Origin of the sequence: Andreprevotia sp. IGB-42 (genome assembly GCF_009848685.1) — a bacterium.
Classification (GTDB): domain Bacteria; phylum Pseudomonadota; class Gammaproteobacteria; order Burkholderiales; family Chitinibacteraceae; genus Andreprevotia.
In genome coordinates, this window is the sequence record NZ_WXTX01000004.1 from 345,224 (window position 1) to 401,171 (window position 55,948).

A 55,948-nucleotide genomic window follows, 5' to 3' on the forward strand; every position below is an offset into this window, starting at 1 on the left:
GAACACCGTCATATGGCGGAACAGTGCGTAATGCTGGAACACGAAGCCGACCTGGCGCTCGCGCACGTGGGTATCGGTGGTGTCTTCACCGTGGAACAGGATCTGGCCGTTATCGGGCGTTTCCAGCCCGGCAATCACGCGCAGCAGGCTGGTCTTGCCGCAGCCGGACGGCCCCAGCAGCGCCAGCAGCTCACCCGATGCCACTTCCAGGTTGATATTGTCCAGCGCCTTGAAGTCGCCGAACTGCTTGGAGATATTCTTGATTTCGATGCTCATGTTCTTTCCTCAATCACAAAGCGCCACGGCGCAATGGTGCGGCCCGGCGCGCAAGCGGTGCGCGCAGCCGGCAGGTTGTCATGCGTGGCGATCATTCGACGGCATCGCGGCGGGCGGCGGCTTCCTGCTGCTCGGCACGCCATTCCACGAAGGACTTGGCCGCCAGCGTCACCAGTGCCAGCAAGGCCAGCAGCGACGCGCACGCAAAAGCGCCGACGAAGTTGTATTCGTTGTAAAGAATCTCGACATGCAACGGCAGCGTGTTGGTTTCGCCGCGGATATGGCCCGATACCACCGATACCGCGCCGAACTCGCCCATGGCCCTTGCATTGGCGAGGATCACGCCATACAGCAGGCCCCACTTGATATTGGGCAGGGTCACGCGCCAGAAGGTCTGGAAGCCCGATGCGCCCAATGTCATCGCCGCCTGTTCTTCCTCGCTGCCCTGCGCTTCCATCAGCGGGATCAGCTCGCGCGCAATGAACGGGAAGGTTACGAACACGGTCGCCAGCACGATGCCGGGAATCGCAAAGATGATCTTGATGTCGTGATCCATCAGCCACGGCCCCCACCAGCCCTGCGCACCGAACATCAGCACGTAGATCAGGCCGGCCACCACCGGGGATACCGCGAACGGCAGATCGATCAAGGTGATCAGCACGCTTTTGCCGCGGAAATCAAACTTGGCGATCGCCCATGCTGCAGCCACGCCGAACACCAGGTTCAGCGGTACCGAAATGGCTGCGGCAATCAGCGTGAGCTTGATGGCGGACAGCGCATCGGGCTCGATCATCGCTTCGAAGTACAGCGCCCAGCCTTTCTTGAGCGCCTCGTAAAACACCGTGAACAACGGCACCACCAGGAAGAGCCCGATCAGCAGCAATGCGATCGCGGTCAGCGTATAGCGCACCCATGGCGCTTCGGTGGTGACGATGGAACGGTGAACATTTGTTGCGCCAGCCATCGTGTTATCTCCGTCCCATGCGTTTGGCCGACCACCACTGCAGGCCGTTGATCAGCAGCAGCAGCGTGAACGACACCACCAGCATCACCACGGCAATCGCGGTGGCGCCCAGGTAATCGTATTGTTCCAGTTTGGAAATGATCATCAGCGGGGTGATTTCCGATACATACGGCATGTTGCCGGCGATGAAGATCACCGAGCCGTATTCACCGATCGCCCGTGCAAACGCCAGCGCAAAACCGGTCAGCAGTGCCGGCAGCAAGGTAGGCAGGATCACCTTCCAGAAAATCTGCAGGCGTGTGGCGCCCAGGCTGGAGGCGGCTTCTTCAAGCTCCGGCTCCAGATCCTGCAGCACCGGCTGCACGGTACGCACCACGAAGGGCAAGGTGATGAAGGTCAGCGCCAGTACGATGCCGATGGGGCTGAATGCCACCTTGATGCCCAGCGGCTCGAACCACTGGCCGATGGAGCCATTGGGTGCATAGATGGTGGCGAGCGCGATACCGGCCACCGCAGTAGGCAGCGCAAACGGCAGGTCCACCAGCGCATCGATGAAGCGCTTGCCGGGGAAGGAGTAACGCACCAGCACCCACGAAATCAGCAGACCGGTGATCAGGTTGATGGTGGCGGCAATCAGCGAAGCGCCGAAGGTCACCTTGTAGCTGGCCACCACGCGCGGCTCGGACACCGCATGCCAGAATGCCTCTGCCGTCAGCCCGGTGCTCTTGAGCACCAGCGCGGAGAGCGGCAGCAACACGATGATGGAGAGATAAAGCAACGTGTAGCCCAGCGCCAGGTTGAACCCCGGCAACACGCTATGTTTTTTGAAAGCCATGAGCGGCAACATCCTTGTTGTTATGCCGGCCAGCCCATGCAGGGCCGGCCGGAGTACTACGCGGCCAGACTGCGGCAATTACTTCTTGGCGATGCTGGCAGCGATCTGGTCGTACACGCCGCCGTCGTCAAAGTGCACCTTCTGCGCTTTTTGCAGGCCGCCGAAATCGCTCACGCCGAACAGTTTCACATTGGGAAATTGCTTGGCGTACTTGGCTGCAACCGCAGGGTCACGCGGGCGCAGGTAGTTTTGCGCGGCGATTTCCTGGCCTTCCGGGCTCCACAGGTATTTCAGGTATTCCTCGGCCGCCTTGCGGGTGCCCTTCTTGTCCACCACCTTGTCCACCACCGCCACCGGCAGATCGGCATCGATGGATACACTCGGGTACACCACTTCGAAACCGCCACGGCCAAATTCGCGCGCAATCATTTCAGCTTCGTTCTCGAATGTCACCAGCACGTCGCCGATCTGGCGCTGCATGAAGGTGGTGGTGGCGCCACGGCCACCGGCATCGAGCACCGGCACATTCTTGAATACATCGGTAACGAACTGGCGTGCCTTGGCATCGGTGCCGCCTGCCTGCTTCAGCGCATAGCCCCATGCAGCCAGATAGGTGTAGCGGCCATTGCCCGAGGTTTTCGGATTGGGCACGATCACCTGTACACCCGGCTTGGTGAGGTCGTTCCAGTCCTTGATGCCCTTGGGGTTGCCCTTGCGCACGATCAGCACCTGCAGGCTGGAGAACGGCGCAGCCTCGTTGGGCAGGCGCTTTTCCCAGCCGGCATTGATCTGCTTGCCTTTCTCGACAATGGCATCGATGTCGGTGCTCTGGTTCATCGTCACCACGTCAGCCTCGAGGCCGTCGATCACCGAGCGTGCCTGCTTGCTGGAGCCACCATGCGATTGCTGCAGCGTCACCTTGTCCTTGAACTTGGCATCGTAATACTTGGCAAAAGCCGGGTTGTAGTCTTTGTAGAAGTCGCGCATCACGTCGTAGCTGACGTTGAGCAAGGTGACATCGGCAAAGGCCGGCACGGCAATGAAGGCAGCCAGTACGGCGGCAAGCAGGCGGGACATGGAGTACTCCTTGTAAGCTGATAGCGCGATTGTCGCCAATGCATATAGTTCTGCAAAGACGTTCCGGTTAAAAACTGCATGCGAAATTGCATAAACAAACAGGGGCGCGGTTTGCGCCCCTGTCGGGAGATCGGAACAGCCCGAGGAAGCTGTAGATCAGAGCGTAGCGATCGACACTTCTGTCGATTTTACAAAGGCAATCACTTCACGGCCCGGCTTCAGATCAAGCTCCTTGACCGAACGGGTGGTGATGACCGAAGTCACGATGCCCGACGGTGTGGTGACGTCCACTTCCGACAGCACCGGGCCTTCGATGATTTCCTTGATGGTGCCACGGAACTGGTTACGCACGTTGATCGATTGAATCGCCATGATGTTTCTCCAAGAATGAATTGAACGGCTGGAACAGCTGTTGACAAACACACAGTAACAACTCGCCAACATCTCTTAAAGTAATTTGATATTAGTTCGTTATTACTTTTTACGATTTAGATTCAAGAATGAAAAAATGCAGCGCGCAACGCGGCCTCAAAGCGCCCAGCGCAATGCACCCAGCGCGATCGGTGCCGGCTCGGGAATCGCTTCCTTGCCCGGCAAAGACAGCACGCGCGACAGCACCTGTTCTTCCAGCGCCGCAAAGCCGGCCGCGCCACGCGAGCGCGTACGGTGCAGCGGCACCTGCAGATCAAGCCCTACCTGACCTTTCTCGATCAGCAGTACGCGGTCGCCCAATGCCACCGCTTCCTCCACATCATGGGTAACCAGCAGCACGGTAAAGCGGTGCTGCTGCCACAGGCGTTCGATCAGTTGCTGCATCTCGATGCGCGTGAGTGCGTCCAGCGCGCCCAGCGGTTCGTCCAGCAGCAGCAATTGCGGTTCGTGTATCAGTGCGCGCGCCAAAGCCACGCGCTGGCGCTGGCCGCCCGATAGCTGGCTGGGCCACTTACCGGCATGGTCGGTGAGGCCCACTTCGGCCAGTGCCGCCAGCGCCTTGGGCTGCCAGTTGCCGGTGAGCCCCAGGCCCACGTTCTGCAGCACCGTTTTCCACGGCAGCAACCGCGCATCCTGGAACATCATGCGGGTATCGAAATGGCCGGTATCCATCGGGCTGCCGTCGGCCAGCACCTGGCCGGTGGAGGCGGTTTCCAGCCCGGCAATCAGCCGCAGCAGCGTGGATTTGCCGCAACCCGAGCGCCCGACAATGGCGACGAATTCGCCGGCACGGATATCCAGATCCAGCGCCTGCAATACCGTCTGGTCGCCAAAGCGCTTGGAAAGATTGCGGATGGTCAGTGCTACGCCCAAGGCGGGTTCTACAGTTGTCTGCGTCATTGATGCCGCCTTATTGATATGCAGGGTGCCAGCGCAGCCACAGCCGCTCCAGCTTGCGGGCGCCGTAGTCGCTGAGCTTGCCCAGCAATGCGTACAGCAGGATGGCCAGCACCACCACATCGGTCTGCAGGAACTCGCGCGCATTCATCGCCAGGTAGCCGATGCCCGAGCTGGCCGAAATGGTTTCCGCCACGATCAGCAAGATCCACGCAAAGCCCAGTGCAAAGCGCACGCCCACCAGAATGCTGGGCAAGGCGCCCGGCAGGATCACGTCGCGGAACAGCGGCCAGCCACGCAGGCCGTAGCTTTTGGCCATTTCCACCAGATCCTTGTCCACCGATTTGATGCCGTGATACGTGTTGATGTACACCGGGAACAAGGTACCGAACGCCACCAGGAACAGCTTGGCGGCTTCATCGATGCCGAACCACAGGATAACCAGCGGGATCAGCGCCAGCGGCGGCACGTTGCGGATCATCTGCACGGTGGTATCGAGCAGCAGTTCTCCGCGCTTGGACAAGCCGGTGATCAGCCCCAGCAGCAGGCCAATGCCCCCCCCGACTGAAAAACCGATGGCAGCACGCCAGAAGCTGATTTTCAGGTGCGCCCACAGCTCGCCCGATTGCCACAGCCGCGCGCCCGCTTCCAGTACCGCCAGCGGCGCCGGCAGGATGCGGCTGGTCAGCACTCCATGCGTAGCCGCCCATTGCCATACCACCACCAGCAAGGCGGGCACCACCCAGGGCGCGGCGCGGCGCGCCAGCTGCGTGCCGACGCTGTTGAACGAAATGGCCATGTCAGCTCGCCGCAGCCGCAAGGCCTGGTTCCGCAACCGGTGCGGCGGCAGCCCGCGCGGTCGGCACGATATCATTGGCAATCACCTCGCCAAACGGCCCGGTCAGGTTGGCCTTGCCCGCCGGCTTGACGATATCCAGCGGCAGCAGCGGGAACAGCAGTTCCGCGGTGCGGTAGGCTTCTTCCAGGTGCGGGTAGCCGGAGAAAATGAAGGTTTCGATGCCCAGTGCCGCGTATTCCTTGATGCGGTCGGCCACTTCCTGTGCGCTGCCCACCAGCGCAGTACCAGCCCCACCCCGTACCAGGCCAACGCCAGCCCACAGGTTGGGGGAGATTTCCAGGTTGTCGCGCCGGCCACCATGCAGCTCGGCCATGCGGCGCTGGCCCACCGAATCGAAGCGGGCAAAGGCTTTCTGGGCGGCGGCGATGGTGTCATCAGTGACATGGCTGATCAGTTCATCCGCAGCTTTCCAGGCTTGTTCGCTGGTTTCGCGCACGATCACGTGCAGGCGGATGCCGAACTTGACGATACGGCCCAGTGCATCGGCCTTGTCCTTGACCGCCTTGATCTTCTCCGCCACCGCTGCCGGGGGTTCGCCCCAGGTGAGGTAGACGTCGACCTGCTCTGCAGCAAGGTCCACTGCCGGTTCGGATGAACCACCGAAGAACAGTGGCGGGTAGGGGGTTTGCACTGGCGGGTACAGCGTCTTGGCGTTTGCCACCTTGAGGTGCTTGCCGCTGAAATTGACGGTTTCACCCGCGGCCACGCCACGCCAGATTTTCAGGAATTCATCGGTGACTTCGTAGCGTTCGCTATGGGTGAGGAAGCTGCCATCGCCATGCTGTTCATCCGGGTCACCGCCGGTGACCACATTGATCAGCAGCCGGCCGTTGGAAATGCGGTCCAAGGTGCTGGCCATGCGGGCCGATACGGTGGGCGAAATGATGCCGGGGCGGATGGCGACCAGGAACTTGAGTTTCTCGGTGAACGGCACCAAGGAAGACGCCACCACCCAGGAATCTTCGCAAGAGCGGCCGGTGGGGATCAGGACGCCTTCGAAGCCGAGTTGATCTGCCGCCTGGGCGATCTGCTTGAGGTAGCCGTGATCGACGGTGCGGGCACCGACGGAAGTACCCAGGTAGCGGCTGTCGCCGTGGGTGGGCAGGAACCAGAACAATTTCATATTTCTCTCCATGGCGCGGGTACGCAGCGCCTTGTGACTGCTATTCAGAGGGCAGGCACCCCGCGCATGACATCACCCGGGGGCAACGGCGTGTTGGTGCCTGCGAGCCATCGCGGGTTTTACTGCGGTGGCAATACGATGTCTTTGACGTTGATCGCCTTGGGGATCAGTTTCAGTTCGGTAAAGCGGTCGGCAATTTTTTGCTGATCACTGATCACCTGCGGGGTGAGCCAGCTGACGCGGAAGCTCGGGCGGCGGTTCACCACGGTTTCGAAGGTGGCCACATCGAGGCCGATGGCCTTGCTGAGTATCTGCGCGGTGTCTTTCGGCTGCTTGTCGAGGAAATCATCGTTGTCACTCAGCGCATCGAACACCACCTGCAACTGCTTGCCCTGCTGTGTGGCAAACTGGCGCGAGGCCAGATAGAAGGTGTAGTTGGCGCTCAGCCCTTCGCCGGTGGCCAGCACGCGCGGTTTCAGCGCACGCTCCGCCGCGGCATAGTACGGATCCCAGATCGCCCAGGCATCGACGGCCTTGGTTTCATAGGCAGCGCGGGCATCGGCCGGCGCCAGGTATACGGGCTGGATGTCTTCCCACTTCAGCCCGTTCTGATCGAGTGCGCGCACCAGCAGCCAGTGCGCACTGGAGCCCTTTTGCAGCGCGATTTTCTTGCCTTTCAGGTCGCTCAGTTTTTTCAGCGGCGAATCAGCCGGCACGAGGATGGCGGATGCCTGCGGCTTGGGCGGCTCGTAGCCGACGTAAACCAGCTGCGTGCCACCGGATTGCGCGAAGATCGGCGGAGTATCACCCGTCATGCCGAAATCGATGCTGCCCACATTGAGCGCTTCCAAGAGCTGCGGGCCGGCAGCGAACTCCGTCCACTTCACGGTATTGCCCTGCGCCGCCAGCTTTTTTTCCAGCAGGCCACGGCTTTTGAGCACGATCAGGTTGAGCGAGCTTTTCTGGTAGCCGATATGGATTTCAGCAGCGGCGGCGCTACCAGCCAGGGCCAGCGCAGCAAGCGCCAGGCCGATTTTTGTTGCATATGTCATTGCAGGCATCCTGTGACACCGGGGCGGGCAAGCCCGCCCCCGGCGCAATTACTTGTTGGCAACCAGCGCGTCCTTGATCTGGATCGGCTTGGGGATCAGGCCCAGCTTGTGGAAGGTATCGGCGATCTTCTGCTGTGCTTCTGCTGTCTTGGCGGTGATCGGTTCGACGTTGTACGAGTAGCGCGATACTGCCAGTGCCACGATCTCCGGTGCCAGGCCCAGGATAGGCGCCAGTTCCTTCACCACGTCAGCCTGGTTCTTGCTCGCCCACAGGTCGGTCTTGTCGAGTTCGTCCAGTACCGCGGCGATCACCTTGGGGTTTTTCTCGGCATACGGGCGGGCCGCCAGGAAGAACTGCGTGTTGGAAACCAGGCCTTTGCCATCGGTGATGATCTGCGCGCCCAGCTGTTTTTCAGCAGCGGCCAGGAACGGATCCCAGATCACCCATGCATCGACCGAGCCACGCTCGAACGCGGCACGCGCATCGGCCGGGGTCAGGTACACGGTCTGGATGTCGGTGTAGGCAACGCCGGCTTTTTCCAGTGCCTTCACCAGCAGGTAATGCACGTTGGAGCCCTTGTTGAGCGCAACCTTCTTGCCCTTCAGGTCTGCCACGGTCTTGATGGGCGAGCCCTTGGGCACCACGATGGCTTCCGCAGTCGGGGTGGGCGGCTCGTTACCGACGTAAACCAGGTTGGCGCCGGCGGCCTGCGCAAAGACCGGTGGGGCCTCACCGGTGGTGCCGAAGTCGATGGCACCCACATTCAGGCCTTCCAGCAACTGCGGGCCGGCCGGGAATTCGGTCCACTTGATATCCCAGCCCAGTGCTTTCAGGCGTGGCTCCAGCGTGCCACGTGCTTTCAGGATGGTGAGCGTGCCGTACTTCTGATAACCGATACGCAGCGTTTCAGCATGTGCAGCGGTGGCAATCAGGCCGGTGGCAGCCAGCAGCAGGGTGACCAGGGTCTTTTTCATTGTTGTCTCCAGATTTTCGAGCGGTTCAGGTTTTCAGTGCGCGGTACGTGGCCGCGCCGTGTTCAAAACTGTTTCGGTGCTCAGACGGATATCCCGCCGATGCGGATTTGGGCAGTCAGCTGATGCGGATCGAGCTGCACCAGGCCCGGGTTGGGCAAATGGGCAATGAAGCGGGCCACGGCGGCGTTGAGGCGCGCGGCAATGTCTTCAGCCACGTTCAACTCGCCGTTCTCGCCCCACACCAGTTCCTTGTCGGTGGCGTAGATGCCACCCAGGATGTGGCGCGCTTTCAGCGCAGTCAGCACCGGCTGCAGTGCGTAATCGACTGCCAGCATGTGCGCCGGGCTGCCGCCGGTGGCCAGCGGCAACACCGCGTGGTGCGACAGCGCACGCTCGGGCAGCAGATCCAGCATCACCTTGAGCGCGCCGCTGTAGGCGGACTTGTAGACCGGGGTGGAAATCAGCAGGCCATCGGCCTCGGCAATGGTTTGCTGCAGGTGCTGGATCGATGGGTGATCGAAATGCGCATACAGCAAGGATTCGGCCGGGAAATCAGCCAGCGAGAACGCCTTGACCGTTACCCCGAATGATTCGAGCAGATGCGATGCACGGCGTAGCAGACCTTCCGAACGCGAACGGGCGCTGGGGCTACCGGAGAGAGTCACGACTGTAGGCATGCAAATTCCTTTAAACGCTTAAAAGTGCAATTTATGTATCCAAACGGAATTTATGGGAAGTCTTTTATCACCACAAATACTTTTAAATTCATTTGAAATAACCAGTTGTTGATTTTTGAACAGCGGCACGCTGACAAGTGGCGCATCGCGGCCCTTGTAATTAATAAGCAGGATTATCATAATCACGATTATGAAAAAGACGGATTTCACCCAGCGCTTCGGCTTCCTGGTCAACGATGTGGCGCGGCTATACAGCCGCCGTTTTGACCAGTTGGCCCGCCAGGTGCACCTGTCCCGCGCGCAATGCCGGGTGATCGGTGCGCTGTACATCAAGGATGGCCAGTCACAGGTGGCGCTGGCCGAGCAGCTGGAACTCACCCCGATGGCGATCGCGCGCATGACCGACCGCATGGAAAGCGCCGGCTGGATACGCCGCGAGCCGCATCCGGACGACCGGCGCGTGAAGCTGCTGTACCTGAATGCAGAAGCCGAAGGCGCATTGCAGAAAGCCATGGCCATCGGCGACGGCATCCAGGCAGAGGCGCTGGCAGGCCTGAGCAGCGCGGAAACCAATCAGCTGATCACACTGTTGCAGAAGGCCCGCGCCAACCTGGCGCAGCTGGACCGCCCGGCCGAAAACGCAGCAGACGAAGACTGAGCGATGAGCGAACAGAACCATTACAACGTGGCCCACAAGGGCATGATCACCATTTCCATCATGCTGGCCACCATCATGCAGGCGCTGGATACCACCATCGCCAACGTGGCGCTGCCGCATATGCAGGGTGCATTGCAGGCGTCGCAGGACCAGATCACCTGGGTGCTGACGTCGTACATCGTTGCCGCCGCCATTGCCACGCCGCTGACCGGCTGGCTGTGCGGCCGCTATGGGCGCAAGCAGGTGTTCCTGGCCGCGGTGGTGGGGTTCACCGTGGCATCCGCGTTGTGCGGGCTGGCGGAATCGCTGACGCAGATCGTGCTGGCGCGCTTGCTTCAAGGCGTCTTCGGTGCCGCGCTGGTGCCGCTGTCGCAAGCAGTGCTGCTGGACATCAACCCCAAGGAAAAAATCGGCCAGGCGATGGCATTGTGGGGGGCCGGTATCATGATCGGCCCCATCATGGGACCGATGCTGGGTGGCTGGCTGACCGATGCCTATGACTGGCGCTGGGTGTTCTATATCAACCTGCCGGTGGGCATCTTTGCGTTCTACGGCATCTGGCGCTACCTGCCCGATAGCCGGCCGGCCAGCACCAAGCTCGATCTGTTCGGCTTTGCCATGCTCAGCCTGTCGGTGGGCTTCTTGCAGCTGTTCCTCGACCGTGGCGAGCAGATGGACTGGTTCAGCTCACCGGAAATCTGCGTCGAGGCCATCGGCGCAGTGGTGTGCTTCATCTACTTCGTGATCCATACCTGGACGGCGGGCGCCAATTCATTCTTCAACCGCGCGTTGCTGCGCGACCGCAACTTCGTCACCGGCCTGCTGTTCGCGTTCATCGTCGGCGTGATCCTGTATGCCACCATGGCGCTGCTGCCCGCGCTGCTACAAGGCTTGCTGAACTACCCGGTGATCGATACCGGCATCATCACCGCACCATCCGGCATCGGCACCATGCTGGCAATGATGCTGGTGGGGCGGCTGATCCACCGTTTCGATATCCGCGCCATCATGGCATTCGGCTTTGCACTGACTGCGTTCTCGCTGTGGCAAATGGCGCAGATGACACTGGATATGGGCACCAGCCTGGTGGTGTGGTCGGGCTTCATCCGGGGTGTGGGCATCGGCTTCGTGTTCGTGCCGCTCTCCACTGCCACCTTCGCCACGCTGGCGCCACAACTGCGCAACGAAGGTACGCCCATCTACAGCCTGCTGCGCAACCTGGGCAGCAGCGTGGGCATCTCCATCGTGCAGACGCTGCTCACGCAGGGCACCAGCCGCGCGCACGCCAATCTGGCGGTGGCCGTCAATGCGGCCAACCCGGCGCTGGCCAACGTACCCGCAATGCTCGACCCTTCCACGCCGGCGGGGCTGGCATTACTCAATAGCGAAGTGAGCCGGCAAGCGGCGATGATCGGCTACCTGGACGATTTCCACGTAATGATGTGGGTAACGCTGCTGGCCATGCCATTGCTGCTGCTGATCCGCATGCCCAAGCGCAGCGCCGCGCAGAAGCCGGAAGAAGAAATGGCGCATGCAGTGCTGGAATAGCACGGCAGCGCGCCGCCCTTACGCGCTGGCCGCCACCCTGGGTCGCAGGAAATCGATCAGCGCGCGCACCTTGGCCGGCAGGTATTGCGCGGCCGGGTATACCGCGTAGATGCCGCCGGGCGTGAGCGACCACGCGGGCAGCAACTGCACCAGCACGCCGCTGGCGATATCGTCCGCCACCATGAAATCCGGCAGTACCGATGCGCCCACCCCGGCACGCACCATGTGGCGGACCAGGCTGGCGCTGTTGGCGCGCAGCACCGGGCGCATGCGTACCGGCTGCGCATCGCCGCTTGCCGGGGTAAACAGCCAGTTGAGCGGCGATTTGAGCTGAGACAGTACCACCCATGGTATGCCAGCCAGGTCTGCCGGCTGCTGCACCGGCGCACCGCGCGCCAGCAATGCCGGCGCGGCGATCACGATCTGCCTGAAATCCCCCAGCTTGCTGGCATGCAGGCTGGAATCCTTCAGCACCCCCATGCGGATGGCCAGATCCAGCCCCTCCCCCACCAGGTCCAGCACGTGATCGCTGACGATGATTTCGATTTCCAGCGCCGGATGCAGCAACGCAAACTCGGCCAGCCACGGCCCCAGTGCGTTGCCGGCGTAATCGGCCGGTGCGGTCAGCCGCAAGCGCCCTTCCAGCGCGCCGCGCACCTCTCCTGCCCTTGTGACCGCCTGAGTCAATGCAGCTAGCAATGGCGTGCAATCCTGGTACAGCGCCACCCCGGCTTCGGTGGGTGCCACGCGGCGCGTGCTGCGGGTGAACAGTGCCACGCCCAGTTCGGCCTCCAGCTTCGCAACCTGCTGGCTGACCAGCGACTTGGCCACACCCAGCCGGTCTGCAGCGGCGCTGAAGCCGCTGGCTTCGAAGACGGCGACAAAAAATTCAAGGCGGTTGAGGTCAGGCAGGGCCATGGGCAGCAGGCGTGAGGCAAAAACCAAGTATCACATGGCAGCCTGTGCACCGGGGGCCACACCCTGCAGCCGGGACCAGCGCGCAGGCGCAAAACAGCCGCACAGCAGCCTGTGCAACCGCCCGTCCGGCAACGCCGATAATGCCGTCTGTGCTGTAACACTGGTTTCCGCGATCTTTTGGTATGATCCCGGTATCTTCGTTACCGGATGTACATCCCCCAATGGACGACCCTGCGCAGGCGACAAGCAAACCCAGTTGGCTTGAGCGCCTGACCCACTTCCTGCTGCGGGAGCCAGAAGACCGCGGCGAACTCGTAGACATACTCCACTCCGCCTTCGAGCGGCATCTGCTCGACGCCGATGCACTCGGCATGATCGAAGGCGTGCTCAACGTGGGCGACATGCAGGTGCGCGACGTCATGGTGCCGCGCAGCCAGATGGATGTCATCGACATCGCCCAGTCGCCCGACCAGTTCATTCCCTTCGTGATGCAAACCGCGCACTCGCGCTTTCCGGTCATCGACGGCAACAAGGATGATGTGCTGGGCGTGCTGCTGGCCAAGGATCTGCTGCGCTACTACGCAGAAGGCGAAGACAACTTCAGTGTGCGCGACATGCTGCGCCCGGCGGTGTACATCCCCGAGTCCAAGCGGCTGAACGTGTTGCTCAAGGATTTCCGCAACAATCGCAACCACATGGCCATCGTGGTGGATGAATACGGCGGCGTGGCCGGCCTGATCACCATCGAAGACGTAATGGAACAGATCGTCGGCGATATCGAAGACGAATACGACTACGACGAAACCGAAGACAACATCATCGTCGACCGTCGCGGCCACTGGCGCGTGAAAGGCGTGACCGAGATCGCCGATCTCAACGAGGCACTGAAGACCGAATTTTCCGATGCCGAGTTCGATACCGTGGCTGGCCTCATCACGCAGCAGTTTGGCCATGTGCCCAAGCGCGGCGAGAAAATCGCGTTTGAAGGCTACCAGTTCCAGATCGTGCGCGCGGATAGCCGCCGCGTGCATTCGGTATTGATAGAGCGACTGCCGGAAGAAGAGGAAGCCGTTTGATCCGCACGCTGCTGCTCTGGCTCACACTGGCCGCCTGCGGGGCGGCCAGTGTTTTTGCATACGCCCCCGTCAACATCGTGCCCTTGCTGCCGCTGTCGCTGGCGGCGCTGTTTTTCGCGGTGGAGATAGCCCCCACCAAGCGCCAGGCAGCGCTGGCCGGCTTCGTCTGGGGGCTGGGTTATTTCGTCGGCAATGTGCACTGGATCTACATCAGCCTGCATACCTTTGGCGGCATGCCCGCGTGGATGGCGGCGGGCTGCATCCTGCTGTTCTCGGCTTACCTGGCGTTGTTTCCCGCGCTGGCCGCCTGGCTGAGCCGCCGGCTGCCCTGCCCGCCACGCTGGCGACTGCCACTGTTGCTGCCAACCGCGTATATCGCCACCGAATGGTTGCGTGGCTGGCTGTTTACCGGTTTCCCGTGGGCGGCCACCGGCAATAGCCAAGTGGTGGCGCTGGCGGGTTTCTTCCCGCTGTTCGGCGTGTATGGCGCCGGGTGGCTGGCAGCGCTGGCCACCGCGCAATGGCTGGTCAACTGGAAGCGCGGGCTGATCGCCACCGCCGCACTGCTATTGGCGAGTGCCGGCCTGGCGCAGATCGCCTGGACCACGCCGAGCGGCCCCAAGGTCAGCGTGAGCATCGCGCAGGGCAATATCCGCCAGGATGAAAAGTGGGATGCCAAACATTACGTGGACGCATTGCGCGTGAATCTGGCGCAGGTGGCACAGGCACGCGGCGAAGTGATCATCCTGCCGGAAACCGCCATCCCATCGTTCTACCAGGATACGCCGCCCGCCTATCTGGCACAGCTGCGCGCCACCGCGCGGGAGAAAAACGCCGCGTTGCTGTCCGGCTTTGCCATGAGCGATCCGGACCCGAACGTGTACTACAACGGTGTACTCAATATCGAAACGCCCACACATTTCTATGCCAAATCCCACCTGGTGCCGTTCGGAGAATACGTGCCGCTGCCGTGGCTATTTGGCTGGATGTACAACTACCTGAACATGCCGCTGTCCGGCTTTGCACGTGGTGCGGCGCAACAGTCGCCACTGCTGGCAGGCAAGCTGAAGATTGCCGCCAACGTCTGCTATGAAGATGCATTTGGCGACGAGCTGCGGCGCAACAGTGCCGACGCCGGCCTGATGGCCAATTTCTCCAACATGGCATGGTTCGATGGCTCATGGGCGGCCGAGCAGCATGCGCAGATGAGCAGTGCGCGCGCGCTGGAAAACGGCCGCTGGATGCTGCGTGCCACCAATACCGGCCTTACCGCGGTGATCGACCAGCACGGGCGCCGCGTGGCGCAATTGCCGGAACGCAAGCGCGATGTACTGGAAACCAGCGTGCAACCGATGAGCGGCCATACTCCGTACATGCGCTGGGGTGATTACCCGGTTTTGCTGGCCTTGCTGGCGGTATTGCTGGCAGCGCCACTGGCCGGCCGCCGCCGGTCCTGAGCGGCTTTGCATTTGGCATCCAGGTTGTAAGCTGAATCGAAGGGCGAGACCGTCCTGCCGATTCATGTTTATCGCCCCGCGGTGCGCAGCATGGCTGCCGCTACCAAGCGGGCAAGGGAGAGCGCGATGGATGCACGCGGCTTCTTCGCCACGCTCTGGCACGATTATGCCCGGCTCGCTCCGCAGGCCCTGACCATCCGCGCGCTGTTCGGTGGCCAGCAGGTGATCAACGATCACGTGGCGTTCCGCACCTTCGATAGCAGCCCGATTGCGCTGGCCCGGCTGGAGCCCGTGCTGTTCGCACTGGGCTATCAGCGCCACGCACCCTACGAGTTCCCCGACAAACACCTGAGCGCCCGGGGTTACACGTCGGCAGATGCAGATCTGCCACTGGTGTTCCTGTCCGAGCTGCATGTGCGCAGGCTGTCCACCCCGAGTCAGCTGATCGTCGAGCGCGCCATCGCAGCCATCCCGCCACGACTGGCAATCGGCGCAAGCACGCTCAACGCTGGCCGCCTGTGGCCGGCCGTCAGCCGTGATGACTATCAACGCGTTGCCGACGAGAGTGAATACGCGGGCTGGCTGCTGGCCCATGGCCTGCACGCCAATCACTTCACCGTGGCTGTGCACCGCCTGCAGCCGCAACTTTCACTACCCGCAGTCATCGCCAGGGTGGAAGCAGCCGGCTACGCCATCAATGCAGCAGGCGGAAAAATCAAGGGCAGCCCGGACGAGTTGCTGGAACAGGCCAGCACGCTGGCGGACCGCATCAGCGTCCGGTTTGCCGATGGCGCACTGACAGTGCCGTCGTGTTACTACGAATTCGCCCGCCGCTACCCGGATGGCAGTGGCAGGTTGTACCAGGGCTTCGTGGCCGCCAGCGCCAGCCGGATCTTTGAATCAACCGACCGGCCGGGAGCATCGTGAACCACACCCTGCTGCCGGGCCTGCTACTGGCAATCAGCACTGTCGCCGCCGCCAGCGATGCCAGGGTGCTGACCTGGGCCATCCGCGACTGGCCACCGGTGTTCATCGTGCCCACGCAAACCGCACCGAAAAGCGTGACGCAACTGGGCAATGGCGTGGCCGACCAGAACATGGCGGCGCTGATTGCACACATGCCCGAGTATGAGCACCGCTTTGTGTACGCCAACATCAACCGCATTTTTGCCGATATGGCCGCAGGTACACCCGAGTGTTTTGCGGTGGCGCTGAAAACGCCAGAGCGCGAAAAGGCCGCCTGGTTCACCCGCAATTTCCTGTTGCCCCCGATGCACATGGTGGTGCGCAAGGATCAGCTGGCGCGCATCACCGCAGGCAGCAACGGCATGGCTGTAGAAGCACTGAGCAAGCGCAGCGATCTGGCCGCCTATGTCGAAAACGGCCGCAGCTACGGTGCAGCAGTGGATAGTCTGGTGAAAACAGCACCCGGCGTCTTCCGCAGCATGACCGTTACCGAAAGCGGCCAGCTGATCCGCATGCTCGATGCCGGACGCATGGACTACACCTTCGAATACCCGTACGTGGTCGAGTACATGCAACGCCAGTTTCCGTTCCGCAATGAACTGGCACTGCTGCCCATCGCAGAAGCAGCCACGCCCCTGACCAGCTACGTGGCCTGCACCCGTAATGCCTGGGGCTTGCAGGCAATTCGTGATATCGACCGCGCCATCCGCATGCTGGCCAGAACCCAGGCATTCCGCCAGCCGCTTTACGATTGGCTATCGCCCGAGCTGCGCGATCGCTACCGGCCACAAATCGAGAGATTCTATGACGAACGCGCCCGCCGGCCAGACCTGCCGGCCAACCCGTAAGGGGTCCGCATGAAACCGCACCTGGTTCTTGCCCTGATACTGCTGCCCGCGCTGGCATGCGCGGAACCACAACGGGAAATCACCTGGGTGCTGCTCAACTGGCCACCGGTATTCATCCTGTTCGATGGCCAGACACCGGCAGCCCCGAACGAGCTGGGCAGCGGCATGGGCGAGCAACAGCTGCGCATGATGGCCGAGCGCCTGCCGCAATACCGCCATCGCTACGTACGCAGCGATCCGCAACGCGCATTTGGCGAAATGCGCCGCGGCATGTCGTTGTGCTTCTACCCGGCGCTGAAAACGGAAGACCGCCGCACATACAGCTACGCGTTGCCCGCAGCCATCACCACGCCGTTGCAACTGGTGGTGCGCGAAGACCAGCGTGCCCGCATCGCGCCAGGCCCGGCTGGCGTCAGCCTGCCCGCGCTGCTGGCCCGCAACGATCTCAAAGGCTATGTGCAGAAGGGCCGTTCTTATGCACAGGCGGTGGATACCATTCTCGATGCGCCTGCCAGCCAGGCCAAACGCATCACGCTGCCACGCGTGGGGCATTTGCAGCAATTGATCGACAGCGGCCAGGTCGACTACACGCTGGAATACCCGTACGTGATCGAATACGAGAACAAGGTGGCCCGCTTCCATAACGATCTGGTTTCCGTGCCCATTGCCGAACTGGAAGAACCGGTGGTCTGGCATGTGGCCTGTACCCGCAACAACTGGGGCAAGAACCTGATGCGGGATCTCGATCCGGTATTGCGTGAACTTGCCACCAATGCAGACTGGCGCGAGATCTCCGGCCAATGGCTGGATCCGGCTACGCAGCGGCTCTACCACGCGCGTTTCAAGGCGTTTTACGACTGGCGCCAGCGCGTCACCCTCAAGGAGCTGCAGCCGTGAAGACCGGTCTGCAAAGCGTTTGGGCATGGAAAGACCCGCCAGTATGGCGCCCTGCGCTGCCGGCGATGGCTTTTGCGCAACCCAAAAACATCAGACCTGCCGCAACCATAAATGCCCGCCCCGGCGAAGCAAGGAATAGCCATGGAAAAGGTCATCGTGATCGGTGCCGGCAAGATCGGCGCCAGCATTGCCAAGCTGCTCGTGCATAGTGGCGACTATGACGTTACCGTGGCCGATCGCGACGAAGCCAGCCTGGCGCGCCTTGCAGCTCGCGCACCGCTGCGCACAGTGCAACTGGATGTGAAAAACCGCGACAGCCTGGCAAGCGCCATGAAAAACCGGCGCGCGGTGCTGTCGGCCACCAGCTTCGACGTCAACCCGACGATTGCCCGCGCCGCGCTGGCAGCAGGCTGCAGCTACTTTGACCTGACCGAGGACGTCGCCACCACGCGGGCAGTACGCCGCGTGGCCGAATCCGCCGCCCCGGGCCAGGTGTTCATGCCGCAATGCGGGCTGGCGCCCGGCTTCATCGGCATCCTGGCCGCTGACCTCAGCCGCCGTTTCGACCTGCTCGATACCGTGAAGATGCGCGTGGGCGCCTTGCCGCAATATCCGAGCAATGCCATCAAGTACAACCTGACCTGGTCTACCGACGGGCTGATCAACGAATACTGCAACACCTGCGAAGCCATCGTTGAGGGGCAGCGGATCGATGTGCTGGCACTGGAAGGGCTGGAGCATTTTGCATTGGACGGGCTTGAATACGAAGCCTTCAATACCTCGGGCGGGTTGGGCACGCTGTGTGAAACGCTGGCCGGTCGCGTGCATACGCTCAACTACAAAACGGTGCGTTACAGTGGTCATCAGTACCTGATGGACTTTTTGGTCAATGGCCTGCGCCTAGGGGCCACCCGCGCCAGCCGGCGCCTGATGAAACGCATGCTGGAAACCGCCGTACCCATCACGCTGCAGGACGTGGTGCTGGTGTTCGTATCGGTATCCGGCCAGTTGCACGGGCAGTTCCGGCAGATTACCGATGCCCGCAAGCTCTACCACCGCGAGCTGTTCGGTGAGGTCTGGAGCGCGATACAGCTCACCACCGCCGCCAGTGCCGCTGCGGTGCTTGATCTGCACCTGGCCGGGCAGTTGCCTGAAGCAGGCTTTGTCAGACAGGAGGATGTGGTGCTGGCAGACTTCCTCGCCAACCGCTTTGGCCGTTACTACGCCACCGACCGCTACGCAGAAGAAATCCCTGTTTGACCGCAGTCTGGGCACCCCACGGAAAGGAGACTGGCGATGCACACACTCGAGCAACTGCTTGCCCCGCTGGGGCTGGCCGACTGGCGGCACGGCGATACCTGGCCGGCCGCCATCATCAGCGGCCAGGCACATTACCCACCCACGCAGAGCAATGCGCTGTCCAGCCCGATCGACCAAGCCGGTCACGGCATGCTGCTGACCGCCAGCCAATCCGATAGCGAGCACGCCATCCACGCAGCCAGCCAGGCTTTTGCTCAGTGGCGCTGCGTGCCCTCCCCGCTGCGGGGCGAACTGGTCCGGCGCATTGCTGTACTGGTACGCGAACGCAAACAGGCGCTGGCGACACTGATCACGCTGGAATCGGGCAAGATCGGCAGTGAAGCTGCCGGCGAAGTGCAGGAGTGGATCGATATCTGTGATTTTGCCGTGGGCCTTTCGCGTCAGCTATATGGACAGACAATCGCCAGCGAGCGGCCCAGCCACCGGCTGATGGAACAGTGGTTGCCGCTGGGGCCGGTGGGGGTGATCAGCGCCTTCAATTTTCCGGTGGCGGTGTGGGCGTGGAACGCCATGCTGGCGCTGGTATGCGGCGATACGGTGATCTGGAAGCCATCTGCGCAAACCCCGTTGACCGCATTGGCAGCCAGCCGCGTGGTGCTCGATGCAATCGCCGACTTCCCCGCTGCGCCCGTCGGCCTGATCAGCGTGCTGCAGGGTGATGCCGATATCGGACAGCAGTTGGCAGGTGACCGCCGCCTGCCGCTGATCTCCGCCACCGGCTCGGTGCGCATGGGGCGGGCAGTGGCACAAACCGTTGCAGCACGGCTGGGGCGCAGCTTGCTGGAGTTGGGTGGCAACAATGCGGCCATCGTCACACCCAGCGCAGACCTTGATCTGGCGCTGCGCGGCATCGTGTTTGGCGCCGCCGGCACCTGTGGCCAGCGCTGCACCACGCTGCGCCGGCTGATCGTGCACGAATCCATTGCCGATGCATTGACCACCAGGCTCATCAACGCCTACGCCAGCCTGAAAATCGGTGACCCGCGCGATCCCGCCGTGCTGGTCGGGCCGTTGATCAACCAGCGTGCGCTCACCGCCATGCAGCACGCACTGGCTAGCGCCGTGGCGCAAGGCGGGCACACCCTGTACGGCGGCGAAAACGTCAGCGAGCAAGTTCCTGCCGGGGGCAGCTATGTGCGGCCTGCCATTGTTTCCATGCTGGCGCAAAGCGCCATCGTGCGCGAGGAAACCTTTGCTCCCATCCTGTACCTGCTGCGTTACAGCCATCTGGATGAAGCGATTGCATTGCAGAACGCCGTGCCACAGGGGCTATCAAGCGCGATTTTCACTACCGATCTGCGCGAGATGGAAGCGTTCATCGGCCCCGCGGGCTCCGATTGCGGCATCGCCAATGTCAATGCAGGCACCTCGGGTGCAGAAATCGGCGGTGCTTTCGGTGGCGAAAAGGACACCGGCGGCGGGCGTGAATCCGGCTCCGATTCGTGGAAAGCCTACATGCGTCGCAGCACCAATACCATCAACTACGGCAGCGGCCTGCCGCTGGCGCAAGGCGTACAGTTCTGATGCCATGGTGCCGTACCCGGCACACCACTCCGTGCATCCATGCTTAGCAATGCACGGCAATCGCAACATCCGGCATCACCTTGCTTGTCGCGACAAAATGATATGTTATAACATATTAAATATTCGACCTCATCACCAAGCCAGGAACGCCCATGCACCTTCGATCCGCTCTTCCCGATTCCCGCCTGCCGGTCACCGTGCTGTCGGGCTTCCTTGGTGCCGGAAAAACCACCTTGCTCAACCACATCCTGAACAACCGCGATGGCCTGCGCGTGGCCGTCATCGTCAACGACATGTCCGAGGTCAATATCGATGCACAGCTGGTACGTGACGGCGGTGCGGCACTCGCGCGAGCCGATGAAAAACTGGTGGAAATGAGCAATGGCTGCATCTGCTGCACGCTGCGCGAAGACTTGCTGATCGAAATACGCCAGCTGGCAAAGGCTGGCCGGTTTGATTACCTGCTGATCGAATCCACCGGCATCGCAGAACCGTTGCCGGTAGCGGAAACCTTTACCTTCCGCGATGAAGACGGACAGAGTCTGGCCGACATCGCCCGGCTCGATACCATGGTGACCGTAGTCGATGCATGCAATTTCCTGCGTGATTACAGCAGCATCGACCTGCTGGCAGACCGGGGAAGCGCACTGGGTGCGGATGACCAGCGCGCGCTGGTCGATCTGCTGGTGGAGCAAGTTGAGTTCTGCGATGTGCTGGTACTGAACAAGACCGATCTTGTCAGTGCGGCGGAGCTGGCCCGGCTGGAGCACATGCTGCACGCGCTGAACCCGCGCGCCGATATCGTGCACAGCCAGTTCGGCGCGCTGCCGCTGCCGCGCGTGCTGGATACCCGGCGCTTTGATTTCGAAGCGGCCGCCAATGCACCGGGCTGGCTGCAGCAACTGCGCGGCGAATACCTGCCGGAGAGCGCTGAATACGGCATCAGCAGCGTTGTGTACCGCGCCCGCCGGCCATTTCACCCGCAACGGTTCTGGCAACTGATCCACCAGTCGTGGCCGGGCGTGATCCGCTCGAAGGGTTATTTCTGGCTGGCCTCACGCCCGCAGTGGGTAGGCAGCTGGTCGCAGGCCGGCGTGCATTCCAGCCATGGTGCTGCCGGCATGTGGTGGGCTGCGGTGCCGCGCAAGGATTGGCCGCAGGATGCCGATACGCTACACGAGATCAATACGGACTGGGATGCGCGCTATGGTGACCGGCAGCAGGAAATCGTACTGATTGGCCAGCATCTGGATCAGGCCGCACTGTGTGCAGCGCTGGATGCCTGCCTGCTCGATGATTGCGAAGCCATGCTGCCCGGCGATATGCTGCCCGATCCATTTCCCGCCTGGCAGCCGGCGGAACAGTGATCCATAGCGGCCGCCGGAACGTCGCTACGCCACCGTCAGGCCAGCGGATCGAAAGGCTTGCGTTTCGATGGCGCGAACACCAGCCGCGTACCGGCCAGACGATCATGCAGCAGCTGTTTTTCGCGGTCGGCAAACGCCCAGAAAAAAGGCGCCAGGAACAAACCGAAGGAGAACCATGCGTACGGAATCCATTGCGGATCGCGCCTTGCCAGCATCCACAGCGGGATCAGAGGAAACCAGCAAGCAAAGGCCGCAAAAAAGCGTATTGCCGCAGCACGCAGCGATACCGGCTGTCCGTTCACCGCCAGAATGCGCACGCGCCAGGTTTTCATCGCCAACGTCTGCCCGCCACGCCGCCAGCACCATGCAAAATAGAAGAAACTCACCGCCATCAACCAGGCGAAGTTGAGCATATGCGCAAACGGCGTATCGATCACGCCATCTACCTTGACGCCACCCAGCAGCGATTGCAGCACCGCCTGCAAGGCCAGCGCGGGAATGCCCGCCAGCAGGATCACCGGAACCAGCAGCAGCAGCTCGTACAGCCAGGCAAAAAAACGGCGCCACCAGCCGGCAAGGCGGGGCGCACCGGCAACATTCGCCGGTGCAGGAGTATCTGGGGTCATTGTTGATCGTTCTTGGAGCGGCGTGGTTTAGCGGTTTCGGCCTGATGCTCGGCGCGCAGCCTGTCTACGGTGCGCCGGCGCTCTTCTGCCGGCATCGCCTGCAATCGCAGGTAATTGGCATGCGCCTGATCGCGCTGTGCCGGGGTGAAGCTGGCCCAGCGCGAAATGCGCTCGCGTACACGCGCCTGTTGCTCTGCTTGCAACGTCGGATAGCGCTTGGCCACCTTGACGAGGTGCTCGCGCTGCTGCTCGGGCAATGTATTCCATTCGGCGGCCAGCGGCATCAGCAACTGGCGCTGGTCGGCAGGCAACGCCTGCCACGATGGCACTGCCGCCGAGGCAAACGCCGCGGTAAGCAACAATGCAATAATCAGTGCAAATCTGCTGACCATGCCTGCATCCGGTTATTGGCAAGCGCTTCCAGCGGAATATCATCCGCCAGCAGCATGGTTTCCAGTTCGCTGTCGCCCTCGCGGCCATGCATCTGCCATGCACCGCCGATGGCCGCCAGCACGCACAGGGTCACCGCACTGCCCCAGGCAGCCGGATGCGCATGCCAATGCTGGTTGACCCAGCCAGCGATGCCTGCCCAGCGCGGCTGGTTGGCCGCATGCGACAGCGCCAGCGCCTGGATTTGGTTCAGGCGCGCTTGCGCACGCGCAGACACCGGCAGTTTGTCCAGTTGCTCGGTCACGCGCCGGGCGACTTCCGGCTTGGCTTGTTCGGCATTCATTTGGGCACCTCGTTTCATTGGCTGGACCAGCTCACGCCATGCAGGTTGAGCCAAGTGGCCAATGCAGCATTTGCGCGTGAACAGTGCGTCTTCACGCTGCCTTCGGAACATCCCATCACGGCAGCGGTTTCTGCAACATCCATCTCCTCCCAGTAACGCAGAAGGAAAGCCTCGCGTTGACGGGTTGGCAACTTGGCAATGCCTTCTTCGATCAGCGCCATCATGCGCGCCTGATCGTGCTCCATCTCGGGGCTGGGCGCCACTGGCTGATTCGGCAACCATTCGAGTGGATCACTGGTATCGGCTTCCGCATCATCGGACTGGAAAGCCGACAGCAGCACCGTCCAGAACCCGCGGGTTTTCTGGCGGCGGAAATGATCGCGGATCACGTTCTGCAGGATGCGCTGGAACAACAACGGCAACTCTTCGGCTGGCTTGCCCGCATAGCGGTCGGCCAGGCGCAGCATGGCGTCCTGCACCAGATCGAGTGCAGTGTCTTCGTCCTGGACGGCAAACATCGCCTGGCGGAACGCCCTGCGTTGCACCGCGCCCAGAAAATCGGACAGCTCTTGCTGCGTTGCCAGAAATTTCTCCTCAAGCCATATGACCGCCAGGCTGCGCCGTGCAGCCTGCACGCAATGAGACAGCCCGATTGCATTGCCTGCCTGGCCGGGCAAGCTGCGCGCCTGCGGGCGTCGATGCTAACAAACACCTGCCGTTCAAGCCAGAAGAACTTGCCAGATGCGGAATGATCGGCTATTTTCCCCGGTTCACACCCGAAACAGATTTGCACCGGCGCCCTACCCCGGGCGTCACACACCGACCAGCACACGCGCTTACCAGCGCAGCCGGCGTAGCGCATTCCACAAGAAAGTCGCCACGCAGCACGCCCGGGAATAGGGCTACGGCCCTAAAGAGCCAAGGGACAAGCGGCCTGCCGCAGTGACCGAACACCATGGGATACCCGCGCCACCGCGCGAGCATCCGACCCGCCAGCACGCCCGCAGGCGGATCACCCGGTGATGAGGCGCAGCATGCACGCAGACTCGAACTGAATGGACGGCAGTTTTTTCCGCCCAAACTGCATACTAGGGGTGCACCATGGAGATTTCAGGCGCTGAAATCGTCTCCCGCTGCCTTGCTGAAGAGAACGTCGAATTCGTATTCGGCTATCCCGGCGGCGCGGTCCTGGAAATTTACGATTCCATCTTCAAGCAAGAAAAATTCAAGCACGTGCTGGTTCGTCACGAGCAAGCCGCTGTCCACGCTGCCGATGCGTATTCGCGCTCGAGCAACAAGGTCGGCGTGGCCCTCGTCACATCCGGCCCGGGCGCAACCAATGCACTGACCGGCATTGCCACTGCCTATATGGATTCGATTCCGCTGGTGGTGATTTCCGGCCAGGTGCCATCGAACGCCATCGGCCTCGATGCATTCCAGGAAGTGGACATGATCGGCTGCTCGCGCCCGATCGTGAAACACAACTTCCTGGTGAAGGACGTGCGCGATCTCGCCACCACTTTCAAGAAAGCCTTCCATATCGCCGCAACCGGCCGCCCCGGCCCGGTGGTCATCGACATCCCCAAGGATGTAACGATGGCCAAGACCGAGTTCAGCTACCCGGAATCGGTCACCATCCGCAGCTACAACCCGCCGGTGAAAGGCCATCCAGGCCAGATCAAGAAAGCGGCCCAGCTGCTGGCTGAAGCCAAGCGCCCGTATATCTACGTGGGCGGCGGCGCCGTACAGGGCGGCGCATCCGCGCAGGTTACCGAGCTGGTGCGCCTGCTGGGTGTGCCGTGCACCAACACGCTGATGGGCCTGGGCGCGCTCGACGGCAACGATCCGCACTTCGTCGGCATGCTGGGCATGCACGGCACCTACGAAGCCAACCTGGCGATGCAGTACTGTGACGTGCTGATCGCCATCGGCGCCCGCTTCGACGACCGCGTGATCTCGTCGCCCAGCCAGTTCCTGTCCAGCCCGAAGAAGATCGTCCACATCGACATCGATCCGTCCTCGATCGCCAAGCGCGTGAAAGTGGACGTGCCCATCGTCGGCGATGTGAAATACGTGCTGAACGACCTGATCGCGGTGCTGAAAGAACAGAACATGCGCCCGAACGCGGATGCGCTGGCCAACTGGTGGAAGCAGATCGACGAATGGCGCAAACCCAATTCGCTGCTGTACACGCCATCGACCGAAGTGATCAAGCCGCAATCGGTGATCGAAGCACTGTGGCAGGTAACCAATGGCGAAGCCATCGTCACGTCCGACGTCGGCCAGCACCAGATGTGGGCGGCGCAGTACTACAAGTTCCGCCGTCCCAAGCAGTGGATCAACTCCGGCGGCCTCGGCACCATGGGCTTCGGTCTGCCTGCCGCGATGGGCGCGCAACTGGCCAACCCGAACGCGCAGGTGGCCTGCGTGACCGGTGAAGGCTCGATCCAGATGAACATCCAGGAACTGTCCACCTGCAAGCAGTACCACACCCCGGTGAAGGTGCTGTCGCTGAACAACCGCTACCTGGGCATGGTGCGCCAGTGGCAGGAGTTCTTCTACGGCACGCGTTATTCCGAGTCGTACATGGATGCGCTGCCCGACTTCGTGAAGATCGCCGAGGCCTATGGCCACGTCGGCTTCAAGGTCGAGAACCCGGCCGATGTGGAGCCGGTACTGAAAGAAGCTTTCGGCCCGTCACTGAAAGAGCGCCTGGTGTTCATCGACTTCCGTACCGATCAGCGCGAGAACGTGTTCCCGATGATCCAGAACGGCCGTGGCCTGAACCAGATGGACCTGCCTGAACATATGCGCGGCATGCAGCAGACGCCGTTTGAAAACAACCGTGACTACGGCAACCTGTGCTGAGGAAGGAGTGAACATGCGACATATTCTTTCCGTCCTGATCGAAAACGAAGCCGGCGCGCTATCGCGCGTTACCGGGCTGTTTTCCGCACGCGGCTACAACATCGATTCGCTGACGGTGCAAACCACCGAAGACCCGACGCTGAGCCGCATGACCATCGTCACGCACGGTTCGGACGACGTGATCGAGCAGATCACCAAGCAGCTCAACAAGCTGATCGAAGTGGTGAAGGTCATCGACCTGAACGAGGCCGATCACATCGAGCGCGAGCTGATGCTGATCAAGGTACGTGCCGCCGGCAAGGACCGCGAGGAGATCAAGCGTACTGCCGATATCTTCCGCGGCCGCATCATCGATGTGACCGACAAGACCTACACCATCGAACTGACCGGCACCGGCAGCAAGCTCGACGCGTTCATCAACGCCATCGATGCCGCAGCCATCCTTGAAACCGTGCGTACCGGTGCCTCCGGCATCGCCCGCGGCGAACGCATTCTGAAGATTTAACGGCGGGCAAGGGCATACAGCCCGCCCCGGACAACCCTGAAAGGAAAAGCAAAATGAAAGTTTATTACGACAAAGACGCCGACATCAGCCTGATCAAGGGCAAGCAAGTCACCATCGTCGGCTACGGCTCGCAAGGCCATGCACACGCACAGAACCTGAAGGATTCGGGCGTGAACGTCACCATCGCGCTGCGCAAGAACGGCGCATCGTGGGCCAAGGCGGAAACCGCCGGCTTCAAGGTGCAGGAAGTGGCTGAAGCCGTGAAGGGCGCCGATGTGGTCATGATCCTGCTGCCGGATGAATCGCAACCGGACGTCTACCACCGCGACATCGCGCCGAACCTGAAGGATGGCGCAGCGCTGGCGTTCGCACACGGCTTCAACATCCATTACAACCAGATCGTTCCGCCGGCCAACGTCGACGTGATCATGGTTGCCCCGAAAGGCCCGGGCCACACCGTGCGTTCGGAATACCTGAAGGGCGGCGGCGTACCGAGCCTGATCGCCATCTACCAGGACAAGTCGGGCAAGGCCCGCGACGTAGCGCTGTCGTATGCTGCTGCCAACGGCGGCACCAAGGGTGGCGTGATCGAAACCAACTTCCGCGAAGAAACCGAAACCGACCTGTTCGGCGAACAGGCCGTGTTGTGTGGCGGCGCGGTCGAGCTGGTGAAGGCCGGCTTCGAAACCCTGACCGAAGCGGGCTACGCGCCGGAAATGGCTTACTTCGAATGCCTGCACGAACTGAAGCTGATCGTTGACCTCATGTACGAAGGCGGCATCGCCAACATGAACTACTCGATCTCGAACAACGCTGAATACGGCGAATACGTGACCGGTCCGGAAGTCGTGACTTCCGCCACCAAGGAAGCGATGAAGAAAGCGCTGTACCGTATCCAGTCGGGCGAATACGCGAAGATGTTCATCCAGGAAGGCAAGACCAACTACCCGTCGATGACGGCACGTCGCCGCCTGAACTCGGTGCATCCGATCGAAACCGTGGGCGCAGAACTGCGCGCCATGATGCCGTGGATCGCCAAGAACAAGCTGGTTGACCAGTCCAAGAACTGATCCAACCCGATCAGTTGTCAGCAGAACGGCCAGCCACAAGCTGGCCGTTTTTCATTCTTGCCGCCCCGGATAAACAACCGATGCGAAACAGGGTGATCTGGCATGTGTCGCGCGTAGCCTGACCCGGGAAAAACAACCGGCAGTTCACTCAAAAACTGACAAACGCCGCTTCATCCACTTCTTCATCACCGGAATCGAGCGAGATCACGCGCTGGCGCTCGTCACTGTCTGCCGCCGCCCTGGTCTTGCTGCGTTTGGCGGTAGCGCTCACCCGTTGCCCGGTACGGAAGAAGCCGATCACTTCCTGCAGCTGCAACGCCTGCGCGCTCATTTCCTCGGCAGTCGCGGAAAGCTGTTCGGAGGCAGATGCATTCATCTGCGTGGTCTGCGCCAATTGGGTGACTGCCGAGTTGATCTGTGTGAGGCCTGTGGTCTGCTCGCGTGATGCAGCAGAGATTTCCTGCACCAGATCCGCGGTCTTGCGGATGGCCGGCACCATCGCCCCCAGCAGCGATCCGGCACGCTCGGCCAGCTCCACGCTATCTGTCGCCAGCGTGCCGATTTCCTGTGCGGCCACCTGGCTGCGCTCGGCAAGCTTGCGCACTTCCACTGCCACCACCGCAAAGCCCTTGCCATGTTCGCCGGCCCTTGCCGCTTCGATCGCAGCATTGAGCGCCAGCAGGTTGGTCTGATAGGCAATGTCGTCGACGATGCCGATCTTGCCGGCAATCTGCCGCATGGCAGCGACTGTCTGGCGTACCGCATCGCCGCCGTCGCCCGCATCGCTGGCAGACTGGCTGGCCATGCCATCGGTCACCTTGGCGTTGTCCGAGTTCTGCGCCACCGTGGCGGTGATTTCCTCGACCGCGGCGCTGGTCTCCTCCACGTTGGCCGCCTGCTCGGATGCATTTTGCGACAGCGACTGCGCAGATGCCGATATCTGCTCGGATGCCGATGCCAATGCCCCGGCAGAGGTACTGACGTCACCGATCACCTGCTTGAGCTGCCGCACCATCTGGCGGATGTTGTACAGCATGCTGATGGTATCGCCCTGGCGTACCGGCACGGTCACGGTGAGATCGCCTTTGGCAACCTGCGCCAGGATATTGGATGCAGTCTGCAATTGCAGGATCAGTTGCTGCACGCTGTACATCATGCTGCGGGTGTCATCGCCACGCAGCTGCACATTGAGCGATGTATCGCCGTCGGCCACTTTTTTCATGATGCGCATCGCATCGGCCGGCTCGCCACCGATCTGGCGCAGGATCATGCGCGTCACCACGATGCCGATCAGCAAGGCCAGGATGAAGCCACCCACGATGGCGCTGGTCAGCAGGCGCGTCATTTCCGCGGTCATCACTGTGGCCTGCTCGTTGGCCTTCAGCGCGGCTTCGTCATTGGCCTTGACGAGCTGCGCGATGGTCGAGAGCAACGTATCGAACATCGGCCGGGTTTCACCCCGTACCAGCGTGACTGCCTCGGCATGCTGGCCAGCCTGCAGCAGCGTCACCACCTTTCTGGATGAGGCGAGATAGCTGGCCCAGTGCTGCTCGTACACGCTCAGCAAGCGCTTTTCTTCTTCCAGCGTCACGCCCTTGCGATATTCCGCAAAGGTTTCGTTGACGAACTTCTCGGAGGCCAGATTCTGCTCGGCCAGCTTGGCGGTTTCTTCAGCGTCGTTCAATGCCAGTTCCACATACACACGTCGATAGTGCTGGATGGTTTCTTTCTCCAGCCGGCCCAGATCGCGCACGGGCACCAGCCTGTCGTTATACATGCTGTCGAGCATCTGGTTTGCTTCACGCAATTTGCCGATGCCGATCACGCCGATGGCCACCGAAACCAGCGCGACCAGGATAAAGGCACAGATCAATCTGGTGATCAGCTTCATGTTCGTCAGCCACTGCATGATGTCTCTCCTTGCTGCGGTAGGGCGGTCAGGCCATCGGAGCCGGGCGCAGGCTTGCCCGGCCGGCGGTGGCGCTTTGTGCATTGGCTGTATTTTGGCGTGGCGCAACCATTGCAATATTTCATCGGACGTAAAGATCAGACTAGGCAATACACAAATGTTTTCAAACATTATTTACCCATGAATTACCCGCATTTCGTGGCTGTATGACCAAGCCTGTAGCGCACGCCCGCGCGCCACGCAGTGGCCCGCAGCACATGCAGCGATGCCATGAACATGGCATGCTGGAAAATAATTCGTCGCTGCTGTCATATCCGGGTGAATGGCACGACCTAAGCTGCAGGAGGCCACGCGGCCCCCGCCACTGCACTCACCAAACCTGTTGAACAATTCTGGAGATCGATCATGAACAAGCAACTTCTTGCCGCATCCGCATTGACAGCCATCCTTGGCGCCACCCTGGCTGCACCGGCCCTCGCCGCTGATCAGGAAAAGTGTTACGGCATTGCCAAGGCCGGTCAGAACGACTGCAAGGCCAATAGCCACTCGTGCGCGGGCCAGGCCAGCACCGATATGGACCCGAAGGAATTCAAGGCGGTTGCCACCGGCACCTGCACCAAGATGGGCGGCACGCTGAAAGCCATGTGATCGCGCGGCATGGCTGCGGGTGGCAATACCCTCGCCCGCAGCCAGCCCGCACCGCTGTCATGGTTGCATCCTGCAGCGCTATCCAGTATCCCCATCGCTTACCTCGCGGATTGAAATGATCATGCATGCCCCCTCTCTTCCCGTTGCTGCCGGCCTGGGCCTGCGCTCGCCGCATATCGGCAGCGTGCTGGCCGAACGCCCGGCCGTGGGGTGGTGGGAAGTGCATAGCGAAAACTACTTCGGCGGTGGCGAACCGATTGCCGCGCTGGAGGCCATACGTGCCGATTACCCGATCAGCCTGCACGGTGTGGGCTTGGGGTTGGGCAGCATCGAGCCGCTCGATGCCGCGCATCTGGCCGCACTCAAACAGCTGGTACAGCGCATCGCGCCGGTACTGATATCCGAACACCTGTGCTGGAACCGCCACCAGCAACGCTTTTTCAACGACCTGCTGCCGGTGCCACGGCTGGAAGGCGCGCTGCCCTTGCTGGCGGAGCGCATCAACCAGGTACAGCACGCACTGGGCCGGCAAATCCTGATCGAAAACGTATCCAGCTACGTGGGCTTCCAGCACGAAACCTGCAGCGAGGCCGAACTGCTGGCCGAACTCGTCGCCCGCACCGGCTGCGGCGTGCTGCTGGACGTGAACAACCTGTACGTGAATGCGCTCAACCTGGGCACCGATCCGCTGGCGGAAATCGCCCGCATCCCGCCAGGCTGTGTGGGCGAAATCCATGTTGCCGGCTTCGAAACCGTCAACGGTGTCAGCATTGATACGCACGGTGCGCCCGTCTGCGCCGAAGTGTGGGCGCTGCTTGACGTTGCGCTGGCGCATGTCGGCCCCACGCCGGTACTGCTGGAGCGTGATTGCAACCTGCCGCCACTGGCCACGCTGCTGGATGAATACGCGCAACTGGCTGCGCGTATTGCCCCGCAACAAGCGGCGCAGGCCCTGCCATGCTGAGCTACGCGGAAGCCATCGCCGATTTTGCCCTCGGCCTGGCGGACAGCAACCATGTGCCCGGCAGCCTGACCGGGCAAACGCAGCAGCATCTCGCCATCTACCGCAACAACGTACGCCTCAACCGCATCGATGCGCTACCGGCTGCCTTTCCCACCGTGGCAGCGCTGGTCGGCGAAGATTACTTCCGCGCGCTGGCACGCGAATACGTGAAAGCCGTACCTGCCAGCTCGGCCAACCTGCATGACGATGGCGCAGCACTGGCTGCCTTTATTGCCACCTTTGCGCCTGCGACAGCACTGCCCTATCTGCCTGACGTAGCGCGGCTGGACTGGGCGCTGCACCGCGCCTATCACGCCGCGGATGCCGCACCACTGGATACCGCCACGCTCGCCGCGCTGCAACCGGCCCAATTTGCCGCGTTACAGCTGCAGTTCCACCCTGCCGTTGCGCTGGTCCGGTCCAGCGCGTGGCCGATTGCCGACATCCTCACCATGCATCAGGGTGGCGCCACAGCCATGCTCGATGCTGGCGGCCAGAGCGTACTGGTGTGGCGCAATGCCACGGGCGTGCAACACCTGCCCGTTGCCGATCCAGCCTGGCTGGCAGCCCTGCTGGGCGGGCAGTCGCTGGGCGATACACTGGCACAGGCAACGCAGGACCCCAACCCATTGCTGGCCCGGCTGTTTGCCGAGGGCCTGATCAGCGCCATCCGGGATACCACACCATGAAAGCCATTCACCTCACCTGCCGCGCGTATGCGCTGTTTGAAAAAATCGCCGCCAGCCTGCAGCCGCTGTTTGCGCTGGCCGTGCGCCTGTACGTGGCGCGGGTGTTCTTCCTGTCCGGCCTCACCAAAATCCGCGACTGGAACAGCACCCTTTACCTGTTTACCGAGGAATATCACGTGCCCATCCTGCCGCCCCCGCTGGCGGCGGCCATGGGTGCCGGCGGCGAGCTGATCCTGCCGGTGTTGCTGGTGCTGGGCTTAGGCGGGCGCTTTGCCGCCGCCGGGCTGTTCATCCTCAATGCCGTTGCGGTGATTTCCTACCCGGGGCTGGAAGCGGTGATGATCAAGGATCACGTGCTGTGGGGCGTATTGCTGGCCTATCTGCTGATCCACGGCACCGGTTGCTGGTCGCTGGAGCGGCGGCTGTGCCGCAAGCACCTTCAGCCCCAGGCGCAAGCATGATTGCGCAAACGAAGCCGCCGGCTACTGGCACTGCAGCTCCCTGGCACGACGATGCCGGCTACCTGCACAAGCTGCGCCGTGACCTGCTGCGCTTTGCCCAGCTGCAGCTGCGCGACAGCGCCGCAGCGGAAGACGCCGTGCAGGAAGCGCTGGCCGCCGCCTGGGCAAGCGAGCAGCATTTTGCCGGTCAGTCGCAGCACAAGACCTGGGTGTTCGGCATCTTGCGCCACAAGCTGATCGACACCATGCGGGCCAAGAAGCGCACTATCAACCTGTCGTCACTGAGCAGCGAAATCGAAGGAGAGGAAATCCTCGACAGCCTGCTGTTCGACCCCGGCGGCCACTGGGCACAGCACAGCAAACCACAGCCGTGGCCCAAACCGGAAACGGCGCTGCAGCAAAAACAGTTCTGGGTGTTGTTCGAAACCTGCCTGGATCATCTGCCGGAGCAAACCGGCCGGGTGTTCATGATGCGCGAATTCCTCGGGCTGGAAACTGGCGATATCTGCGACGAGCTGACCGTCAGCGCCAACCACTGCAGCGTGCTGCTGTACCGCGCGCGGCTGAAGCTGCGTACCTGCCTGAGTGAAAAAGGCTACTGCGAGGAGGATGGCAATGGCGAATTGTAAAAAGGTATCGCGGCTGTTATCCGATGCGCAGGATCGCCAGCTTAATGCCGGCGAGTGGCTGCTGGTGCAAACGCACCTGCCGATCTGCAACAACTGCCGCAACTATCGCCGGCAGCTCAGCGTGCTGCAGCAGGCCACGCGTGCACTGCGCGAAGGGCTTGCCGCCGGTACGGAGAGCGAGGAGTAGCGGCTGGGCCTGCTCTGGCTGCGCCGGTCAGTCTGCCGGTACGGCGCTGGCAACAGCCACCGCCACATCGGCGGCGCCTGCAGCGCCGGCTGCCGCTTCTACACCACTGCCCGCACCGCCAGCCTCTGCCTTGGCGGTATCGGCCAGCATTTTCTCGATCTCCGCCATGGCCTTGTCAGCCTTGTCGGTGTCGTCATTGCGGCCATTGCGCAGCTGTGAGCGAACCAGCGCCAGCAATGCCTTGAGCTTGTTGGCGGTTTCGCGCACCAGCGCCCGGTCAGAAGCTTCCTGATCGCCCCCTTGCTGGCCTTGCCGGCCCACCTGGCCAGCGTGTTCTTCCTGCGGTGATTCATCCCTCGCAGCATCGCCATCGCCAGCGCCTTCCGCATCGGCGGCCGCATCATTGGCCGATGCCGACGCTGCCGATGCATCCGCCCTGGCCGCCGCAGCTTCAGCAGCGGCTGCAGCCTTGGCACCGGCATCGGCCTGGCTATCCGCCCCCTCGGTCGTGCCCGCGCTACTGCTGCCACCCGGATTCACCGGCGGCACCGTCACGGCACCGCCGCCCCCACCAGTCAGCTCCGCGGCGGCCGCCTTCAGTTGCTGCGCCAGCATCCTGATCTGGTTGGCCATGGCCTTGGCCGACTTGGGGTCGAGCGATGTTGCAAACTTGCGCATCTGCTCGATCTGCTCCTTGATCTGCGCCACCCGTGCCCGCGCGGCCGCCTTGCGCTGCGGGCTGGACGCACTGGTGGCCTGGCGCAGCGACGACAGCGTGCTCAGCAGCGAGCTGTACGGGGAATCGCTTTTCTTTTCCTGCCCGCCCAGCGTGACGGTAAACGATGCGCGCAGCGCGCTCAGGTCGATTTTCAGCCCGCCAGCCTGCGCTGGGACGCCGGCATCGGTATTCGCTGCCTGGCGCTTGCCAGCTGATTCCGGCGGTACGAAGGGCGGGGTGTTGGCGTTGATTTTCATTTGAGTACTAGCCGGTATGTATCCACATCTTATCGGCCAGCTGTCAGCAAACATAAGCTTTTATTTCCACTTCGGCATGCGCGCTTCCCGCCATGACCGGCTGCCAAAGAAAAACCCGCCAGCAGGCGGGTTTTTCATCACTGCGATGCCGGCTTACTGCCAAGGCGCAGTCAGCTCTATCCACTTTTGCGCGGTATCGAGCTTGATCGGCGAATACACCTGATAGTAGATATCCAGCAGGCTGTTCGTCAGCGGGTCCACGTTGGCAGCGGTATACCCGCGCGCCTTGTAGTAGTGGTACGCGCCCTGGCCATCAATACGGAACACCAGCGCATTGGCCTGGTAGGTACCGGTGCCCTGCCACTGGCTGTAGCCATTGATGGGGTCGCTGTGCGGCGGTACCGGCTTGGCGGTATCCACCAGCGCCAGTGGTGAGCTGGTGCTGACGCGGAAATCGTCAAAGTACGCGTACTGGTCGGTAGCTGGCGCCCAGTCGGTGCTGGAGCCCCCAAAGAAGGTATCCATCTTGATCGCGGATACGCCCACCGCAGCCGCATTGCGGAACAGCAGGCCGCTTTGCTGCAGCACCAGCACGCCGTCCACCCACTGGCGGAATTCACCGTTGGATGCACCGGCATCGTTGATGATCACCTGTTGCGTCAGTGTGTACCACACGCCCGGCTTGAATCTGGTGGCCACTGCATAGTAGTCGCCGCATTCTTCCTTCTTGCCCGGATAGTACTGGTAGCTGAACGCCACGCCGTTTTCACGCCACATCATACGGGTGGTAAAGCCATCGAAGGTGCCGTTGGCAATGCAGCCGGTGGGGGTATCTCCGCCGCCAAGGCCCGGCAGCTTGCCACCCTTCACCCAGTTGAACGCGTTGTCGAAGCGCAGCTTGTACTGCAGCCACAGCGACTTGTAGGTGCCCGACAGCGGCGCATCAAACGTCATTGCCGAATCACCGCCCACCTGCCCGGCCTTGTACGCTACCCGCAATGCCTTGTTGGCGCCGTTATCCGGATCAGACACGATGGACAGCCGGCCAGCGGCCACGCCGGTGGAGTTCTGTGGAGCTACCCCCCAGTCAGCCTGGAAGGCGCTGGCGCTGTAGAGGCCGATGGCATCGTTCTCGAACGTGTTCTGCAGCACCCAGCTGCCCGGCACCGGAGTCACCGACGGGGCTGGCGTCACGGTCGGTGCCAGCGTGGGCACAGGTGTTGCGCTGGGTACGGGGGTTGCGGTCGGTGCCAGTGTAGGAATGGCTGTCGGAGTGGCGGTAGGCGCAATGGTGGGCGTCACGCTCGGGCGCGGTGTGGCGCTCGGTACCGGTGTTGCGCTTGGGGTGAGGGTCGGTATCGGCGTTGCTGTCGGCACCGCAGTCACACCGCCGCATGCGCCCAGATCCTGCCATGGCTTGGCATCACCCGCATTACTGGCCGGTATATCGCCTTGCGTCCACCACTTGGCCTTGTAGACCCGGCCGTTGTATTGCACCAGTGCGCCGCCATTGTATGCGGTACCGGATGCCCAGGCCGGGTAGCAGGCGCCAACCGGGCCGGCCGGCGTTGGCGTGACAGTGGGAGTAGCGGTTGGCACCAGCGTAGGCACTGGCGTGGCGGTCGGGGCGGGCGTTGCCGTGGGTTTGGGGGTTGCCGGCACCGGTGTTGCAGTTGGTACCAGCGTGGGGATGACGGTCGGAATCACTGTCGGGCCTGGCGTCGGCACCGGGGTGGCGCCACAGCTGCCACCGTTCTTCCACAGCGTGGGTGTGGCGGCCGGGTTCCAGTTGGCGCCGGCGTAGGCGGTATGCGTGGTCAACGCGGAGTAGTTGACACCGTTGTAGCTGACGACATCGCCGGTTTGATAGGTATTGCCTTCGCCCCACGCACCGCGGCAAGCCGCCTGCACGTCGAGCGCGAACAGCGCGGCAAAGGCTGCCGCGCCCAGGATTGTCTTGCGCATGATTCTCTCTCCATCCCGGTCACCGCAAGGCGGCGCCGCTTTATTTGCACGGCTCATTCCGGCCGCATGTCTGTAAGCGTGCAGCAGTAAGAAAGTAGCGTCAATCGTGCGGGCGCTGCTGTTGCGGCTGTACCGACAGGCGGTAGCGCCGGGCTAGGCATTGCGTTGTTGCACCGCTTGCAACGCAATCGGTGCCCGGATCACGACGTACCGATTGCAATCCGCAACAAACCCATGAAAATGACCTGCATTGCAACGAAAAACGGGATAGGCCCATGGACAGGCTGGCAGCCATGCAGGTGTTCAACAAGGTGGTGGAAGCAGGCAGCTTCGTGCGTGCGGCGGCACTGCTGGGCATTTCCACCACGGCGGCATCGCGGCTGGTGGCCGATCTGGAAAGCCATCTGGGCGCGCGCCTGCTGCAAAGAACCACGCGCCGGCTCAGCCTGACCGAAGCAGGCCGCGCGTATCACGAACGCGCCATGCAGATCCTGGCAGATATTGCCGAAGCCGAAGCCGCGCTTGATGACGAAACCGCGCAGCCGGGCGGCCTGCTGCGCGTGAATGCGCCGGTATCGTTCGGCGTACGCCACCTGGCCACGCTGTTGCCGCGCTACCAGGCGGCCCATCCGGCCGTGAAACTGGAGCTCACCCTATCGGACCGCACCGTGGATCTGGTCGAGGAAGGCTACGATCTGGCGCTGCGTATCAGCGGCCAGCTGGCGGGTAACCTGATCACGCGCCGGCTTGCCCCCATCCGCATTGCCGCGTGCGCCGCCCCCGCCTACCTTGCCAGGCACGGCGCACCACAAACGCCGCAAGAGCTGCTGCAGCACAACTGCCTGATCTATACCTATGGCGCAGGGGGCGATGAATGGCGTTTCACCCAAGGCGGTACCGTGCATACCATCAAGGTGCAAGGCACATTGCGCGCCAACAATGGCGATCTGCTGGTGGCTGCGGCCCGTGCGGGTGCCGGGCTGATCAACGAGCCCACCTTCCTGGTGGGCGATGACCTGCAAGCGGGCACGCTCGAGTGCGTGCTGCCCGGGTTTGCTTCACCCGAGCTGGCGCTGTACGCGGTCTACCCCAGCCGGCGGCACCTGTCGGCCAAGGTGCGCAGCTTCATCGATTTCCTGCGGGCTGAATGGGGTGATACACCGCCGTGGGATGCCTGGATGCACAGCGTGCACACAGCACCGCAATAAAAAACGGCAGCATCATGGCTGCCGTTCGGCTGAAGCTGGCGCTATCGATCAATAGGCAGCAGTAAAGCGCCTCTGGATATGCTTGGGTGCTTCAAGCTCATCAATGATCGCTACCGCCAGGTCGGCGGTGCTGATCTTGGCCGGCGCAGCACCATCGAACAGCGGCTCTTCCAGACCCAGCCGGTACTTGCCGGTACGCTCGCCCGGTTCCAGCAGGATGGCCGGCGATACAAACGACCAATCCAGCGTGGTTTCACCCTTGATCAGGTTCAGTGCTTCACGCGCACCCAGTGCGCCTTCCTTCCACTCGGCCGGGAAATCAGGCGTATCCACCAGTTGCAGGCCCGGTGCGATATACAGGCTGCCAGCACCGCCGATCACGATATAGCGCTTCACACCGGCCGCTTTCACGCCTGCGGTGATGGCATGGTAACCATCCAGCGACAGTTGGCGGATATCCGGCTTGCCCCAGCCCGGATTGAACGCACTGATCACCGCATCGTGGCCGGCAACGGCAGCGGCCACTTCATCCGCGTTGTATACATCGGCCTTGTGCGCAGTGAGTGCCGCGTGCTGCGGCAACTTGTCCACGTTGCGGACGATGGCGGTGACCTGGTGACCGCGCGCCAGCGCTTCGGTCAAAAGGGCACTGCCGACATAACCTGTGGCACCGATCAGGGCGATTTTCATGATGACTCCTGGTGTGGGATGGATAACGCAAAAGCACAACGCCATGATGCGTCGTTCATTGATGCAGATAAACCACGCAATTCAGAATTTAATGTTCATCAAAATCGCACAATGCCGATGCCGCTGGCCAGTGATCAATCCGCCATCGCCTCACCCAGCCGCACCGATCTTGCCGGCTCCCACGCCGGGTTGAACTGCCGCTGCTGGCCGGGGAACAGCATCACCACGGTGGAACCCAGCAGGAAGCGGCCCATTTCCTCGCCCTTGCGCAGCGTGACCGGCGCATCGTCGTAGCGCCATTCGCGCACACTGCCGCCACGTGGCGGGTTGATCACGCCATGCCATACCGTTTCCATGCTGCCCACGATGGTGGCGCCCACCAGCACCAGCACGAACGGCCCGGCCGCCGAATCGAATACGCATACCACGCGCTCGTTGCGCGCGAACAGGCCGGGTACGCCACGCGCAGTGGCCGGGTTGACCGAAAACAGTTCGCCCGGCACATAGATCATGCGCTTGAGCGTGCCATCACAGGGCATATGGATACGGTGATAGTCCCGCGGGCTCAGGTAAATGGTTGCAAACTGGCCATCCTGGAACTGCTGTGCCAACGCCGCATCGCCCCCCACCAGCGCAGTCGCGGTATACAAATGGCCCTTGGCCTGGAAAATCTGCCCGCCGTTGATGCGGCCAAACTGGCTGATGGCGCCATCGACGGGGCTGACCAACTGCGCATCCGCGATCGGCCGCGCGTCATCACGCAGCGCGCGGGTGAAAAATGCGTTGAAGGTTCGGTAGTGGCGCACGTCCGGCTGTGCCGCTTCGTTCATGTCTACCGCATATTTGCGGACAAAGCGGCGAATGATCCACTGCGTGATCGCGCCCCAGTCATTACCGGCCACGAACCCGGCAAATCGGGTCAGGGCACCTTTGGGAATCAGGTATTGCAACAAAACGAACGCGCGATCAGACACAAAGCACCCAAGCATGACAGAAGTTGAATGGTAGATTGTAACGCAGCCCCTGCCCGGTCTGCCGCCACTGCAAACAGCAAACTGCGGTTAGAATGACCAGACACGCGGAATTCAAACCGCCTTTCCCACAAGAGGCCCGTATGCACCTGCCGACCAAGCGACCGCTCAACCTGCGCCGCCAGAGCATTTACCTGCTGCCCAATCTGTTCACGCTGGGTGCGCTGTTTGGTGGTTTCTACGCCATTGTTTCGGCGATGAACGGCAAGTTCGAACACGCCGCTGTCGCGATTTTCGTGTCGATGATCCTCGATTCGCTCGATGGTCGCGTTGCCCGCATGACGCATACCCAGTCCGAATTCGGTGCGCAGTTCGACAGCCTGTCCGACATGGTGAGCTTCGGCGTCGCCCCCGCGCTGGTGGCCTACGAATGGCAGCTGCACACCTTCGGCAAGCCCGGCTGGATGGTGGCGTTCATCTATTGCGCGTGCGCGGCACTGCGCCTGGCGCGCTTCAACGCCAATATCGCGGTGGTCGATAAACGCTGGTTCCAGGGCTTGCCCAGCCCGGCGGCAGCAGCCCTCGTTGCCGGCCTGGTATGGATATCCCGCGCGTTTACCGAGGACCTCAGCCCGGTATCGCATCTGCTGCCGTATGCCGCATTTGCCATCACGCTGTTTGCCGGCCTGACCATGGTATCCAACGTACGCTTCTGGAGCTTCAAGGAATTCAACGCGCGCAAGACGGTGCCGTTCATGGCCATGGTGGTGGCGGTATTGCTGCTGCTGGTTGGCGTATCGAAGCCGGAACTGGTGTTCTTCCTGTTCTTCCTTGGTTATGCGGTATCGGGATACGTGTACTGGGCCTGGCGCAAGATCAAACCGCTCAAGACCGTTTCGCCCACCGAATAGCGACTTAATGTCCAAATCCAGACATACACGAAGTCCAATTGCCTTCTTTTTCATCAAAAATATCGACAAATAGTTGACGAAATCGATCGCACGGTCGTACTCTCGAAGCACTTCTTTCGAGGAATACACCGTGCAATTCGACATCGACCGCCTTATCGCTGATTTCGGCGGCCCAGCCAGACTGGGCGATGCGCTCAATCACGCCTTCCCCGAAGACCCGGTCAGCCGCGCCGCCATCTACAAATGGCGCGAGCGTGGCAGCCTGCCGCTTTCCCAGATCAACAAGCTTGCGCAACTGGCGGCCAGCCAGGGCCGCAGCTTCAATATCCATTCCTATGCTGCGGGTGCCGCCAGCCCGGCCGCTGCAGTATCCACGCCAGGGAGCATCAATATGGGCGACCGTCTGTTCATTTTCGACACCACCTTGCGCGACGGCGAGCAATCGCCCGGCGCATCGATGACCAAGGAAGAAAAAATCCGCGTGGCACGCCAGCTGGAAAAGCTGGGCGTCGACATCATCGAAGCCGGCTTTGCCGCGGCCAGCCCCGGCGACGCCGATGCCATCCGCACCATTGCCAGCATTGTCGAAAATTCCACCGTCTGTTCACTGGCGCGCGCGAATGAACGCGACGTGCGCGCCGCAGGCGAAGCCATTACCCCGGCAAAAAGCGGCCGCATCCATACCTTCATCGCCACCAGCCCCATCCACATGCAGCACAAGCTGCGCATGGCGCCGGAGCAAGTGGTGGAAGCCGCAGTCAAGGCGGTGAAGATCGCGCTGGAATACACCGATGATGTCGAATTCTCCGCCGAGGATGCATTGCGCTCGGATATCGACTTCCTCGCACATATCTTCGACGAGGTGATCAAGGCCGGCGCCAAGACCATCAACGTACCCGATACCGTCGGCTATGCTGTGCCGCTGCTGACCGAACGCTTTTTCCGCGAGCTGATCGCCAAAACCCCGGGCAGCGACAAGGTGGTGTGGTCCGCACATTGCCATGACGACCTCGGCATGGCAGTGGCCAATTCGCTGGCGGCGGTACTGGGCGGCGCACGCCAGGTCGAATGCACCATCAACGGCCTGGGCGAACGCGCCGGCAATGCCTCGCTGGAAGAAGTGGTGATGGCGGTGCGCACGCGCAAGGATGTATTCGGGGTGGAAACACGCGTGGATGCCACGCAGATCGTGCCCGCCAGCAAGCTGGTCTCCACCGTCACCGGCTATCCGGTGCAGCCCAACAAGGCCATCGTGGGCGCCAATGCATTCGCGCATGAATCGGGCATCCATCAGGATGGCGTGCTCAAGCACCGCGAAACGTATGAAATCATGAGTGCTGAATCGGTCGGCTGGTCCACCAACCGGCTGACGCTGGGCAAATTATCCGGCCGCAACGCCTTCAGGACCAAGCTGGGCGAACTGGGCATCACGCTGGATAGCGAAGAAGCACTGAACGCCGCATTTGCACGTTTCAAGGCACTGGCCGACAAGAAGCGCGAGATCTTCGACGAAGACCTGCACGCACTGGTATCCGATGAAATGGTCACCATCGAGCAGGAAACCTACCGGCTGACCGCGCTCAAGGTGGTATCGGAAACCGGCGAAACGCCGCAAGCCAACCTGGTGATGACCGACAACGGCGAAGAGAAGCGCAGCGACAGCCTGGGCGACGGCCCGGTGGACGCCACCTTCAAGGCCATCGAAGCCATCGTTGCCAGCGGCGCCGAGCTGATGCTGTACTCGGTGAACGCCATCACGCAGGGCACCGATAGCCAGGGCGAAGTGACCGTGCGCCTGGGCAAGGACGGCCGCATCGTCAACGGCCAGGGCGCGGATACCGACATCCTGGTGGCCAGCGCCAAGGCCTACATTTCTGCATTGAACAAGCTGGATAGCAAAATCGAGCGCACCCACCCGCAACCGGTTTAAGCCGTTTACCCGACGCCACCGTACGCGCTACGTCTTGCCGGCCGGCCCTCACGAGGGGCAGGCTACGGGGTCAACCACCACCCCGATGCGGATGCGGCAACCCACACCATGGGCCCACGCACACCGACCTGACGCTTTCTTTTTTACCCGGCAAGATGCACTGTTTTCCCGAAACGCCGGCTTAGCCGGCGTTTTGTTTTTCCAGCGCCAGCAAGCTGGGCCGGGTCCACTTGGCGTAATAGCAGATCGCCACGAAGGCGGTACTGGTCAGCAGCACTTCCAGTCCGGCCAGCCATTGCGACAAGCCATGATCGCTGTACGCGCGGGTCAGCCCCTCCGCCCACCAGATCAGCACATACATGCTCGCCCATTGATAGGTATAGCGCCGGCCATGCAGCAGTCCCCGCAGCGGCAGCAATAGCGGTACGGCCTTCAAAGCCAGCGACGAACCGCCCGGGCGCAACGGCGCCAGCCACAGCTCCCATGCCAGGCACAGCGCAATCAATGCCAGCCAGCTCACCACAGTAATGCGTTGCGCCCAGGCGCGATGTTGCGGGCTCATGCCTGCACCGCCAGCTTGAGGGCAATTTCCGCCAGCCGCCGGCCCTGCGCGATGCACAGCTGTTTTTCCGCATCGGAAACCGGCGCGCGCGATTCCGGCCCGGCAATGTGGCTGGGGCCATACGGTGTGCCACCTTGCGTGGTGGTGCTGAGCAATTGCTCGGTAAACGGCATCCCCACGATCACCATGCCATGGTGCAGCAGCGGCAACATCATGGTCAGCAGCGTGCTTTCATTGCCACCATGCATGGAACCGGTGCTGGTGAACACGCACGCCGGCTTGCCCACCAGCGTGCCGGCCAGCCAGTCACTGACGGTGCCATCAAGGAAGTACTTCATCGGCGCCGCCATATTGCCGAAGCGCGTGGGGCTGCCCAGCGCCAGGCCGATGCACTGCTGCAGATCGGCATGCGTGGCATACGGCGCACCGCTTTCGGGGATTTCACCCTCGGTGGCTTCGCATACCGTGGAGATCCTGGGTACCGTGCGCAGGCGCGCCACGGCACCGGGTACGGATTCGATGCCACGGGCAATCAATTGCGCCATCTGGCGCGTTGCGCCGTGGGTGGAGTAATACAAAACGAGGATATCGGCCATGGGTTCCGCCTGTCAGGTCGCGCTATTATAAGGGCTTGCCCCAAGAACGCGGACCGCGCATGGCTATCAGCATTCCCTATCAGCAATTCCTCACCGTCGCCTGGTGGCGCCGGGCGCTCGGTTTTTCACGCTTTGTCGGTCATCGGCTATTGGCAGACCGTTGCCTGCAAACCGCTGGCAGCCTCACCTACACCACCTTGCTGGCCATCGTGCCACTGTTCACCATCGCGCTGACGCTGTTCTCGGCCTTCCCGATGTTCAGTGATTACAGCGGCCGCTTCCGCTCGTTCATCATTTCCAACCTGGTGCCCGATACCGCCGGGCGCGTGGTAGGCACCTATATGCGGCAGTTTTCCGACAATGCCGAGCGGCTGACCGCATTCGGCATGATCGGCCTTGCGATCACCGCACTGTTGCTGGTGTTCACCATAGAGAAAACGCTGAACGAAATCTGGGGCGTACGCCGCCCGCGCCGTCTGCTGGCACGCACGCTGATCTACTGGGCCACGCTCACGCTGGGGCCATTGCTGCTGGGCATCAGCCTATCGCTCACTTCCTGGCTCTCGCAAACCACCGGGCTTTCCAGTGATTTCCCGCTGTTGCTGCGCCTGGGGCCCATGCTGCTGATGTTCGCCACCCTGACACTGCTTTATCTCACCGTGCCCAACTGTTACGTGCCGCGCAGCCACGCCGTCAGCGCCGCAGTGGCGGCCGGCGTGCTGCTGGAAATCATGAAAAACCTGTTCGGGCTGTATATCCGCCTGTTCGGCAACTACAAGCTGCTGTATGGCGCTTTTGCCGCAGTGCCGATCTTCCTGCTATGGCTATATGTGTGCTGGGTGATCGTACTGGGCGGCGCGGTGCTGTCAGCGTCGTTTTCGTACTGGCATGGCGATGGCTGGCGCTGGGAGCGCCATCACGGCACGCGCTTCGAGCAGGCCATCCGCATCCTGCTGACGCTGGCCCAAGCGCATGCCAACGGCGAAATCCTGCATATCGATACGCTGCGCCGGCGCGTGGGCCTCGGCATCGATGCCACCAACGGCCTGCTGGAGCGCATGGCGGAACGCGGCTGGGTGGACGCCAGCCGCGATGGTGAATGGATACTTGCTGCCTCCATCACCCATATCACGCTACTGGATATTTTCGAGCTGATGGTAACCCCGCTGACCGCCAAGGTCGAAACGGCGCTGGAAATCACCATCGCCGGTATGCGGGTACCGCTGATGCAGACACTGGCGGATTATGCGGCGCAGCCTGAACAGGAGTCCGCCCAGGAGGTTACCAAAGCTGCATGAGCCAGAAGGGGAAGCGAAGGGCGCGCTGCTGCGCAGCGCCACCGCAGCAGCAAGTCAGGCCGGCGCGCAGCCGGCGGTCAGCGCCGCCTGGATCACCGCGACCGGCAGTTCACCGATATACGAGGCACCCAGGTTGCGCAGCAGGATGAACTTGATCTTGCCCGCATCGACCTTCTTGTCCTGCGCCATCAGGTCCAGATAACGCTCGAAGCCCAGCGCCGGAGATACCACCGGCAAGCCCGCCTTTTCGATCAGGCGGATGATGCGCGCCAGGTCGTCATCGGAAATCTGCCCGAGTGCATGCGATGCATGCGCGGCCAGCACCATGCCGGCCGCCACGGCCTCGCCATGCAGCCAGGCGCCGTAGCCCAGGCCTGCTTCGATCGCATGGCCAAAGGTATGCCCCAGGTTCAGCAATGCGCGCTGCCCGTGCTCTTTTTCGTCCGCAGCCACGATGCGCGCCTTGTTCTGGCAACTGCGCTCCACCGCATACGCCAGCGCATCGGTATCGCGCGCAACCAGCGCATCGATGTTCGCTTCCAGCCATTCGAAGAATGCCAGATCATCGATCAAGCCGTACTTGATCACTTCGGCCAGCCCTGCAGACAATTCGCGTGCCGGCAAGGTATCGAGCGTGGCCAAGTCCGCCAGCACCAGCTGTGGCTGGTAGAACGCACCGATCATGTTCTTGCCTAGCGGGTGGTTAATGGCGGTCTTGCCGCCTACCGATGAATCAACCTGTGCCAGCAAGGTAGTCGGAATCTGGATGAAGGGCACGCCACGCTGGTAGACCGCAGCGGCAAAGCCCGTCATATCGCCGATCACGCCACCACCCAATGCGATCAGCGTGGTTTTGCGCTCGGCACGCGCGGCCAGCAATGCATCGAAAATCAGGTTGAGCGTTTCCCAGGTCTTGAAACGCTCGCCATCGGGCAGCACCACTGCCTCCACCTGCACGCCAGCCGCTTCCAGCGCATCCTGCAACGGCTCCAGGTACAGCGGCGCCACCGTTTCGTTGGTGACGATGGCAACGCGCTTCTGCGGCAGCAGCGCGGTAATCCGGTCCACGCTATCGAGCAAGTTGCGTGCAATCAGGATGTCGTATGGGGCGTGATCCAGGTCGAGCTTAACGGTGCGCATGGTTGGCTTTGAGTTCGAGTTCGTGCAACAGGTATTGACTGAGGTGCTGAACGGTCTGCCGGCTGGTATCAACGACCAGATCCGCCACTTCACGATACAGCGGGTCGCGTACTTCAAACAGTTCGCGCAAGCGTTCTCTGGGATTGGCTGTCTGCAGCAGCGGCCTGTTGCGATCATGCATGGTGCGCTGATACAGATCATCCACGTTGGCCCGCAGGTAGATCACCGTGCCACGTGCCCGCAGGCATGCGCGATTTTCCGTGCTCAGCACCGCGCCACCGCCAGTAGCCAGTACCACATCCTTGAGCGAACTGAGTTCGGCAATCATGGCGGTTTCGCGCTCGCGAAAGCCGCTTTCGCCTTCGACCTCGAAGATGATCGGAATCTTCACGCCCGTACGTGATTCAATCTCATGATCAGAATCGTAAAACGCATGGTCGGTCGCACGCGCAAGCGTGCGCCCAATTGTCGTTTTGCCGGCCCCCATGAGGCCCACCAAAAAAAAATTGCCCGGCAGTTTCATGCCGGGCATTGTAACCGATCTGACCGCCCCGTACGGGGCGATCGCTCAGCGTAGAGTCATGTCTTGCTGCAACACGCGTGGCGTGATGAAGATCAGCATTTCGGCTTTCTTGGTTTTGGTGGTGGTGTGCTTGAACAGATGGCCCACGCCCGGCAGATCACCCAGCAGTGGCACCTTCTCCACGTCATTGCTGTCGTCCTGGGTGTAGATACCGCCAATCACCACGGTGCCCCCGTTCTCGACCAGTACCTTGGTGGTGATCTGTTTGGTGTTGATGGCCGGGCCGGCAATGGTGTTTTCACCACGGCTATCCTTGTTCACCTTTACATCCAGCATCACATTGCCATCCGGTGTAATTTGCGGCGTCACCTTCAGCGACAGCGTGGCCTTCTTGAACGACACCGACGTTGCACCGTTTTGCGACGATTCGTTGTACGGAATTTCTTCGCCGTTTTCGATCAACGCTTCTACCTGGTCAGCCGTGATCAGGCGCGGGCTGGAAATGATCTTGCCCTTGTTGTCCGCTTCCAGCGCGCTCAGTTCCAGACCCAGCGCCCAGTTTGCACTGGATGCCAGCAGGGCCAGCGTGGCCGGTGCACCGCCGTTGAACCCAACCGCAGGCAGGTTGATGTTGGTGTTGTCCACCACGCCATCGGTGATCTTGGTATCCAGCGTCGGCTTGGTGGAGATCGTGGTATTCCCGATATGCCCAATCGAGATACCGCCGAACTTCACACCCAGATCACGCGAGAACCCGTCACTGGCTTCAACAATGCGCGCTTCGATCAGCACCTGGCGAACCGGAATATCGATCTTGGCAATCAACTCGCGGATCTGATCGAGCTTGCCAGGAATGTCCTGGATGATCAGCGTATTGGTACGCGGGTCGATCACGGCGCTGCCACGAGTCGACAGGATCTTTTGCTTGTCGTCCTTCAGGATCTTTTCAAAGTCAGCCGCTTTTTGATATTTGAGATTGAAGAACTCGGTGCGGGTCGGCTCAAGTTCTGCGATCTGCTTGCGTGCTTCAAGATCCTGCTTTTCCTTTGCAGCCAGCTCATCACGTGGCGCAATCCACATCACGTTGCCCGATTTGCGCTGATCCAGCCCCTTGGCTTGCAGGATGATATCCAGCGCTTCATCCCAAGGCACATCCTTCAGGCGCAGTGTCAGGTTACCGGTCACGGTATCGCTGGTGATGATATTGAGTCCGGTGAATTCGGCAATCACCTGCAGCACGGTGCGGATTTCCACGTTCTGGAAATTCAGCGACAGCTTTTCACCCTTGTAGGCAGGCTTCAGGCCGGTCACGCCGGCTTTGGGCTCGGCGGCGACGCGCACTTCCACAATGAAGCGGTTTTCCGTCTGATAAGCCGAATATTCCCAGTTACCCTTGGGCTCGATCACCATGCGTGCATTGCTGCCTTGCGCATAGGTATCCACTTTCTGGATCGGCGTGCCGAAATCGGTCACGTCCATACGGCGCTCAAGCGATTTGGGCAAGCTTGCCTTGGTGAAATCAACCACCAGCGTCTTGCCTTGCTGACGAATGTCGATGCCGACATTCGGGTTGCTCAGGTCGACGACGACCTTGCCCTCACCAGCGCTACCGCGACGGAAATCGATATTCTTGATCGATTCATTGCTGGTATCTGGCCTGGCCTCGGCAAACTTGGTATTGCTCTGCGCCGAAGCCACGGCTGCCTGCGCACCATCAACGGTAATCAACAGCGTATTACCGTCAACCTGGGTTTGATAAGTGGCTTGTTTCTGCAGGTTGAGCACCACGCGTGTACGCCCGTTGCCTTCCGCAATATTGACGACGCGCAATGCGGCGCCATTGACCTGAATCGCATTCTTGCCAAACTGCGAGGTGGTGTTCGGGAAATCGAACGCAATCCGCGGCGGTGTATTGACGGTAAAGCTCGTCGGTGCCGGAACGGCCCCGCTGAACGATACCTTGATCACCTGTTTATCAGCCGACAGCGAACCCACTTCCACATTGGTAATGGTGTTGTCCACCGCAAACGCAAATGTAGCAATCAGAGCGCAGCAACTGGCCGCAAGGCGCTGCAGGATCATGGTTTTATTCATTTTTTCTGCTCCGCGTCATCCAAGGAGAGGCCGGTCGAGCGCTCGACCCAATCACCCCCGCTATCTTCCACGATTTCTTTCAATTTAACTTCGGTTTCAGAGATTTCTGCAACCATGCCGAAATTCTGCCCCATATAACTGCCTACTTTGACCCGGTACAGATTACCGTCTGGCGCGCGGATCAAAGCCTGGATCGTCTTGCCTTGCTGCAGGGTGCCAACCATCCGGAGCTTTTCCAGATCATAGTTTTCAAGCACCTCTTTCGGGCGGTTCGGATTGGGCGCCAGACCAGAATTGGAACCCTTCTTCGCGACTTCCATCTTGGAAGGGCGGAATGGGTCCGGCAACGAGAAGGCATCATAAGTAAATGGCTGGTATGGCTTCACTTCGGGCAAGGGTTCCACCTTGCCCCGCAGTCCGTCGCTCTTTTCCCGCATCCATTCTTTCAGATCGCTGTTTTCTTCGCCAAAACACCCAGCCAAACCTAGCGTGGCCAGTACGAGTGCTAGATAGGTTTTCATTTATCCCCTCTTCGATCCATCTGGGCCGGGTTACCGGTTTTTCTTCTTGGCATCGGCCTCAGCCTGACGCATTGCCTGCAGCTCGGCGTCATCCAGCGAACGGTATGTTTTCGCAACGGCCTGCATCGCAAGGTTACCGTCCTTGCCAGCGGAAAGCTGCACGCTGCCCAGCGTAACAATACGGGACAACTGCGCCACATCACTGACAAAAGCAGACAAGTCGTGGTAGCTGCCGTTGATCTTGATATCGATCGGCAACTCGGCCAGTTCGGCCGTTTTCACCTCGGTTCCCGGCTTGAACAACTCAAACTGCAAACCGCGGCCGACACCCGCCTGGTTGACTTCGGTCAGCAACGTTTCCATTTCGGATTTGTTGGGCAACTGCTTGAGCAAGGCACCGAACGATTGCTGGATTTCCAGCAATTGCTGCTTGTACGCATCAAGGTTGACAGCCTTCACCTTTTTATCGAGGAATTCCTGCTTGAGCTGCTCTTCCTTGGCAATACCGGCGTCAAGCTCCTCCATCTTTCCCTGCCAGACGTAGAAGTAACCGCCAGTCAGCACAAGCGCAAAAATAATCACCAGCAAGCCCATCTGCACCGGCAACGGCCAGTCGCCGATTTCGCGCGGGTTCAGGCTGCGTAATTCATCCAATGTCATTTAAGCCCCCTTCGCCGCTTGCGGTGACTTCCTGGCCGGGGCAGATGCATCACCCGTCTGTTCCGCCGTGCGGGTAATCTTTATTTTGAGCGTGAACTCCGACAAGCGCTGATTGCCCACTTGCGCGGCCTTGACCTCGATCAGCAACGGCTGCTCGAACACGTCCGAATCATTCAGGTTACGCATCAGGGTAGATACGCGGGCATTCGACTGTGCATACCCGGAAAGCATCAGGGAATCGTCTGTCTGCTTGATGTCCTTGAGGTAAATGCCCTCGGGCGTCTGCCGGGTCAGCTGATCCATGACGCGCACGGTTTCGGAGCGATTGGATTGCAGCCGCTCGACAACGGTCTTGCGATCAAGCAACGACTGCTTTTCTGCCTTCAGCTTGTCGATTTCGGCGATTTCCCTGTCGAGCTTCTCATTTTCGCTGGTCAGGAACTGGTTACGTTCATTCTGGGTATCGATGCGGGCGGTGTAAAACATATAGCCAGCAACCAGCACGCCAACAGCAGCCAGGAACGTGACGCCGAGCATGGCCAGATAGCGGTGCTGCCGCGCCTGGCGCTTCTGCTCGCGGTGGGGAAGGAGGTTAATCCGGATCATGACGGGTCGAACCTCCGCATAGCGAGACCACATGCAATTAATAAAGAAGGTGCATCCAGCTGGATCTGCTTGCCACGGACCTTGCCGGTTGCCATGCCGAAGAACGGGTTGGCGCGCATGGTGCTGGGCACCTGTGCACGACTCGATACCGCTTCGTCAAGGCCATGAATTGCGCTACAACCGCCGGCGAGCAGGATATGATCGACGGAGTTGTAGTTGCTCGATGTATAGAAGAACTGCAGCGAGCGGGAAATTTCCAGTGCCAGCGTATCCATGAAGGGTTGCAGCACTTCAGGCTCGTAGTTTTCCGGCAAGCCACCGAAACGCTTGGCCTGCTCCGCTTCATCACCGGACATGTTGAACTTGCGCTGGATTTCCTGGGTCAACTGGTTACCAGCGTAGCCCTGATCACGGCTGTAGATCGATTGGCCATCCTTGAAGATGTTCATATGCATGGCTGTTGCGCCGATATCGACCACTGCAACAATCTGGTTTTCACCCTGATTGGGCAGTTGCGGACGCATCAGCTCAAACGCGGCCTGGGTCGCATAGGATTCGACATCAACCACAATGGCTTTCAGCCCGGCCGCCTCGATGACGGCAACCCGCTCATCCACCTTTTCTTTCTTGGCGGCGGCGATCAGCACTTCCGATTCGTCCGGCACGGCCGGAGAGGGGCCAAGCACCTGGAAGTCGAGGTTGACTTCATCCAGCGAGAACGGGATGTACTGGTTGGCTTCGGTCTCGACCTGGGTTTCCAGCTCACGCTCGGTCAGGTCACCGGGCACGAGGATCTTCTTGGCAATGACGGACGCAGCCGGCAACGCGATCGATACGTTCTTGACCTTGGAGCCAAGATGACGCCATGCACGTTTGACTGCTTCGGCCACCACATCATGGTTCGCAATATTGCCATCGGTGACAGCATCCTTGGGCAAGGATTCGATCACGTAGCGCTCGAGGCTGTAGTTACGCCCGGTTTGCCCAAGTTCGACCATCTTCACGGCCGAGGAGCTGATATCAACTCCAATCAGCGGTGGAGCCTTAGGCTTGAGAAAGTCGAGGTTCAACACGAATTTCCTTATAAAATATGGTGATAGGGCAATTCATTACCAAGCTACGTTAGATCGTAGCAGCGCGCCATGCTCCATGTAAAGCAAGCTAGTCAATAGCCTAGTTTTTTGCAACAACAACGCTTTAGCGTAAATTACGGCAAGCCCGTTTACCGACATCAAGCCAATGACCAAACGCATACTGTTAATCGTAACCGGAACGCTCGCCGGCCTCTTATTACTCATTGCCGGCCTGATTCTATTCGCGGTACTGATCAACTATCCACGCCTGCCTTCTCTGGAGGCTTTGACCGATTACCGCCCCAAAATGCCATTGCGCGTCTATACCTCGGATGCCGTGCTGATCGGCGAATTCGGCGAGGAACGGCGCGCATTCACGCCCATCGATCAGGTGCCGGTCCTGATGAAACAGGCGCTGCTGGCCGCGGAAGACGAACGATTCTATCAGCATGGTGGCATCGATTATCTCGGCGTGCTACGGGCAATGGCGGGCAACGTGCTTTCCGGCCATTCGCAGTCCGGTGCCAGCACAATTACCATGCAGGTGGCGCGCAATTTCTATCTTTCCAACGAAAAAACGTTTACACGAAAATTTAACGAAGCCTTATTGTCTTTCAAGATTGAACATAATTTGTCCAAGGACCAAATCCTTGAGCTGTACATCAATCAAATCTATCTGGGCCAGCGCGCGTATGGTTTCAGTTCCGCCGCACAGACTTATTTCGGCAAGGATCTGAAACAGCTGACGATCGCCGAGTATGCAATGCTTGCCGGCTTGCCCAAGGCACCGTCAGCTTACAACCCGGTAGTCAATCCCAAGCGTGCCGCCTTGCGCCAGCAATACGTGCTGCGCCGCATGCACGAGCTGCGCTTCATCGACGACGCGCAATATGCCGCCGCCCAGCAGGAGCCGCTGCAACTCAAGCGCAGCCGTCAGGAATATGCGGTTCATGCTGATTATGTGGCGGAAATGGTGCGCCAGATGATGACGGAGCGTTACAAGGAAGCGACCTATACCCAGGGCTTCAAGGTCTACACCACGCTCAATAGCCAGCAGCAGGAAGATGCTTACCAGGCATTACGCCAGGGTTTGCTCGATTATGACCAGCGCCACGGCTATCGTGGCCCGGAAGGTTTTATCGATGAAAACTTACTGGCCCCGGGCAAGGAAGAAGGTCTGGATGACGCCCTGGCAGAGATCAAGGAAGCCGATGATCTGATCCCGGCCATCGTGCTGGGTGCGTCGGCCAACAAGGTTCAGGTGTATCAGAAAGGCGGCGTACGTACGGAAATCGCCGCGGACGGCCTCAAGTTTGCCCGCAGCGCGCTGTCAGAAAAGGCCCCGCCAGCCAGCCGTATCCGCCCAAGCGCCATTGTGCGTGTACGCCTGACCGACAAAGGCTGGGCCATCACGCAGCTGCCGCAGGTCGAAGGTGCATTTGTGGCAATTGATCCACAAAATGGCGCACTGCGTGGCCTGGTTGGTGGCTTTGACTTCAACCGCAATCACTTCAACCATGTCACCCAGGCATGGCGCCAGCCGGGTTCCAGCTTCAAGCCATTCATTTATTCCGCTTCGCTCGAGCGGGGCGTTACCCCCGCCACGCTGATCAACGATGCACCGCTGGTCATCGATCCGGGCCAGGTGGGCGGGCAGAAATGGGAGCCGAAAAACTTCGATGGCCAGTACTCGGGCATGACCTCGGTACGCAACGCGCTCACGCTATCCAAGAACCTGGTATCCATCCGCATCCTGCAGGCCATCGGCACCGATTTTGCGCAGCAACACATCACGCGCTTCGGCTTCAGCCCCAAGCAGCACCCGGCCTATCTGACCATGGCGCTGGGCGCGGGCAGCGTTACGCCGCTGCAGATGGCCGAGGGCTATTCGGTGTTTGCCAATACCGGCTACCGCGTGCATTCGTATTTTGTCGATCGTATCGAGGATGCACGTGGCAAGGTGCTGGCCAAAACCCAGCCTGAAATCGCCGGGCAATCTGCCAAGCGCACACTGGATGCACGCAATGCTTTCGTGATGACCAGCATGATGCAGGACGTCGTACGCTTCGGTACCGCGGCACGCGCCAACCGCGCGCTTGGCCGCCCGGATCTTGCCGGCAAGACCGGCACCACCAATGATACCAACGATGCCTGGTTTGCCGGCTTCCAGCCCAGCCTGGTCGCCATTGCCTGGGTGGGCTTCGATCAGCCGCGCTCGCTGGGCGGGCGTGAAACCGGCGGCGCTGCAGCGCTGCCGATCTGGATCAATTTCATGAGCAAGGCACTGCGCAACGTGCCGGTTTACCAGTACCCTGTGCCTGAGGGTGTCAGCGCCCAGACCATCGAAGGCGAGAAGGGTAGCTTTACCGAATATTTCTTCAGCGAGTTCACGCAAACCAACCCAGAATTAGGATTGGGAAGTGGTGGAGGCGTCAGCCAGCCGCTGGATGAGATCAAGGATCAGTTGTTCTGAGTTGAATCTTGCAAGGGGGCGATGATGGGCAAGCATGCGGGTAGTGAACGTCAAGCAACGGCCTTACGATCGGAAATTGCCCATCAGGCCGCCCGGCTGATTGCCGAAGACCATGTGCTGGACTTCGCACAGGCCAAGAAGAAGGCGGCGCGGCAGCTCGGTGTGACGGAGGGCCGTGCGCTACCGTCCAACCAGGAGATAGAAAGCGCACTCGAAAGCTACCGCGCCATCTATCAGCCCGAGCATGGCCGGCATGTCGACCAGCTGCGCAGCAAGGCCATCGCGCTGATGCGCATGCTGGCCCAGTTCCAGCCCTATCTGACCGGCTCGGTGCTCTCTGGCATCGCCGGCCTGCATTCCGATATCAACCTGCTGCTCTACACCGATGATCCCAAGGCCATCGAGCTGTTCATGCTGAACCGGCAGATCGACTACCAGAATGCCGAACCGGACCCGGCACACCGCCATGCCGATTACCCGACACTGGTGGTGTGGTACGACGGCAGCGCAGTCAAGCTGCATGTGCGCCCGCTGGATGCGGAACGCAACAATCCCAAGCGCGAAGACCGCGAACGGATGCGGCTGGATCAGCTGGAAGCGATGCTGGCCAGCGAAGCGGCGCAGGCTGGCGCTGATTTCGCGCTGCTGCCCGTCTGATCCAGCATCCATGCAGCAACACCCGTCGCTGGAGCCCATCCTGCTGCAGGACCCATCGCCCTATATGCTGAGCGATGCAGACGAAATCGCCTACCTGCTGACACAACTGACCATGCAGCATGATCCGCTTTGCCTGTACCCGTATCTGCGGCGGGAGCCATTCTGCATCAGCACCCTGCTGGAAGCGGATGCTTGGCATGTGTATTTCGACCCGTCCAGCGTGCCGGAAACCAACCAGCGTTTCCTCAAGCATGGGTTGACCTGCGTCGGTACCGTCCAGCACGTGAAGATCCAGATTTCAGCACCCGAATGCGAAATGCATGCGCATGCCGGCCGCCAGGCGCTACGCATTGACCGTCCCGCCGCAATCTTGCAGCTGCAACGCCGGGAAAACTACCGGCAGGAGGTCCCGGCGTCCGAAGCGTTCTACTGCATCGGCCGTGATGGTCAACGCTGGCCCGTGCATGACCTTAGCCAGGAAGGCATCGGCCTGCTGTACACAGGCAATCCTGCAGAGGTGAGTACAGGCTACGCGGCATTGCTTGATGGTGCCCAGCTCGACGTGCCCGGCATGGGCCTGCTGGACGTAGACCTGCAGATCCGCACCCGCCGGGAAATCACCCTCAGGAGTGGACAACAAGCGACACGGCTGGGCTGTTGCTTCATCGATCTGCCCAGCAGATCCCGCGCTATCCTGTGCGGCTATCTCAACGCATTGCAGCGCAAGCGGCTTGCGCAGGGTAATGGATGAAACCGCTCTATCCCGTCGCCACGCTGCGACAAATCGAGCATCAGGCTGGCGATCTCGATCTCATCAGCCGTGCCGGCGCGGCCAGTGCCGGCCATCTGCTGTCCTGCCTGCCGGATGCACACCATTTCAGCATCATGATGGGGCCAGGCAATAACGGGCAGGATGCACTTGCCTGCGCACGCCTGCTGCAGCAGGCAGGCAAACACGTCACGCTGCAGCTGCTACCCGGCAAGCCGGTATCCGCTGAGCTTGCCAACGAGTTTGCCGATATCTCCAGCACCATGCCGCAACGCTGGGGCGATGTCATCGTCGATGGCCTGTTCGGCATCGGCTTCAATCGCGCCCTCGATACTGATACCTTGCACCTGCTGGCCAGCGCCAACCAGGCCAGTGCAATCCGCATCGCGCTGGATATTCCCAGCGGACTGGATGCGGATCTCGGCAGCGCCAGTCAGGACAGCTTCGTTGCCCATCAAACCCTGAGCTTCATCGCCGATAAACCGGGCTTCTATACCGCGCAGGGCCGCGACTATTGCGGCACCGTGCATACCTTCGACCTTGGTATCGCGCAGTTGCTACCTTCAGCCGATTTGCAGCTGATCAATCGGCGCAGCGACCTGCGCATGCTGCTACGCCCGCATGAAAGCCACAAGGGCAGTTACGGCACGGTAGCGGTAATCGGTGGGCAACGCGGCATGATCGGCGCCGCATTGCTGGCCGCTCGGGCCGCATTGCATGCTGGCGCCGGCAAAGTGCATGTCGGTTTGATCGACGCAGCGCTACAGGTCGATCCTGCCCAACCGGAATTGATGCTGGATGATGCAGCCAGCGTGCTCGGGCTGCCAGGCGTGGATGCCTATGTGATCGGTCCGGGGCTGGGCCGGGGTGAAGCAGCCAAATCCTGCCTGTTCACCGCATTGCAAAAAGGCCAGCCGCTACTGATCGATGCTGATGGACTCAACCTCATCAGTCAGGACAGCACGCTGGCCGAAGCGCTGGTTGCCCGGAAAGCGCCAACAGCACTGACGCCTCACCCTGCAGAAGCCGCACGCCTGCTGGCACGCAGCACACAGGACATCCAGGCACGGCGTATCGATGCCGCGCGGCAGCTGGCTACGCAATCGGGTGCGGCCGTTGCGCTCAAGGGCTCCGGCACCGTGTGTTCGGATGGCACAAGCACCAGCATCAATGGCAGCGGCAATGCATTGCTCGCCAATGCCGGGCAAGGCGATGTACTCGGCGGCATTGCCGGCGCCTTGCTCGCGCAAGG

At 61.2% G+C, this 55,948-nt stretch carries 57 protein-coding genes (1 of these 57 only partly in view); 27 read left to right on the forward strand and 30 right to left on the reverse strand.

Annotation, left to right across the window (positions count from 1 at the left end; genetic code table 11):
* From IGB42_RS08540 to ssuE, 11 genes are all read right to left on the reverse strand, one after another.
* A protein-coding gene (locus tag IGB42_RS08540; protein ID WP_159669925.1) for a sulfate/molybdate ABC transporter ATP-binding protein crosses the window boundary here: on the reverse strand, positions 1-276 show its beginning. 774 nt of this gene lie to the left of the window's left edge; 276 of the gene's 1,050 nt are visible here — the first part of the coding sequence; its start codon is at positions 274-276; the stop codon falls past the left edge of the window.
* Between the two features lie 91 nt (positions 277-367).
* On the reverse strand, positions 368-1,240 hold the full coding sequence (gene cysW, locus IGB42_RS08545; protein ID WP_159669928.1) for a sulfate ABC transporter permease subunit CysW: 873 nt from the start codon (positions 1,238-1,240) through the stop codon (positions 368-370).
* Between the two features lie 4 nt (positions 1,241-1,244).
* Complete coding sequence (gene cysT / locus IGB42_RS08550; protein ID WP_159669931.1) at positions 1,245-2,075, reverse strand: sulfate ABC transporter permease subunit CysT; 831 nt, start codon at positions 2,073-2,075, stop codon at positions 1,245-1,247.
* A 78-nt stretch (positions 2,076-2,153) separates the two neighbouring features.
* Positions 2,154-3,152 carry a sulfate ABC transporter substrate-binding protein gene (locus IGB42_RS08555; RefSeq protein WP_159669934.1) on the reverse strand — a complete coding sequence of 333 codons (999 nt, stop codon included), beginning with the start codon at positions 3,150-3,152 and terminating at the stop codon, positions 2,154-2,156.
* Between the two features lie 156 nt (positions 3,153-3,308).
* On the reverse strand, positions 3,309-3,524 hold the full coding sequence (locus IGB42_RS08560) for a molybdopterin-binding protein (protein WP_035060534.1): 216 nt from the start codon (positions 3,522-3,524) through the stop codon (positions 3,309-3,311).
* A gap of 156 nt (positions 3,525-3,680) precedes the next feature.
* Positions 3,681-4,484, reverse strand: a complete 804-nt coding sequence (locus tag IGB42_RS08565) for an ATP-binding cassette domain-containing protein (RefSeq protein WP_159669937.1) — start codon at positions 4,482-4,484, stop codon at positions 3,681-3,683.
* A gap of 10 nt (positions 4,485-4,494) precedes the next feature.
* On the reverse strand, positions 4,495-5,280 hold the full coding sequence (gene ssuC / locus IGB42_RS08570) for an aliphatic sulfonate ABC transporter permease SsuC (protein ID WP_159669940.1): 786 nt from the start codon (positions 5,278-5,280) through the stop codon (positions 4,495-4,497).
* 1 nt (position 5,281) lies between these two features.
* On the reverse strand, positions 5,282-6,463 hold the full coding sequence (ssuD, locus tag IGB42_RS08575; RefSeq protein WP_159669943.1) for an FMNH2-dependent alkanesulfonate monooxygenase: 1,182 nt from the start codon (positions 6,461-6,463) through the stop codon (positions 5,282-5,284).
* A 119-nt stretch (positions 6,464-6,582) separates the two neighbouring features.
* Entirely contained in the window at positions 6,583-7,515 is a 933-nt protein-coding gene (locus tag IGB42_RS08580) for a sulfonate ABC transporter substrate-binding protein (RefSeq protein ID WP_159669946.1), read from the reverse strand.
* A gap of 48 nt (positions 7,516-7,563) precedes the next feature.
* A complete protein-coding gene (locus IGB42_RS08585) occupies positions 7,564-8,490 on the reverse strand; it encodes a sulfonate ABC transporter substrate-binding protein (RefSeq protein WP_159669948.1) in 927 nt (308 codons plus the stop codon).
* An 80-nt stretch (positions 8,491-8,570) separates the two neighbouring features.
* A complete protein-coding gene (ssuE, locus tag IGB42_RS08590) occupies positions 8,571-9,167 on the reverse strand; it encodes an NADPH-dependent FMN reductase (RefSeq protein ID WP_159669951.1) in 597 nt (198 codons plus the stop codon).
* A gap of 190 nt (positions 9,168-9,357) precedes the next feature.
* On the opposite strand from ssuE, the gene IGB42_RS08595 reads away from it, so the two are divergent.
* Positions 9,358-9,825: a MarR family winged helix-turn-helix transcriptional regulator gene (locus IGB42_RS08595; protein WP_159669954.1), complete on the forward strand. Its 468-nt coding sequence runs from the start codon at positions 9,358-9,360 to the stop codon at positions 9,823-9,825.
* A gap of 3 nt (positions 9,826-9,828) precedes the next feature.
* The gene (locus tag IGB42_RS08600) at positions 9,829-11,373 is read left to right on the forward strand and encodes a DHA2 family efflux MFS transporter permease subunit (RefSeq protein ID WP_159669957.1); all 1,545 of its coding nucleotides are present in this window, start codon (positions 9,829-9,831) and stop codon (positions 11,371-11,373) included.
* A gap of 18 nt (positions 11,374-11,391) precedes the next feature.
* Here the strand turns inward: IGB42_RS08600 and IGB42_RS08605 are convergent, their stop codons facing one another.
* Entirely contained in the window at positions 11,392-12,291 is a 900-nt protein-coding gene (locus tag IGB42_RS08605) for a LysR family transcriptional regulator (RefSeq protein ID WP_159669960.1), read from the reverse strand.
* 221 nt (positions 12,292-12,512) lie between these two features.
* Here IGB42_RS08605 and IGB42_RS08610 point away from each other — a divergent pair, with 221 nt between their 5' ends.
* The 8 genes from IGB42_RS08610 (at position 12,513) to zigA (ending at position 21,746) form a co-directional block, all read left to right on the forward strand.
* Positions 12,513-13,367, forward strand: coding sequence for an HlyC/CorC family transporter (locus IGB42_RS08610; protein ID WP_159669963.1), 855 nt, complete (start codon positions 12,513-12,515; stop codon positions 13,365-13,367).
* Positions 13,364-14,824: an apolipoprotein N-acyltransferase gene (lnt, locus tag IGB42_RS08615; protein ID WP_159669966.1), complete on the forward strand. Its 1,461-nt coding sequence runs from the start codon at positions 13,364-13,366 to the stop codon at positions 14,822-14,824. The genes IGB42_RS08610 and lnt overlap by 4 nt, the downstream gene beginning before the upstream one ends.
* Positions 14,825-14,914: 90 nt before the next feature.
* A complete protein-coding gene (locus tag IGB42_RS08620; protein WP_201799867.1) occupies positions 14,915-15,751 on the forward strand; it encodes a DUF1338 domain-containing protein in 837 nt (278 codons plus the stop codon).
* Positions 15,748-16,638 carry a TIGR02285 family protein gene (locus IGB42_RS08625; RefSeq protein ID WP_159669969.1) on the forward strand — a complete coding sequence of 297 codons (891 nt, stop codon included), beginning with the start codon at positions 15,748-15,750 and terminating at the stop codon, positions 16,636-16,638. Before IGB42_RS08620 ends, IGB42_RS08625 begins: the two co-directional genes overlap by 4 nt.
* Positions 16,639-16,647: 9 nt before the next feature.
* Positions 16,648-17,535: a TIGR02285 family protein gene (locus tag IGB42_RS08630; protein WP_159669972.1), complete on the forward strand. Its 888-nt coding sequence runs from the start codon at positions 16,648-16,650 to the stop codon at positions 17,533-17,535.
* A gap of 141 nt (positions 17,536-17,676) precedes the next feature.
* Positions 17,677-18,795: a saccharopine dehydrogenase family protein gene (locus IGB42_RS08635; protein WP_159669974.1), complete on the forward strand. Its 1,119-nt coding sequence runs from the start codon at positions 17,677-17,679 to the stop codon at positions 18,793-18,795.
* Between the two features lie 36 nt (positions 18,796-18,831).
* Positions 18,832-20,379: an aldehyde dehydrogenase family protein gene (locus IGB42_RS08640; protein ID WP_159669977.1), complete on the forward strand. Its 1,548-nt coding sequence runs from the start codon at positions 18,832-18,834 to the stop codon at positions 20,377-20,379.
* A gap of 152 nt (positions 20,380-20,531) precedes the next feature.
* Entirely contained in the window at positions 20,532-21,746 is a 1,215-nt protein-coding gene (gene zigA, locus IGB42_RS08645) for a zinc metallochaperone GTPase ZigA (protein WP_159669980.1), read from the forward strand.
* A gap of 35 nt (positions 21,747-21,781) precedes the next feature.
* Here zigA and IGB42_RS08650 read toward each other — a convergent pair whose 3' ends face one another.
* Genes IGB42_RS08650 through IGB42_RS08665 form a run of 4 tightly spaced genes read right to left on the reverse strand, consistent with a single transcriptional unit; the run spans position 21,782 to position 23,782 of the window.
* Complete coding sequence (locus tag IGB42_RS08650; protein ID WP_159669984.1) at positions 21,782-22,372, reverse strand: RDD family protein; 591 nt, start codon at positions 22,370-22,372, stop codon at positions 21,782-21,784.
* On the reverse strand, positions 22,369-22,764 hold the full coding sequence (locus tag IGB42_RS08655; protein ID WP_159669987.1) for a DUF3106 domain-containing protein: 396 nt from the start codon (positions 22,762-22,764) through the stop codon (positions 22,369-22,371). Before IGB42_RS08655 ends, IGB42_RS08650 begins: the two co-directional genes overlap by 4 nt.
* Complete coding sequence (locus IGB42_RS08660) at positions 22,743-23,105, reverse strand: DUF3619 family protein (RefSeq protein ID WP_159669990.1); 363 nt, start codon at positions 23,103-23,105, stop codon at positions 22,743-22,745. Before IGB42_RS08660 ends, IGB42_RS08655 begins: the two co-directional genes overlap by 22 nt.
* A gap of 14 nt (positions 23,106-23,119) precedes the next feature.
* The gene (locus tag IGB42_RS08665) at positions 23,120-23,782 is read right to left on the reverse strand and encodes an RNA polymerase sigma factor (RefSeq protein WP_236822532.1); all 663 of its coding nucleotides are present in this window, start codon (positions 23,780-23,782) and stop codon (positions 23,120-23,122) included.
* A gap of 424 nt (positions 23,783-24,206) precedes the next feature.
* On the opposite strand from IGB42_RS08665, the gene ilvB reads away from it, so the two are divergent.
* Genes ilvB through ilvC form a run of 3 tightly spaced genes read left to right on the forward strand, consistent with a single transcriptional unit; the run spans position 24,207 to position 27,548 of the window.
* Positions 24,207-25,973 (forward strand): biosynthetic-type acetolactate synthase large subunit, encoded by a 1,767-nt coding sequence (gene ilvB / locus IGB42_RS08670; protein WP_159669993.1) that lies wholly within the window; start codon positions 24,207-24,209, stop codon positions 25,971-25,973.
* Positions 25,974-25,986: 13 nt separating this feature from the next.
* On the forward strand, positions 25,987-26,478 hold the full coding sequence (gene ilvN, locus IGB42_RS08675; protein ID WP_159669996.1) for an acetolactate synthase small subunit: 492 nt from the start codon (positions 25,987-25,989) through the stop codon (positions 26,476-26,478).
* Positions 26,479-26,531: 53 nt separating this feature from the next.
* On the forward strand, positions 26,532-27,548 hold the full coding sequence (gene ilvC / locus IGB42_RS08680; protein WP_159669999.1) for a ketol-acid reductoisomerase: 1,017 nt from the start codon (positions 26,532-26,534) through the stop codon (positions 27,546-27,548).
* Positions 27,549-27,696: 148 nt separating this feature from the next.
* Here ilvC and IGB42_RS08685 read toward each other — a convergent pair whose 3' ends face one another.
* Entirely contained in the window at positions 27,697-29,457 is a 1,761-nt protein-coding gene (locus IGB42_RS08685; RefSeq protein WP_159670002.1) for a methyl-accepting chemotaxis protein, read from the reverse strand.
* 405 nt (positions 29,458-29,862) lie between these two features.
* Between IGB42_RS08685 and IGB42_RS08690 the strand changes: the two genes are divergently transcribed.
* From IGB42_RS08690 to IGB42_RS08715, 6 genes are all read left to right on the forward strand, one after another.
* Positions 29,863-30,105 (forward strand): DUF2282 domain-containing protein, encoded by a 243-nt coding sequence (locus IGB42_RS08690; RefSeq protein WP_159670005.1) that lies wholly within the window; start codon positions 29,863-29,865, stop codon positions 30,103-30,105.
* A 121-nt stretch (positions 30,106-30,226) separates the two neighbouring features.
* Positions 30,227-31,069 carry a DUF692 domain-containing protein gene (locus IGB42_RS08695; protein WP_159670007.1) on the forward strand — a complete coding sequence of 281 codons (843 nt, stop codon included), beginning with the start codon at positions 30,227-30,229 and terminating at the stop codon, positions 31,067-31,069.
* Complete coding sequence (locus tag IGB42_RS08700) at positions 31,063-31,797, forward strand: DNA-binding domain-containing protein (protein WP_159670009.1); 735 nt, start codon at positions 31,063-31,065, stop codon at positions 31,795-31,797. Before IGB42_RS08695 ends, IGB42_RS08700 begins: the two co-directional genes overlap by 7 nt.
* Positions 31,794-32,258: a DoxX family protein gene (locus tag IGB42_RS08705; protein ID WP_159670011.1), complete on the forward strand. Its 465-nt coding sequence runs from the start codon at positions 31,794-31,796 to the stop codon at positions 32,256-32,258. The genes IGB42_RS08700 and IGB42_RS08705 overlap by 4 nt, the downstream gene beginning before the upstream one ends.
* Positions 32,255-32,887, forward strand: coding sequence for an RNA polymerase factor sigma-70 (locus IGB42_RS08710; RefSeq protein WP_159670013.1), 633 nt, complete (start codon positions 32,255-32,257; stop codon positions 32,885-32,887). The genes IGB42_RS08705 and IGB42_RS08710 overlap by 4 nt, the downstream gene beginning before the upstream one ends.
* Complete coding sequence (locus IGB42_RS08715) at positions 32,874-33,074, forward strand: zf-HC2 domain-containing protein (protein ID WP_159670015.1); 201 nt, start codon at positions 32,874-32,876, stop codon at positions 33,072-33,074. Before IGB42_RS08710 ends, IGB42_RS08715 begins: the two co-directional genes overlap by 14 nt.
* 27 nt (positions 33,075-33,101) lie before the next feature.
* Here IGB42_RS08715 and IGB42_RS08720 read toward each other — a convergent pair whose 3' ends face one another.
* Both IGB42_RS08720 and IGB42_RS08725 read right to left on the reverse strand, forming a co-directional pair.
* Positions 33,102-34,049, reverse strand: coding sequence for a hypothetical protein (locus IGB42_RS08720; RefSeq protein WP_159670017.1), 948 nt, complete (start codon positions 34,047-34,049; stop codon positions 33,102-33,104).
* Positions 34,050-34,202: 153 nt separating this feature from the next.
* Entirely contained in the window at positions 34,203-36,014 is a 1,812-nt protein-coding gene (locus IGB42_RS08725) for a polysaccharide lyase (RefSeq protein ID WP_159670019.1), read from the reverse strand.
* Between the two features lie 275 nt (positions 36,015-36,289).
* Here IGB42_RS08725 and IGB42_RS08730 point away from each other — a divergent pair, with 275 nt between their 5' ends.
* A complete protein-coding gene (locus IGB42_RS08730) occupies positions 36,290-37,222 on the forward strand; it encodes a LysR family transcriptional regulator (RefSeq protein ID WP_159670022.1) in 933 nt (310 codons plus the stop codon).
* 48 nt (positions 37,223-37,270) lie between these two features.
* Here IGB42_RS08730 and IGB42_RS08735 read toward each other — a convergent pair whose 3' ends face one another.
* Entirely contained in the window at positions 37,271-37,912 is a 642-nt protein-coding gene (locus IGB42_RS08735; RefSeq protein WP_159670025.1) for an NAD(P)-dependent oxidoreductase, read from the reverse strand.
* 134 nt (positions 37,913-38,046) lie between these two features.
* Complete coding sequence (gene asd / locus IGB42_RS08740) at positions 38,047-38,886, reverse strand: archaetidylserine decarboxylase (RefSeq protein ID WP_159670028.1); 840 nt, start codon at positions 38,884-38,886, stop codon at positions 38,047-38,049.
* Between the two features lie 140 nt (positions 38,887-39,026).
* Between asd and pssA the strand changes: the two genes are divergently transcribed.
* Positions 39,027-39,794: a CDP-diacylglycerol--serine O-phosphatidyltransferase gene (pssA, locus tag IGB42_RS08745; protein ID WP_159670031.1), complete on the forward strand. Its 768-nt coding sequence runs from the start codon at positions 39,027-39,029 to the stop codon at positions 39,792-39,794.
* A gap of 130 nt (positions 39,795-39,924) precedes the next feature.
* A complete protein-coding gene (locus IGB42_RS08750; protein ID WP_159670034.1) occupies positions 39,925-41,724 on the forward strand; it encodes a 2-isopropylmalate synthase in 1,800 nt (599 codons plus the stop codon).
* Between the two features lie 181 nt (positions 41,725-41,905).
* On the opposite strand, the gene IGB42_RS08755 is transcribed toward IGB42_RS08750, so the two are convergent.
* Together IGB42_RS08755 and wrbA are read right to left on the reverse strand one after the other, a co-directional pair.
* Positions 41,906-42,286 (reverse strand): DUF2069 domain-containing protein, encoded by a 381-nt coding sequence (locus IGB42_RS08755; protein WP_159670037.1) that lies wholly within the window; start codon positions 42,284-42,286, stop codon positions 41,906-41,908.
* On the reverse strand, positions 42,283-42,882 hold the full coding sequence (wrbA, locus tag IGB42_RS08760; protein WP_159670040.1) for an NAD(P)H:quinone oxidoreductase: 600 nt from the start codon (positions 42,880-42,882) through the stop codon (positions 42,283-42,285). Before wrbA ends, IGB42_RS08755 begins: the two co-directional genes overlap by 4 nt.
* Positions 42,883-42,941: 59 nt before the next feature.
* Here wrbA and IGB42_RS08765 point away from each other — a divergent pair, with 59 nt between their 5' ends.
* Entirely contained in the window at positions 42,942-44,180 is a 1,239-nt protein-coding gene (locus IGB42_RS08765; RefSeq protein ID WP_159670043.1) for a YihY family inner membrane protein, read from the forward strand.
* Between the two features lie 54 nt (positions 44,181-44,234).
* Here IGB42_RS08765 and aroB read toward each other — a convergent pair whose 3' ends face one another.
* The 7 genes from aroB to IGB42_RS08800 are packed head-to-tail and all read right to left on the reverse strand — an operon-like array spanning position 44,235 to position 50,797.
* Positions 44,235-45,320: a 3-dehydroquinate synthase gene (gene aroB / locus IGB42_RS08770; RefSeq protein WP_159670046.1), complete on the reverse strand. Its 1,086-nt coding sequence runs from the start codon at positions 45,318-45,320 to the stop codon at positions 44,235-44,237.
* Positions 45,307-45,852, reverse strand: a complete 546-nt coding sequence (gene aroK / locus IGB42_RS08775) for a shikimate kinase AroK (protein ID WP_159670049.1) — start codon at positions 45,850-45,852, stop codon at positions 45,307-45,309. Before aroK ends, aroB begins: the two co-directional genes overlap by 14 nt.
* 36 nt (positions 45,853-45,888) lie before the next feature.
* On the reverse strand, positions 45,889-47,937 hold the full coding sequence (gene pilQ / locus IGB42_RS08780) for a type IV pilus secretin PilQ (RefSeq protein ID WP_159670052.1): 2,049 nt from the start codon (positions 47,935-47,937) through the stop codon (positions 45,889-45,891).
* Positions 47,934-48,458: a pilus assembly protein PilP gene (locus IGB42_RS08785; RefSeq protein ID WP_159670056.1), complete on the reverse strand. Its 525-nt coding sequence runs from the start codon at positions 48,456-48,458 to the stop codon at positions 47,934-47,936. Before IGB42_RS08785 ends, pilQ begins: the two co-directional genes overlap by 4 nt.
* A 30-nt stretch (positions 48,459-48,488) precedes the next feature.
* Positions 48,489-49,118, reverse strand: a complete 630-nt coding sequence (locus IGB42_RS08790) for a type 4a pilus biogenesis protein PilO (RefSeq protein ID WP_159670079.1) — start codon at positions 49,116-49,118, stop codon at positions 48,489-48,491.
* Positions 49,119-49,724 carry a PilN domain-containing protein gene (locus tag IGB42_RS08795; RefSeq protein WP_159670082.1) on the reverse strand — a complete coding sequence of 202 codons (606 nt, stop codon included), beginning with the start codon at positions 49,722-49,724 and terminating at the stop codon, positions 49,119-49,121.
* On the reverse strand, positions 49,721-50,797 hold the full coding sequence (locus tag IGB42_RS08800) for a pilus assembly protein PilM (RefSeq protein WP_255461443.1): 1,077 nt from the start codon (positions 50,795-50,797) through the stop codon (positions 49,721-49,723). Before IGB42_RS08800 ends, IGB42_RS08795 begins: the two co-directional genes overlap by 4 nt.
* 166 nt (positions 50,798-50,963) lie before the next feature.
* On the opposite strand from IGB42_RS08800, the gene IGB42_RS08805 reads away from it, so the two are divergent.
* The 4 genes from IGB42_RS08805 to IGB42_RS08820 form a co-directional block, all read left to right on the forward strand.
* On the forward strand, positions 50,964-53,270 hold the full coding sequence (locus IGB42_RS08805; protein WP_159670088.1) for a penicillin-binding protein 1A: 2,307 nt from the start codon (positions 50,964-50,966) through the stop codon (positions 53,268-53,270).
* A gap of 21 nt (positions 53,271-53,291) precedes the next feature.
* Positions 53,292-53,927 carry a hypothetical protein gene (locus tag IGB42_RS08810; protein ID WP_159670091.1) on the forward strand — a complete coding sequence of 212 codons (636 nt, stop codon included), beginning with the start codon at positions 53,292-53,294 and terminating at the stop codon, positions 53,925-53,927.
* Positions 53,928-53,937: 10 nt separating this feature from the next.
* The gene (locus tag IGB42_RS08815) at positions 53,938-54,678 is read left to right on the forward strand and encodes a flagellar brake protein (RefSeq protein WP_159670094.1); all 741 of its coding nucleotides are present in this window, start codon (positions 53,938-53,940) and stop codon (positions 54,676-54,678) included.
* Positions 54,675-55,948: NAD(P)H-hydrate dehydratase (locus tag IGB42_RS08820; RefSeq protein WP_159670098.1), on the forward strand; the 1,274-nt coding region annotated here is incomplete at its 3' end. The genes IGB42_RS08815 and IGB42_RS08820, both read left to right, overlap by 4 nt.

What these genes read in the sequence shown, in the direction of transcription:
- IGB42_RS08735 (WP_159670025.1), bottom strand. Translation starts at nt 37,912, where the DNA reads ATGAAAATCGCCCTGATCGGTGCCACAGGTTATGTCGGCAGTGCCCTT.
- zigA (WP_159669980.1), top strand. Translation starts at nt 20,532, where the DNA reads ATGCACCTTCGATCCGCTCTTCCCGATTCCCGCCTGCCGGTCACCGTG.
- IGB42_RS08660 (WP_159669990.1), bottom strand. Translation starts at nt 23,105, where the DNA reads ATGAATGCCGAACAAGCCAAGCCGGAAGTCGCCCGGCGCGTGACCGAG.
- ssuD (WP_159669943.1), bottom strand. Translation starts at nt 6,463, where the DNA reads ATGAAATTGTTCTGGTTCCTGCCCACCCACGGCGACAGCCGCTACCTG.
- ilvC (WP_159669999.1), top strand. Translation starts at nt 26,532, where the DNA reads ATGAAAGTTTATTACGACAAAGACGCCGACATCAGCCTGATCAAGGGC.
- IGB42_RS08605 (WP_159669960.1), bottom strand. Translation starts at nt 12,291, where the DNA reads ATGGCCCTGCCTGACCTCAACCGCCTTGAATTTTTTGTCGCCGTCTTC.
- ssuE (WP_159669951.1), bottom strand. Translation starts at nt 9,167, where the DNA reads ATGCCTACAGTCGTGACTCTCTCCGGTAGCCCCAGCGCCCGTTCGCGT.
- IGB42_RS08765 (WP_159670043.1), top strand. Translation starts at nt 42,942, where the DNA reads ATGGCTATCAGCATTCCCTATCAGCAATTCCTCACCGTCGCCTGGTGG.
- IGB42_RS08585 (WP_159669948.1), bottom strand. Translation starts at nt 8,490, where the DNA reads ATGAAAAAGACCCTGGTCACCCTGCTGCTGGCTGCCACCGGCCTGATT.
- IGB42_RS08655 (WP_159669987.1), bottom strand. Translation starts at nt 22,764, where the DNA reads ATGGTCAGCAGATTTGCACTGATTATTGCATTGTTGCTTACCGCGGCG.
- IGB42_RS08560 (WP_035060534.1), bottom strand. Translation starts at nt 3,524, where the DNA reads ATGGCGATTCAATCGATCAACGTGCGTAACCAGTTCCGTGGCACCATC.
- IGB42_RS08650 (WP_159669984.1), bottom strand. Translation starts at nt 22,372, where the DNA reads ATGACCCCAGATACTCCTGCACCGGCGAATGTTGCCGGTGCGCCCCGC.
- IGB42_RS08595 (WP_159669954.1), top strand. Translation starts at nt 9,358, where the DNA reads ATGAAAAAGACGGATTTCACCCAGCGCTTCGGCTTCCTGGTCAACGAT.
- IGB42_RS08685 (WP_159670002.1), bottom strand. Translation starts at nt 29,457, where the DNA reads ATGCAGTGGCTGACGAACATGAAGCTGATCACCAGATTGATCTGTGCC.
- IGB42_RS08795 (WP_159670082.1), bottom strand. Translation starts at nt 49,724, where the DNA reads ATGATCCGGATTAACCTCCTTCCCCACCGCGAGCAGAAGCGCCAGGCG.
- IGB42_RS08715 (WP_159670015.1), top strand. Translation starts at nt 32,874, where the DNA reads ATGGCGAATTGTAAAAAGGTATCGCGGCTGTTATCCGATGCGCAGGAT.
- IGB42_RS08710 (WP_159670013.1), top strand. Translation starts at nt 32,255, where the DNA reads ATGATTGCGCAAACGAAGCCGCCGGCTACTGGCACTGCAGCTCCCTGG.
- IGB42_RS08600 (WP_159669957.1), top strand. Translation starts at nt 9,829, where the DNA reads ATGAGCGAACAGAACCATTACAACGTGGCCCACAAGGGCATGATCACC.
- IGB42_RS08610 (WP_159669963.1), top strand. Translation starts at nt 12,513, where the DNA reads ATGGACGACCCTGCGCAGGCGACAAGCAAACCCAGTTGGCTTGAGCGC.
- aroB (WP_159670046.1), bottom strand. Translation starts at nt 45,320, where the DNA reads ATGCGCACCGTTAAGCTCGACCTGGATCACGCCCCATACGACATCCTG.
- IGB42_RS08690 (WP_159670005.1), top strand. Translation starts at nt 29,863, where the DNA reads ATGAACAAGCAACTTCTTGCCGCATCCGCATTGACAGCCATCCTTGGC.
- ilvN (WP_159669996.1), top strand. Translation starts at nt 25,987, where the DNA reads ATGCGACATATTCTTTCCGTCCTGATCGAAAACGAAGCCGGCGCGCTA.
- IGB42_RS08700 (WP_159670009.1), top strand. Translation starts at nt 31,063, where the DNA reads ATGCTGAGCTACGCGGAAGCCATCGCCGATTTTGCCCTCGGCCTGGCG.
- IGB42_RS08635 (WP_159669974.1), top strand. Translation starts at nt 17,677, where the DNA reads ATGGAAAAGGTCATCGTGATCGGTGCCGGCAAGATCGGCGCCAGCATT.
- IGB42_RS08630 (WP_159669972.1), top strand. Translation starts at nt 16,648, where the DNA reads ATGAAACCGCACCTGGTTCTTGCCCTGATACTGCTGCCCGCGCTGGCA.
- pssA (WP_159670031.1), top strand. Translation starts at nt 39,027, where the DNA reads ATGCACCTGCCGACCAAGCGACCGCTCAACCTGCGCCGCCAGAGCATT.
- pilQ (WP_159670052.1), bottom strand. Translation starts at nt 47,937, where the DNA reads ATGAATAAAACCATGATCCTGCAGCGCCTTGCGGCCAGTTGCTGCGCT.
- IGB42_RS08705 (WP_159670011.1), top strand. Translation starts at nt 31,794, where the DNA reads ATGAAAGCCATTCACCTCACCTGCCGCGCGTATGCGCTGTTTGAAAAA.
- IGB42_RS08790 (WP_159670079.1), bottom strand. Translation starts at nt 49,118, where the DNA reads ATGACATTGGATGAATTACGCAGCCTGAACCCGCGCGAAATCGGCGAC.
- IGB42_RS08720 (WP_159670017.1), bottom strand. Translation starts at nt 34,049, where the DNA reads ATGAAAATCAACGCCAACACCCCGCCCTTCGTACCGCCGGAATCAGCT.
- IGB42_RS08565 (WP_159669937.1), bottom strand. Translation starts at nt 4,484, where the DNA reads ATGACGCAGACAACTGTAGAACCCGCCTTGGGCGTAGCACTGACCATC.
- IGB42_RS08695 (WP_159670007.1), top strand. Translation starts at nt 30,227, where the DNA reads ATGCATGCCCCCTCTCTTCCCGTTGCTGCCGGCCTGGGCCTGCGCTCG.
- IGB42_RS08810 (WP_159670091.1), top strand. Translation starts at nt 53,292, where the DNA reads ATGATGGGCAAGCATGCGGGTAGTGAACGTCAAGCAACGGCCTTACGA.
- IGB42_RS08785 (WP_159670056.1), bottom strand. Translation starts at nt 48,458, where the DNA reads ATGAAAACCTATCTAGCACTCGTACTGGCCACGCTAGGTTTGGCTGGG.
- IGB42_RS08640 (WP_159669977.1), top strand. Translation starts at nt 18,832, where the DNA reads ATGCACACACTCGAGCAACTGCTTGCCCCGCTGGGGCTGGCCGACTGG.
- IGB42_RS08805 (WP_159670088.1), top strand. Translation starts at nt 50,964, where the DNA reads ATGACCAAACGCATACTGTTAATCGTAACCGGAACGCTCGCCGGCCTC.
- wrbA (WP_159670040.1), bottom strand. Translation starts at nt 42,882, where the DNA reads ATGGCCGATATCCTCGTTTTGTATTACTCCACCCACGGCGCAACGCGC.
- cysW (WP_159669928.1), bottom strand. Translation starts at nt 1,240, where the DNA reads ATGGCTGGCGCAACAAATGTTCACCGTTCCATCGTCACCACCGAAGCG.
- ssuC (WP_159669940.1), bottom strand. Translation starts at nt 5,280, where the DNA reads ATGGCCATTTCGTTCAACAGCGTCGGCACGCAGCTGGCGCGCCGCGCC.
- IGB42_RS08815 (WP_159670094.1), top strand. Translation starts at nt 53,938, where the DNA reads ATGCAGCAACACCCGTCGCTGGAGCCCATCCTGCTGCAGGACCCATCG.
- cysT (WP_159669931.1), bottom strand. Translation starts at nt 2,075, where the DNA reads ATGGCTTTCAAAAAACATAGCGTGTTGCCGGGGTTCAACCTGGCGCTG.
- IGB42_RS08555 (WP_159669934.1), bottom strand. Translation starts at nt 3,152, where the DNA reads ATGTCCCGCCTGCTTGCCGCCGTACTGGCTGCCTTCATTGCCGTGCCG.
- IGB42_RS08580 (WP_159669946.1), bottom strand. Translation starts at nt 7,515, where the DNA reads ATGACATATGCAACAAAAATCGGCCTGGCGCTTGCTGCGCTGGCCCTG.
- ilvB (WP_159669993.1), top strand. Translation starts at nt 24,207, where the DNA reads ATGGAGATTTCAGGCGCTGAAATCGTCTCCCGCTGCCTTGCTGAAGAG.
- IGB42_RS08755 (WP_159670037.1), bottom strand. Translation starts at nt 42,286, where the DNA reads ATGAGCCCGCAACATCGCGCCTGGGCGCAACGCATTACTGTGGTGAGC.
- IGB42_RS08725 (WP_159670019.1), bottom strand. Translation starts at nt 36,014, where the DNA reads ATGCGCAAGACAATCCTGGGCGCGGCAGCCTTTGCCGCGCTGTTCGCG.
- IGB42_RS08730 (WP_159670022.1), top strand. Translation starts at nt 36,290, where the DNA reads ATGGACAGGCTGGCAGCCATGCAGGTGTTCAACAAGGTGGTGGAAGCA.
- IGB42_RS08620 (WP_201799867.1), top strand. Translation starts at nt 14,915, where the DNA reads ATGGCTGCCGCTACCAAGCGGGCAAGGGAGAGCGCGATGGATGCACGC.
- aroK (WP_159670049.1), bottom strand. Translation starts at nt 45,852, where the DNA reads ATGCCCGGCATGAAACTGCCGGGCAATTTTTTTTTGGTGGGCCTCATG.